The organism is Amycolatopsis sp. NPDC004772 (assembly GCF_053601215.1).
In genome coordinates this window covers 1-56,051 of sequence record NZ_JBSGBK010000054.1, presented here as the reverse complement: position 1 = coordinate 56,051, position 56,051 = coordinate 1, and the positions used below count along the sequence as shown (strand labels likewise).

Sequence of the window (56,051 nt, the reverse complement as noted above, 5' to 3'; positions counted from 1 at the left end):
GTGGACAGCTGCGCCAGCAGCCCGGCGTGGTAGGACTTCGCCGACCCGAGCGAGGTGACCAGCCGCTCGCGGCGCGATCCGGTGGCGGCGTCGTCGAGGCCGGAGAGGTAGTCGATCGACGCGATGAGGCCGGCGAGCAGCGGGTAGGCGTGCGGGCCGAGCTCCAGGCGGGCGGCGCCGCGGGCCATCGGGTCGAGCGACGCCGACGGGATCCGTTCGATCAGCTCGGGGTCGCGGAAGACCAGGGCGCCCACCGAGGGACCACCCCAGGCCTGCGCGGAGACGACCATGACGTCGGCACCGAGGGCGTTGATGTCGAGCGGCAGGAAGGGCGCGGCGTAGGTGGCGTCGACGACCACGAGCGCGCCGACCCGCTTGGCGAACTCGATGATCGTCGGCACGTCCGGCCGGGTGCCGACGGACCCGGACGCGAGCGTGACGGCGACGGCCTTGGTGCGCGCGGACACGAGCTGCTCGTACTGCCACGCGGGCAGCTCGCAGGTCTCGATGTCGATCTCACCCCAGCGCACGACGGCGCCGACCCGCTTGGCGGCGCGTTGCCAGGGCGCCAGGTTGGCTTGTTCGTCGAGCCGGGACACGACGACTTCGTCGCCGATGGTCCACCGCTCGGCGAGCGCGTCGACGAGCCGGCGCAGCATGACCGGCGCGCTCGGCCCGAGCACGACGGCAGCCGGGTCGGCCCCGACCAGGTCGGCCACGGCCCGGCGGGCCGCGGTAACGATGCTTTCCGCGCGTTGTGAGGCCGGAAACGCTCCGCCCGGCCCGGACACCGGGGCTCGCATCGCCGTGGAAACGGCCGAAGCGACCTGTTCCGGGACCAGCATTCCGGCGGCGCCGTCGAAGTGAATCCAGCCGTCACCCAGCGCGGGAAAGAGCCCACGGATACGAGCGACGTCGAACGCCATGGGGACACCGTACGGACGTGCGGTTTCGCCGTGCGTCCGGGGTTGGGTGGAGAGCCACCGGGAACCCGGTTTACGGCTACGCTCGGAGACGGACACCCCCTGGGTGTCGCGGAGCGTGTCGAAGGCAAGCCAGGATGGAGCACATGACCGAGCCGAACTTCACAGCGGGTGACCCGGGCCAGGAATCTTCACCCCACGTGGTGGTCGTCGGACCGGACGGCACGCCAGTGGGCGCGGCCCCCGTCGAGGGCGACCACCCCGAGTCGGTGGGCGACCTCGTCGAGGAGCCGGCGAAGGTGATGCGCATCGGCACGATGATCAAGCAGCTCCTGGAGGAGGTCCGAGCGGCCCCGCTGGACGACGCGTCCCGCACGCGCGTGCGCGAGATCCACCAGACGTCGATCCGCGAGCTCGAGAAGGCGTTGGCCCCGGAGCTGCAGGACGAGCTGGAGAGGCTGGTCAGGCCGTTCACGAACGACTCGACCCCGTCGGACGCGGAGCTGCGGATCGCCCAGGCGCAGCTGGTCGGCTGGCTGGAAGGCCTGTTCAGCGGAATCCAGACGGCCCTGTTCGCCCAGCAGATGGCGGCCCGGGTCCAGCTGGAGCAGATGCGGCGCGGGCTGCCGGCCGGCCCTTCGGGGCTGGCTGGGCAGGGCCACGGGCCGGAGCACGGGCCGGGGATTTCGGGGACGGGCCAGTACCTCTGAGGGGAGGTTGTCCACAGACCGGAGGGCCTGTGGACAACCTCTGTGGACAACTTCCACCGCGTAGCAGCCACCGGCTTTGCCGGAACCCCACCGGAGAGGGCCGGGGGTCTTGCGCTCCTGGACTCAGCCGGTGACCTCGCGCCGGGCCGCGACGTCCTGCTCCAAGCGGGCCAAGCGCTCCTCGTACTTCGAGATCGCCGCCAGCCGGGCCCGGATGCGGGCGTGCTCCGCGCGGACCTCCTCAGCCTCATCGGGCGCGTACTCGAGCCGCTCCGCCAAGCGGGCCACCGACCCCGGCCGCTCGAAGGCCGCGATACGGGCCTCCAGCGCCGCCAGGTGAGGCGCCAAGCGGCGCTGCTCGTCGTAGAGCCACTTCACGTGGCCGTCGAGTTCCTGCGTCGCGTGCTCGACGTCCCGGCGCAGATCGGCGAGGTGGCCGTGCAGGCGGTCGAGTTCGGGCTGGATGCGGTCGGTCGCGATCTGCTCGATGCGCGGCCGGAGCCGGGCCATCACCGGTCGCCAGGCCAGGCCGGCGAGCGCTTTCGCCCGTGGAACCACCACTCCGCGAATGTCACTCACTGTATGATCTCGATTCTTCCGGAGTCACGCCAAGTGCTCAGCAGCTTCGATTCCGCGTGCAGCCGGTGTTCCGCGGTCACCCCGACCTTGCTGCCCCAGGCGTGCTCGAAGTCGGTCTGGTCCGGCCGTTCGATGATCGACACCCCGGTGAGGCGCACCAGCGCCTCCGGGAACAGCCGACGGCACAGGTAGGTCACCAGCGTGCCGGTCGTGGCCCAGACGTGCTCGTCCGCGGAAAGGCCCAGCAGCTTCGACAGCGGCAGCACGAACTGCCGGTTCGGAATCGGCACGAAACCCAGGTCGGCGGGCCACCAGTCGGGCAGCGTCTCGGGCTCCCAGAACAGCCGGCCCGGCTCGGCGAGCAGGTACAGCCGCGAGGTGTAGTCGGCGAACGTGTACGGCGAGACCATGACCCCGCGGTGGACCACCACGACGTCGGTGCGGCGGCCGTACGTGGGTTCGGCGTCCGGTTCGTCCAGCGCGAAGGTCGTCATGCGGAAGACGAGGTCGCTGCCGTCGATCAGGGCGGCTCGCTCGGCGTCGGGCGTCATCGGCGCGTTGCCGACCACCGCGATCGTCTCGACGCGCTGGCCGCGGGCGTAGGCGGTGAGGAGGTCACGGAGCATGTCACCCTCGGCGAGCTGCTCGGAGGTTTCGCCCGCGAACTGGGTTTGACTCATCGCTCCCCCAAGGCATCGGTGTCCGGGGCCGCCGTCAGGGGGCAGCCGAGCAGACGGACAATAGCCGACAGACCACTGTCGTCACCCGGAAGGGGTCCTCTGTGACCGCGCTGGCCATCGTCCCGGCGAGGGGCGGCTCCGTCGGGCTGCCGGGCAAGAACCTGGCGCCTTTCCGGGGCCGTCCGCTGGTCGCGCACACCGTGCACACCGCCGTCGCGGCCGGGATCCCCGATGTCGTCGTCACCACCGACGACGCCGACATCGCCGCGGCGGCCGAGGCCGAGGGCGCCCGGACCGTCGCCAGGCCCGCCCACCTCGCGGACGCGACCAGCCGGACACTGCCCGCGGTCACGCACGCGCTCGACACGCTCGGCGTCCCCGATTCGACGCTCGTCCTGCTGCTCCAGCCGACCTCGCCGCTGCGGACGGCCGAGGACATCGCCGAATGCCTCGACATCCACGCGGACCGGCCGACCGGCTCGGTCGTGCAGATGTGCCGATCGACCGACCACCACCCGCTGAAGGTGTGCCTGGAGACGCCGGACGGCGGGATCGCCCCGGTCCGGGACTGGGCCGACCTCGAAGCACCCCGGCAGACACTGCCGGTCGTGCTGCGGCCCACCGGCGGCATCTACCTCGTCCGCGCCGGCGACCTGCGCCGGCACGAGCGGTTCTTCATCCCCGAGGTGCGGCCGCAGTTCGTGCCGGTCGAGCGGGCGATCGACATCGACTCCGCCGCGGACCTCGTCCTGGCCGAGCAGCACACGGCCGGCTAGCGGTCCACGAAGGCCTTGTAGAGCGAAGGCCGCCAGATCTCCTCGCCTTCGAGCAGGTCGATGATCCGGCGGTGCGCGCCCGGCTCGCCGAACTCGGTGTGCGGCTCGCACCGGCCCATGGCGCGGGCCTTGCCGATCCCGGCCGCGACGGCGTCGGCGGCCGGCTCGACCGAGAGCACGCTGGGGGCCATCGCCCGGTTGCGCTGCCGGGTGCCGACGGTGACCGACGGCGTGCCCAGGACGGGCGCCTCCCGCACGCCGGCGCTCGAGTTGCCCAGCACGACGGCCGCGTTCTTCATCAAGGTGACGAAGTACTCGAACCGCATCGACGGCAGGCGGACGAACCGCGGCCCCTCGAGCCGGTCGAGCTCGCTCCTGATCTCGCGGCAGCCTTCGTCGTTGTTCGGATCGATGACGACCCAGTTGCCCTCGGTGAGCACGGCGTCGACCACGGCCGCCGCGTTGCGCCGGTTCTGGTCGCGCTCGGTCGTCACCGGGTGCAGGGCCAGCAGGCCGTAGTCGGTGAACGGGATCTCGTAGTGGCGCCGGACCTCGTCGAGGTCGGGCAGCCGCGCCGAGGTCAGGACGTCGACCTCGGGGCTGCCGACGACGAAGATCCGGTCCTCCTCCTCGCCGAGCTGCAGCAGCCGGCGCCGGGCCGTCTCGTTGGCGACCAGGTGCACGTGGGCGTGCTTCGACAGCGAGTGCCGGATGACGTCGTCGATCGTGCCGCTGACCTCGCCGCCTTCGATGTGCACGACCCGCACGTTCGCCAGCGAGCCGACGATCGCCCCGGCGAGGGCCTCGACCCGGTCGCCGTGCACGACGATCGCGGCCGGCTGCTCCTCGTGCACCAGCCGGGCCAGCGCCTGGACGGTGTTGGCCAGCACGAGCGCCATCGGCTCGTCTTCGATCTGGTTCGGGATCAGGTGCAGCCGTTCCAGCCCGGCCAGCTCGATCTCGCGCACCGTGTAGCCGTAGCTGCGCAGCATGTGCATGCCGGTGACAACGATGCGGGCGGACAGCACCGAGCTCTTCTGCACGGCCAGCATGACGTCCCGCAGCTTCCCGAAGTCGGCGCGGGTCCCGGTGAGGAACAGGACCTCACGCCGCCCGGACTCAGCCAAGGTCCGCCCAGCTCACCTGCGTGTTCGCCGGCAGCGCCCGGGTGACGGCCCGGCCGAGCAGGCTTTCGTAGTCCTTGGCCTTGATCTCGCCGGTGCCCGGGCGCTTGACCCAGATGTTGTCCGTGGTCAGGGCCTCGCCCTCGGCGACGTCCTTGGTGGTGACGACGCAGGCGTAGGCGAAGTCGATCGTCGGCTGTTCCTCGGCCAGGATCTGCTTCGACCCGCCGCGCGCCGCGTGGATCAGGCGCGAGCCCTCGACGAGCTGCTTGAACTCCGCCGGCGTCGACGAAACCGGGATGTCCGGGCCCGGCCAGCTCATGTCCGAGGTGAAGTGCCGCTCGAGCACCGAAGCGCCGAGCGCGACCGCACCCAGGCACGGGTAGATCGTGGTGGTGTGGTCGGAAAGTCCGAGTTCGGCGTCCGGGAAGGCGGCGTGCAGCTCGGCGAGCGCGCCGAGGCGCACCTGCTCCGGCGGCGTCGGGTACAGCGACGTGCAGTGCAGCAACGCGAAGCCGACGCCCGCGGCCCGCAGGATTTCGACGGCCGGGGTGATGGAGGCCACGTCGTTCATCCCGGTGGAGAGGATGACGGGCTTGCCGAACGAGGCCACGTGCCGGATCAGCGGGTAGTTGTTGCACTCCCCCGAGCCGATCTTGAACCCGGCGACGTCGAGCTCGGCCAGCCTGTCCGCGGCGGCACGGGAGAACGGCGTCGACAGGAAGACGAGCCCGCGTTCTTCGGCGTGCGCCTTGATCTCGCGCTCGTCCTCGGCGGTGAGCGCGACGCGGTTCATCATGTCCCAGATCGGCTCGTCGGCGTTGCCGGGCACGACGTCGTTCGGGATCATCTCGTCGTCGACGACGTGGGTCTGGATCTTGACGACCTGGACGCCGGCGTCCGCGGCGTCGTCGACCATCTTGTGCGCCTTCTTGGGATCGCCCTCGTGGTTGATCCCGATCTCGGCGATCACGAGAGGGGGGTGGTCGGCACCGACCGGGTGCTCGCCGAGCATGAACATGGAGACCTCCGGGTCGCTGCGTGGCTGCGGTCCGTCCCCGACCTTATCCCGTGGGCCGCCGGGCCCGGTCCCACCCGACGCCCGTGCCCTCTCAAGGCGCCCCGGATCCCATCGGTACCCTCGTCCACGTGCATGCCACCAGCACGGTTCAGGCCGCAGACTCACCAGTAGCGACGTCCGCACCGCCGACGTCGGACAGCAAGACGTTCTCGCGGGCCTTCGCCGACATCAAGGCCGGTTTCCGCGCCCGCGAGCTGTGGGGTCACCTCGGCTGGCAGGACATCAAGCAGCGGTACCGCCGCTCGGTGATCGGGCCCTTCTGGATCACCATCAGCCAGGCCGTCATCGCGCTCGGGCTCGGGTTGCTGTACTCGCAGCTGTTCGCGACGCCCGTCGAAGTGTTCCTGCCCTACCTCTCCACCGGCTTCATCCTGTGGGGCTTCGTCAGCGGCTGCCTCTCCGAAGGCATGGAAACGTTCATCACGAACGAGGGGCTGATCAAGCAGCTCCCGGCGCCGCTGAGCGTGTACATGCTGCGCACCGTGTGGCGGCAGACGCTGCTGCTGGCGCACAACATGATCGTCTACGTCGTGGTCCTGGTCATCTTCTTCAACTCGCTCGACGGCGAGTACTCCCTCACCAAGGGCCCGGTCACGCCGACGTTCGACGCCTGCGCCGGCACGTTCTGCCACCCCGGCCTCAACTGGTCGATCCTGCTGGCCATCCCCGGGTTCGCGCTGCTCGCGCTGAATGCGGGCTGGGTCACGCTGCTGCTGGGCATCATCTCGACCCGGTTCCGCGACATCCCACAGGTGATCAACTCGCTGATCCAGCTGCTGTTCTACGCCACGCCGATCGTCTGGCCGGTGGACCAGCTGATGGCGGGCGGGGCCCGGGACAACGTCTCGTGGGCGCTGCCGTACATCACGGCCAACCCGCTGTACCACTTCATCCAGGTGGTGCGCGCGCCGCTGCTCGGCCAGACGTTCACCGCCGGCAACTGGATCGTGGTCGGCTGCATCACCGTCGTCGGCTGGGCGCTCGCGCTCGTCGCGATGCGCAACTACCGTGCCCGCGTCTCCTACTGGGTGTGACACATGGTCAGCATTGACGTCCACAACGCCTTCGTCGACTTCCCGATCTTCGACGCGAAGACCCGGTCGATGAAGAAGAAGGTCCTCGGCAAGGTCGGCGGCAAGATCGGCACCGACACCAAGGTGCCGATCATCGAGGCCCTGCACGACGTGACCCTGAACCTGCGCGAAGGCGACCGGGTCGGCCTGGTCGGGCACAACGGCGCGGGCAAGTCCACGCTGCTGCGGCTGCTCGCCGGCATCTACGAGCCGACCCGCGGGTCGTCGCGGATCGAGGGCAAGATCGCGCCGGTCTTCGACCTCGGGGTCGGCATGGACCCGGAGATCTCCGGCCAGGAGAACATCATCATCCGCGGCCTCTTCCTCGGCATGACCGCCAAGGAGATGGAGAAGCGGGTCGACGACATCGCGGAGTTCACCGAGCTCGGCGACTACCTGCAGATGCCGCTGCGGACGTACTCGACGGGTATGCGCGTGCGGCTGGCGCTGGGGGTCGTCACGTCGATCGACCCCGAGATCCTCATCCTCGACGAGGGCATCGGCGCGGTCGACGCGGCGTTCCTCAACAAGGCGCGCGACCGGCTCAAGGACCTCGTCAAGCGCTCCGGCATCCTGGTGTTCGCGAGCCACTCGGACGAGTTCCTGTTCGAGCTGTGCGACTCGGCCATCTGGATGGACGAGGGGCACCTCAAGCAACAGGGTTCGCTGCGGGACGTCCTGACGTCCTATAAGGGCCGCGACCCCTTCGAGAACATGAGCCAGGAAACCTTGCAGCGCTTCGGCATCGAGCCGGTGGCGACGACGAACGGCGGGGAATGATGGCGAGCGAGACCCGGCAGCTGCCCGACGGCGCGGTCGTCGGCGTGGTCGTCACGCGGCACCGGCGCGAGCTGCTCGCGGACTCGCTGAAGATCATCGCGGCCCAGACCCGGCCGGTCGACCACCTGGTGGTCGTCGACAATGGGCCGGACGACTCCGCGCGCGAAGTCGTCGAGAACTACCCGCTGCCGTACACGTACTTGCCGTCGCACCGGAACCTCGGCGGCGCCGGCGGGTTCGCGCTCGGCATGCTGCACGCGCTTTCGCTGGGCGCGGACTGGGTCTGGCTGGCCGACGACGACGGGCGTCCGGCCGACGAGAACGTGCTCGCGATCCTGCTGGAGGAAGCGGAAAAGCGGGACCTGGCGGAGATTTCGCCGGTGGTGTCGAACATCGACGCGCCGGACAAACTGGCGTTCCCGCTGCGCCGCGGCCTGACCTGGAAGCGTTCGCAGTCCGAGCTGGGCGCGGACTTCCTGCCGGGCATCGCGTCCCTGATGAACGGCGCGCTGTTCCGGGCGTCCACTTTGGACGTCGTCGGCGTGCCGGACCTGCGCCTGTTCTTCCGCGGCGACGAGGTCGAGCTGCACCGGCGGCTGGCCCGCTCGGGGCTGCCGTTCGGCACGTCGCTGAAGACGAAGTACCTGCACCCGGACGGCTCGGACGAGTTCAAGCCCATGCTGGGCGGCAAGTTCCACGCGCAGGACCCGGAGAACGAGGTCAAGCGGTACTACACGTACCGCAACCGCGGGTACCTGCTGTCGCAGCCGGGGATGCGGAAGATCGGCGCGCTGGAGATCGTCCGGTTCGGACTGTACTTCGTGGGCGTGAAGCGGGACCCGAAGGCGTTCCTGCAGTGGCTGAAGCTGGTGCGGCAGGGCCGCGCGGAGAAGTTCTACCGCTACTGAAAAGGGGCCCCCAGCCGGGGGCCCCTTTTTCGTGCTATTCGCCGATGACCGGCGGCGCGGTGCGCATGTCGGTGCCGAAGACCTCGTCGGGGTCACCCTCGACCAGGTAGGTCGGCCGCGAGTGCTCGGTGTCCTCGTCGCCCTCGCCCTTCTGACCGCGGCCCAGGCCACCACCGGGACCCATGCCCCCGCCGCGGCCGGCGGCACCGGCGCCGAGGCCGCCCATCCCGCGTCCCGCGGCCGCCTCGGCGGCACCGATCCCACCCGGCCGGGCCGCCCCGGACGCGGCGCCCGCGCCCGTCGCGTTGCCGCCGGCCGCGCCCGAGCCGCCGGGGCCGAACCCGCCGCTCCCGCGGCCGCCGCCCCCGCCGACCTTGGAGTTGTAGGCCTCGTCGCCGCCGAAGTTCATCCCGCCCATCGGCATCGGGCTCATCGGCGGCATCCCCCCGAACTGCTGGTTCGGGTTCTGCGTCGAGGCCGCCGGGGCCAAGCCGGGCGTGAAGCCGGACGGCGTGGTGGTGCCCGCGGGCAGCAGCCCCGCGCCGGTGGTCGAGCCCGGCCCGGAGATGTGCCCGGCAGGCCCGCCGGTGCCGGGAACGGGCCCGGAGGAGAAGCCCTGGGCGTGGCCGCCGGGCGTGGTCCCCGAGTTGCCGCCGGGCATGTTCACGCTGGAGGGGTTGTTGATGCCGTTCTTGTCGCCGGTCCCGTTGGGATCGTCGCTGCCCCCACCGGTGCTGAAGCTGGGCGGCGGCGCGAAGGCGGGCTGCTTGGAGGCGGCTTCGTAGAGGTTCTTGTCGTACGTCGCCATCACGCCGGCGGCCTCGTCGTGCGCGGCCTGGCTGTCCTTCTGCTTCTGGATCGACTTGTCGACGTTGTCGGCCAGGTTGAAGGGGTTCGAGGTGGCCCAGCCCTTGAACTCGTCCTTCCAGCTGAACGGAATGGGAGCGGGCATGGAGTTCTTCGCCGTGGCGGCGGCCTGGCCCTGGTCGTAGATGGTTTCCGAGGCCAGCTTGGCGTTCTGCGAGTTGGCGTCGGACCACTTGCCGAGGCTGGTGAAGTACTGCTGCGCGTTCTCGGCGGCGCTGCCTTCCCAGGTGCCCTTGGACGCGTTGACGGCGGTGTTCATCGACTGCGCGAACTTGTCGAAGACCTGGTGGACCTGGTGGTAGGCGGTCGAGACCTCGGACACCTGGTCGACGTTGAGGTTGCTCTGGAGGAACGCCTGCAGCTGGGTGTGGTCGGTGCCCTTGTAGTCCGCGTTGGGCGCGTTCAGCCCCGAGACGTACTCGACATCACGGCCCTTGGTGGCGTCGGCGACGTTCTTGTCGCCCATCTGCTGCGACTGGTTCTTGGCCTGCGCCTGCGCAATCCACTGCTGGACCGGCCCGAACAGCCAGCTCCCGGGGTCGACGCCCTCTTCGGCCTTCTGCTGCAGGTAGGCATCCCGCTCGGCGGGCGCCATGTTCTGGACCTCTTGAGGCGTCTTGTCCTCGGTCTTCGGCGTCGGTCCCTGTCGCGTGCTCATGGGGTTCCCCTATCCCTTCGGCAACCGCGGTTCGACAGCGGAGGTCGCGACCTTCTCGGCAACCTGGCAGGCCTCGTTCGACGAGCTGTCCAAGAGCACCGCCACGTCCACTCGCGAAGAAGCCCCGACACCCAGTCCGAGCGTGCATCCCACCGCGGCGCCGTCCGGCGCTTCCTTCGCGGGCCGGCCGTTGATGGGCTTGTCGACCACGCCCCCGCCGGTGTCCCTGACCTGGTCGACCGAAGCATCGTCGCGGACGTTCACGCCGATGACCATGGTGGCGTCGCTGGCCGAGGCGATCTTCTTCTGGTACTTGCACGTGCGGGCGCCGCCGAGCGTCTTGCTCTCCGGCTGGTTGAACTGGCCGTAGCTGCTCAGGTCACCCAGCTCGAGGAGCGAGCACGGATCGGTGATCGACTGCGTACCGCCTCCGCCGGCGGACGACGAGCTCTCCGTGGGCGCGGTGGACGCCGACGGGGACGGAGCGGGAGACGCGGTCCCCATCTGCGTGCCGGTGCAGCCGGCCAGCAGCGCCCCGCCGGCCACGAGCGGGAGCACGGCACGAACGAGAAAGAGTTTTGTCATTACCTCAGGCCTGCTTGGTCTGGAGCGCGGTGAAGGCTCCACTCTCGGTTTCCTGGTACAGGCCCGCCGCCCTCGCCAGTGCTTCGTCGGCCTGTTTCGCGACCTGCTGGAGCTGGGTCAGTACGGCCGTGGCCGAGTTTTCGGCTTCGGTGGCGCTCTTCTGGTCGTGCGACGCGACCGTCTGGCCGTACGGGTGGCTCCCGAGCTGAGGCGCCTGGTCCAGCGCATACGTCTCGGACCGGAGGCTGGTGAGGTCGTTGACCAGCTCGGTCAGCGCGTCCCGGAGCGGCTTGACACCTTCCGGGGTGATCTTGAACCCGCCACCTTTGGCCGCGTCGACCAGCTTCTGGGTTTCGGCCGTGACGCTTTGCACCGCGGCGCCCATACCGGCCGAAGAAAGCGGGTTGAGGATGTCCGTGAACGAGCCTCCGCCCCCGCCGTCAGCCATCTGCATCGCTGTTCCACCCCGAATCGCTTCGCCCGTGCGTGTGCACCCGGGAGTCTACTAGCCGGGCACCCTCGGCCACGGCCGTTCACCGATCTTCACCTCGGACGCAGCCTCGCGGCGAACGGTTCCCTGACCTCAGAACTGGCCTTCGAGCTGGGCGTACAGCTGCTGGGCCAAGCGTGCGTTGTCCGCCGGGGCGTAGGTGATCCAGCGCTGGCCGTCCGGTGCCGCCCTGGACGACATCAGCCAGCGGCCGCTCGGGGTGTCGAACCAGGCCAGCGGGGGGAACGCGCCCGCGCGAGTTTGGGCCGTGAACTGGCCCACGCGCTTCTTCGGCTCCTGGAACACGCGCTCGATCATGCGGACCTGCGGGCCTCCCGCCGTTTGCGACCGCGGGCCGGTGACGCCGGCGAACGGGTCGTACGCCTCGTCGCGGCGTTGGTGGCGGGGCTGCTGGGCCGGCCTCGAGATCGTCACCGACTGGCCGGGCGCCGCCGGGGTCAGCGGGAGGAGGTCGACGATCGCCGGGACGATGCCCGTCGGGCGGACCTCCTCGAAGACGATCAGGTTCTCCTCCTGGCGGGCCAGCACCGCGAACTGGCCGTCGGACGCCACCCGCGCGAACAGGTGCCGGTCGCCCAATTCGGCCGCCGCGTTGATGGTCACGCTGCCCCGGACGAACGTCGCCAGCGCCAGCTCGGCGTCCGCGTCCAGCCGCCCCCGGCTCCACAGCCCGCGGCCGGTCAGGTCGCGGACGACGGCGTCGCGGATCATCGCGCGTTGCTCGACCGTCGTGCCGACGTGCGGAACTTCGAACGGCGTCGGCGCGCGGCCCAGCCCGAGCTGTTCGAGCAGGATGTCCACCGCCGCCAGCGACAGCGAGAACGAGTGCGGCATTCGCTTCCAACCCCCCGCGGATGAGTCCGGCCTTCGCGAAAACCGTAGCTCCGCCCTCAGCGAACCCGCTTGCCGGGGCAAGATCGCCGCTGGTCCGATGGACCCATGGCCGACACGAAACCCGCCCTCGTCCTGCACCTTGCCACCGGCGGCGAACCGCTGCTGTTCGCGCTGACCACCGAAGAATCCGGGAAACTGGCGGGCCGGCTCGCCCAGCTCGTCAAGGCCGGCGCCGTCGAATCGGTGACCACCAAGGACGACTCGGTCGTCGCGGTCAACTTCGCGCACGTCGCCGCCGCCTACATCGACGACCTCAACCGCAAGAGCAAAGTCTTCGGTTTGCACGCCTGAACGGCGAAGGCCGCCTCACGACGTACGTGAGACGGCCTTCGCGAAGCACGTCAGAGCTTGTACAGGCGCTTCCAGTTCTCGCGCGAGGTGAGCTCCGGCATGGCGCGCTTGTACTGCTCCTGCACCGCCGCGCCTTCCTTGCGCAGCCGCTGGATGACGCGTGCGCCCTGCTTGGCCAGTGCGAACATCTTCACCCGGTCGTAGGACCGGACGCGGACGCCTTCCTGGCTCGCGTCGGTGACCACGGCCGTGTCGAACAGCGCGATGTGCCACCAGTTGGCCTCGTCGATCGGCACCGCGCCGAGCCCGAAGCGGCTGCGGCCGAGCACCCGGTCGAGGACGCGCTTGATCAGCACCAGGCGCTGCATGCTGGGCCGCGGCGCGCTGTTGATGATGCCGATGTCGTTGGACGCGATGCCCGGGACGTCGGTGGCCTTGTGGCGCTTGGTCTCCGGGTAGTCGTCGCGGATCCGGCGGATCTCCTTCATCGCCTCGACCCCGCCGTCACGCAGGATCTCCGGGCCCTTCAGGAAGTCCTCGACGGCCTTGATCAGCGTCGCCGACAGGCCGTACTGCATGCCGAGCAGGTAGCGCACCAGCTGCGCGATGAGCACGCGCGACAGCAGGTTCAGGTTGAACGGCGAGTGCAGTGCCGCGGTGATGATCGAGTTGCGCAGGTTGAAGTACCGGTGCCACTCGTCCCAGTCCTTCATGTGGAAGTCCGCGTGCCACACGCCCGCACCCGGCAGGGTGACGGTCGGGAAGCCGTGCGCGCGGGCCCGGTAGGAGTACTCGGCGTCGTCCCACTGGAAGAAGAACGGCAGCGGGTAGCCGGTGGCCTGGACGACCTCGTACGGGATCAGGCACGACCACCAGCCGTTGTAGCCGGCGTCGAGGCGGCGCTCCTGGCGGTTCGGCTTCAGCGTCTCCTCGTCCACGCCGAGCAGGTCGGCGGTGGACAGCGAGTGCTCGACCGGCTGGCCGGGTTCCAGGGTGTTGAGCCGGGCGTACTCGGCACCGACGTGCAGCTGGTTCGGGTGGAACAGGTTGAGCATCTGGCCGCCGACGATGATCGGGTTGGCGGCGCGGTTGGAGAACGCCGTCATCCGGATCACCAGGTCCGGCTCGAGCAGGACGTCGTCGTCCATGAACAGGACGTTCGCGTGCTCGGTCGCGGTGTGCCCGGCGACCTCGAAGAGGCCGCGGGTGAAGCCGCCGGCGCCGCCGAGGTTCGGCTGCTTGATGTAGTGCAGCTTGTCGGCGAGGTCCTTGGCGACCTGCTCGAAGCCGTCGCGGGACTCGACGAGGTCGGTGCCCTGGTCGGCGACGTAGATCGCGTCCAGCGTGTCCAGCGAGGAGACGTCCGCGGCGAGGGCCTGGAGGTTCTTCAGGCAGTCGTCGGCGCGGTTCATCGTGCAGATGGTGACCGCGGTCGGGCGGATCTTCTCCGGGGCGTCGACGGTCCAGCGGACCTGCTCGACGCGCAGCGTCTGGCCGCCCTCGGTCTCGAGGTCGAGCCAGAGCGCGCCGCCGTCGTAGAACTTGTCCAGCTTGCCGGTCAGCGACACCTTGGCCTGCTTGGCGTCCTTGACCTGCTCGGCGGCCACCACGCGGGGCTCGCCCTCGACGTCGGAGGCGCCCATGGAGAGCAGGCCGGTGCCGGTGACGACCGCCTCGACCGAGACCTCGGTCACCGTCGTCCAGCGCTGCCAGTAGCTGGCCGGGAAGCGGCCGAAGTACGTGTTGCCCGACACCTTGGAGGCGGGCTCGAGGGTGATCGACGCACGTTCCCGCACGGCCGAGCCCCACTCGAGCTCGGCGTACAGGTCCTTGCTGACGATCGGCGCCGGGCCGGCGTAGAGCCCGCGCTGCGCCGTCAGGCGGCCCTGCGGAGTGTGCTCGGTGAACCGCGTCTCGGCGGCCGCGCCGGTGGTCGGCGCCGGGGTGGCTGTCTTACCGGGCATGGTTCCTCAGTTCTCCTTGGTCGACGGCTCGCGGAACACGACCCACTTGAGCATGACGAAATTGATCACGGTGGCGGTGGCCTGAGACACGGCCCAGCACAGCGTGTGCTGCCACGCGGACTCCGGCAGCACCTGCAGGGCCAGCTGGTTCACCCCGACCGCGACGAAGAACGTCACGGTGTAGAGCAGGACGAACGAGCCGATCTGCGCCTTCCCGTCGCGGCGCCCGCCGGCGAAGGTGAACTTCCGGTTCAGGAAGAACGCCGTGGTCGTGCCCACGATGAAAGAGATAGCGCGGGCCATGTCGACCCACGGTGAGGTGGCCATCCCGGCCACCTGCGTCAGCAGCGTGTAGGTGCCCAGGTCGACGAGGGCGCAGAAGCCCCCGATCAGGGCGAAGCGGAGGAGCTGGCCCAGCAGTCCTGGGGAGGACTGCGCAGCCGCTATGTCGGCTTGCGGATCGGTCGCCACCACTGCATTACCTCGTCACCTGTGTCACGGTCACCCGCGCGGGCGCTTGTGCCTTGATGCGCAAAGTGTAGAGATGAGCACTTCAGGGTCACGTTCCGGGCGTGGTTGGGCGTGGCTACCCTGGTCGGGTGACCCAAGTACCCAACACACAGCGTCGCACGCTCATGGGCTGGGCGCGGACGTCACCGACCATCGCCGACGTGCTGACCACCTCCGATGTCGAAGTGATCGCCCGCGCCGTGGCCCAGGCCGGTGAGCGCGGCGTGATCGCCCGCGGCCTCGGCCGGTCCTACGGCGACCCGGCGCAGAACGCCGGTGGCCTCGTCGTCGACATGACGGCCCTGAACCGGATCCACTCGATCGACCCGGACACCGCGCTGGTCGACGTCGACGCCGGTGTCAGCCTCGACCAGCTGATGCGCGAGGCCCTCCCGTACGGCCTGTGGGTCCCGGTGCTGCCGGGCACGCGCCAGGTGACCATCGGCGGCGCGATCGCCAACGACATCCACGGCAAGAACCACCACAGCGCGGGCAGCTTCGGCAACCACGTCGTGTCGATGGACCTGATCACCGCCGACGGGCAGGTCCGCACGTTGACGCCGGACGGCCCGGACGCCGAGCTGTTCTGGGCGACCGTCGCGGGCATCGGCCTGACCGGCATCATCGTCCGGGCCAAGATCCGGATGACCAAGACCGAAACCGCGTACTTCCTCGCGGACAACGAGCGCACGAACAACCTCGACGAGACCCTGGAACTGGTCACCGACGGTTCCGACGACAACTACACGTACTCGTCGGCGTGGTTCGACACGATCTCCACCGGCGCGAAGCTCGGCCGCGCCGCCTTCGGCCGCGGCTCGCTGGCCAAGCTGGACGAACTGCCGCCGAAGCTGCGCGCGAACCCGCTGAAGTTCGACGCCCCGCAGCTCGCGACGCTGCCGGACGTCTTCCCCAACGGCCTGGCCAACAAGCTGACCTTCGGCGCCATCGGCGAGCTGTACTACCGCAAGACGCCGAAGGCCGCCCGCGGCGTGATCCAGAACCTGACCGCCTTCTACCACCCGCTCGACATGTTCGGCGAGTGGAACCGGGCCTACGGCTCGAAGGGCTTCCTGCAGTACCAGTTCTCGACGCCGCTCAACGCGCACGAGCCGTTGCGGAAGATCGTCAAGAAGATCGCCGAGTCGGGGCACGTGTCCTTCCTCAACGTCTTCAAGCGGATGGGCGAGGGCAACGCGGCGCCGCTGTCGTTCCCGCACCCGGGCTGGATGGTCTGCGTCGACTTCCCGATCAAGGACGGCCTCAGCCGGTTCTGCCAGGAGCTCGACGAAGACGTCCTGGAGCTGGGCGGGCGGCTGTACACCGCGAAGGACTCGCGCACCTCGCCCGAGACGTTCGCGAAGATGTACCCGCGCCTCGAAGAGTGGCGCAAGGTGCGCGCTTCCATCGACCCCGAAGGCGTTTTCGCCTCTGACATGAGCCGGAGGCTCGAACTGTGATCGACGCGGTGGGCAACCCCCAGTCCCTGCTCCTGCTCGGCGGCACGTCCGACATCGCGCTGGCGATCGCCGAGAAGTACCTGGCCGAGAAGCCGCTGCGCGTGGTGCTCGCGGCCCGGCCGTCGCCCCGCCTGGAGGCGGCCGCGCAGCGCCTGAAGGACAAGGGCGCCGAGGTGTCCACTGTGGACTTCGACGCGAAGGACACGGCCTCGCACCCGGGTGTGCTGGCCAAGGCGTTCGAGGGCGGCGACATCGACGTGGCCGTCGTGGCGTTCGGCCTGCTCGGCGACCCGGAAGAGGTCTGGCAGGACCACGCGAAGGCGGTCGAGCTGGCCACGGTGAACTACACGGCGGCGGTGTCGGTCGGCGTCGCGCTGTCGGAGAAGCTCAAGGCCCAGGGCCACGGCACGGTGATCGCGCTGTCGTCGGTGGCGGGCGAGCGCGTCCGCCGGTCCAACTTCGTGTACGGCTCGACGAAGGCCGGTTTCGACGGGTTCTACCTGGGTCTCGGCGAGGCGCTCGCGCCGTTCGGGGCGAAGGTGACGGTCGTCCGCCCGGGCCACGTGAAGACGAAGATGACCGAGGGGCTCAAGGACGCCCCACTGGCGCAGACGGCCGAGCAGGTGGCGGAGATCGCGGTCGGCGCGGCGCGTGCCGGCAAGGACCTGGTCTGGGCGCCGGCCCCGTTCCGGCTGGTGATGTCGGCCCTGCGGCACGTCCCGCGGCCGATCTTCCGCAAGCTGCCGATCTGACGCGCTCGGCGTCACCTCACGGCGTGGGCGGGCACCAGGTAGAGGTTCTGGCTGCCCACCCACGGTGAGTCGATGTGCCAGCTCGCCAGCGCGGCCGGCGGCGGGGCGCGGCGGGTGGTCGCCAGGACCAGGTCCGGGCTCGCCGGCGCGATGCTGTGGTCGAAGTTGTGGAAGTTCGCCTCCAGCAGCGCCCGGCCCAGGTCGCCGCTGCGGCGCTTGGTCTCGGTGATGGCCGGGTCGACGGCTCCGCGGTCGGAGAACTCGTCGACCAGCTCGCAGTCGCACGCGTACGCCAGTGCGCCGACCTCGCCGGCCGTCTCGACCTTGCGGCCGTGGGCGATCGCCGCCAGCTCGTGGCCGATTTCGCGGTACTCCGTCGTCGAGGCGTGGTTGCTCGTGATCGGCGCGAACTGGCGGGGCAGGCCCGGCAGCGCGTACACCGCGGCACCCGCCACGAGCGCCGCGCCGGCCAGCGTCCACGTCGCACGCCGGACGCGTTCTGGGACGGCCGATGCGCAGGCGGCGAGGAAGATCGTCGCGCCGATGATGCTCGGCGCGTAGTACCAGTGGTAGGGCGGCACGCCCAGCTGGCTGTAGGCCAGGTAGTGCAGCGCGCCGGCGACGGCGAGCGCCGCGAACGGCGTCAGGCGGCGGGCCGTCTCGGAGCCGCGTCGGTACTGGATGAGCCACGCCACCCCGGTCACGGCCGCGAGCAGCAGCGGCAGGAACGACAGCGCGGCCGCGGCCGGGAAGTTGCGCCAGTACAGCAGCGGACCGTTGGTGAAGCTGAACGGTCCCCACGACTGCTGGCTGATCTTGATGACGAGCGTGTCCGGCACGGCCGAGCCGAGCACCACCCAGCTGAACCCGAACCACGGCAGCGTGACGGCGAGCGCCGAGAAGGCCGTCCGCCAGATGCCGGTCCAGAACTCGCGGCGGGCCGCGAACAGCACGGCGGCGATCAGCAGCAGGTCGATCCGGACGAGCGCGAGCAGGCCGATCACCACGCCCAGGCGGCCGGCCCGGCGCTCCCCCGCGTAGACCAGCGTCCACACGACGCCGGTGGCGCCGAGGGCGACTTCGAGGCCGATCGAGGACAGCAGCAGCGGGTTGACCAGCAGCAACGCGAATGTCAGCGGCGCGAACGCCGGCGGCAGGCCGGTGCGCTCGCCGAGGCGGCGCAGGCCCAGCACGAGCAGCACCTGCGCGACGACGAAGACGACCCCGGCGGCCAGCACGGCGTCGCGCACGACGAACGTGACCGCGCCGAGGGCCAGGACGTTCAGCGGGGACGTCGCGGTGTTGGCCGTTCCCTGCTCGATCAGGCCCCAGTGGCCGTGGAAGGCGAGGTTCTTCGCGTAGGACAGCGTGATGTAGGTGTCATCGATGAGATGGCTGCTGACCAGGGCGAACACAAGGGCGGAGGCGGCCGCGGCGCCCGCCGGCAGGGCCCAAGCGCGGGTGACGGGGATGGCCGCCGGCAGCACGCGGACGGCTTTGGGGAGTTCTGCGGAGGCGCTTCGCATCCGGAATACCGTACCCCGCTCGTGATGCTTCTGTGATCTGAGCGGGGTACGGGTGGCCGAGGCCACACCCGGGGATCAGATGCCGTCTCCGGTACCGGAGCCGGCGTTGCCGCGCCCGCCGAAGCCGGGCCCGCGGCCATCGAAGCCCTGGTCGGGGCCGTTGTACTGGCGGTGCACGCCGGGGCGGCCATCCCGCGGACCGTGGTGGCTCGCGGCGGCGATCCCGCCGACGATCCCCGCGCCCACGAGCATGCCGAGCACCCCGACGGCGACGAGCTGGGTGGCCCGGTGACCGACGAACCGCCGGAACCCGCCTGCCTGCCGCGGGGCGGCCTGGGGTGGGCCCCAGGCCGCGTAGGGGTGGCCTGGGGCGGGTTGGCCGGGCTGACCGGGCTGGCCGGGCGGCGGGGTGGGTGGTGGCTGCTGGCCGTGGACGGCGGTCTGGTCGGCCGGGGTGCCCGGCGTGGGTTGGCCGGACGCCGCCGGGTCGGCCGGGGCCTGGCCGGACGCCCCTGGGCTGGCGGCACCTTGCGCGGCAGCCGGGGACGGCGAGGCGGCGGGCTCGGCGGCACCTTGCGCGGCGGCGGTTCCCGCGGCGGCCGGCTGGCCAGGCCCGGCGGGCTCGGAAGCAAACGCGGCCGTCGGAGCCGGCGAGGCGGCAGGCGCCGGGCTGGTCGGAGCCGCCGGCTCGGGTGCGGGGGCGCTCGGCTCCGGAGTCGCCGCGGTGGGGGCGTCGGGCGTCGGGGTCGAATGCTCGACTGTCGGCTGGTCGGCTCCGTCCGGGGCCTTCGGCTCGCGCGGCTGGTCGTTCATCATCGCTCCTGTGGTCACGGGGACGGGCGCAGTGCCCGCCCCCACCACCTCAGGGTGCGCCCGTCAGCTGTGCGTGACCTGTACCGAAGCTGTCGATTCGCGAAGAGTCACAGGTAGAACGACAGGAACAGGGTGATCACCCAGGTCGCGCCCAGCACCTGCAGGATGCGGTCCTTGAGCGCGATCTCCTCCGGCTCGCCCGCGATGCCGCCGTCGACGTCCACCGCGTACCTCAGCACCGCCACCAGGAACGGGACCATCGAGATCAGCGCCCACACCGAGTTGTGCTCGGTCTGGCGGATCTCGAACGCCCACAGGCAGTACGACATGATCAGGATCGCCGCCGAGGTCGCCCAGACGAACCGCAGGTAGCTCGCCGAATACTTCTTCAGCGACGAGCGGATCTTCGCTCCGGTCCGCTCGAACAGCATGATCTCCGCGTAGCGCTTGCCCGCCACCATGAACAGCGAGCCGAACGCCGTGACCAGCAGGAACCACTGGGACAGCGCGATGCCGCCCGCCACACCGCCGGCGATCGAGCGCATCAGGAAGCCCGAGCCGACGATGGCCAGGTCGACCACCGGCTGGTGCTTGAGGCCGAAGCAGTAGCCGAGCTGGACGGCCTCGTAGACGCCCAGCACGACCGCCAGCTGCCAGCTGGCGAGGAACGACACGCCGAGGCCGGCCAGGAAGAACACGACCGCGGCCCCGTACGCGACGGGGACCGGCACGATGCCGGCCGCGATGGGCCGGTTGCGCTTGGTCGGGTGGGCGCGGTCGGCCTCGACGTCGATGGCGTCGTTGATGAGGTAGACCGAGCTCGCCACCAGCGAAAAGGCCACGAAGGCGATGACCGCGTCGATCAGGAGACCGGTGCGGTCGGTCGACTTCGAGAACGCGAAGAACGGGGCCGCGAAGACCAGGACGTTCTTCACCCACTGCCGCGGCCGCGCCGTCTTGATGACGCCACCGACCAGGCCGAACGGCCCGCGTGACACACCAACCTCAGGAGTCACGGCAGTTTCGTCGCTGTCGCGCTGCTCGGTCGTCTCGCTCATGGGTTCTTCTTCAGCTTCCGTCGTATCAGACCACCGACGAGCCCCCCGAGAGCTGCACCGGCCAGAACGTCTGTCGGATAGTGAACGCCGAGCACGAGCCTCGAGGCCAGCATCGGCGGTACCAGGGCGGGCACCAGGTTACGCCCGGTCAATCCGGAGTAGAGCACCGCCGCCGCCGTAGTGGACGTCGCGTGCGACGACGGGAAGCTCAGCTTGCTCGGCGTGCCGACCAGGACCTCGACGCTCGAGTGGTCCGGTCGCGGCCGCCTGACCACGCGTTTCACCGCGATCGACGCCGCGTGCGCCCCGACGACACCCGCCGAAGCGACCAGCCAGTCCTTGCGCCGCTCCTTGTCGACCACGGCCCCGATCAGGCCGAGGCCGAACCAGCCCAGCGCGTGCTCGCCGAAGTGCGACATGCCGCGCGCAGCCTTCACCGAAGCTTCACTCTTCAGAAAGCCCTGCGCCTTCGCGAGGACCGCCACCTCGCCGGCGGGCTGCCCCTTCTCAAGCATCGAGGGACCCGTCGAGCGGCGCACCGTCGGTCAGGTGCGGGGCGATCTTGTTGTCGAACGCCGACAGCGCCGAGCCGATCGCCATGTGCATGTCGAGGTACTTGTACGTGCCCAGCCGGCCGCCGAACAGCACGTTCTTCTCGCGGGCCTCGGCCTTGGCCAGCTCGCGGTAGGCCTCGAGCTTCTCGCGGTTCTCCGGCGTGTTGATCGGGTAGTACGGCTCGTCGTCCTCGCCCGCGAAGCGGGAGTACTCGCGGAAGATGACCGTCTTGTCCTTGGGGTAGTCCCGCTCCGGGTGGAAGTGCCGGAACTCGATGATCCGGGTGTAGGGGACTTCCTGGTCGTTGTAGTTGACGACCGAGGTGCCCTGGAAGTCACCGGTCTCGGCGACCTCGGACTCGAAGTCGACGGTGCGCCAGGTGAACTTGCCCGCCGAGTAGCCGAAGTAGCGGTCCAGCGGCCCGGTGTAGACGGTCGGGGTGCCCGCCGGGATGTGCGCGCGGACGTCGAAGTAGTCGACGTTCAGCCGGATCTCGATGTTCTCGTGCTCGGCCATCTTCTCGAGCCACGCGGTGTACCCGTTGACGGGCAGGCCCTCGTAGGTGTCGTTGAAGTACCGGTTGTCGAAGTTGTAGCGGACCGGCAGGCGCGTGATGATGTTCTCGCCCAGGTTCTTGGGGTCGTTCTCCCACTGCTTCGCGGTGTACCCGCGGATGAACGCCTCGTAGAGGGGGCGGCCGACCAGCGAGATCGCCTTCTCCTCGAGGTTCTGCGCGGCGGAGGTCTCGAACTCGGACGCCTGCTTCGCGATCAGCTCGCGCGCTTCGTCCGGGGTGTGCGACTTGCCGAAGAACTGGTTGATCAGGCCCAGGTTCATCGGGAACGAGTAGACCTGGTCCTTGACCCGCGCGAAGACGCGGTGCTGGTAGTTCGTGAACTCGGTGAACCGGTTGACGTACTCCCACACGCGCTTGTTCGAGGTGTGGAACAGGTGCGCCCCGTACTTGTGCACCTCGATGCCCGTCTCCGGGTCGGGCTCCGAGTACGCGTTGCCGCCGAGGTGGCTGCGTCGCTCGAGGACGAGGACCTTCTTGCCGAGCTCGGCCGCGGCCCGTTCGGCGACCGTCAGGCCGAAGAAGCCGGACCCGACGACGACGAGGTCGTAACCTGCGAAATCGTCTTCAGTAATCTTGGCGGGGTTCGTGTGCGCGCTCACGGGCGTCGAGGGTACGCAGGTCGGTCGCACGGCCCGCACCCACCTATCACATTTCGGCCTACGACACACCTGGAAAGCAGTGCCTGCACCCGAGGACTTCTGGAGCTACTTCGGCGCGGTGGCCACCTACCTGGCCGTGCTGGCGGTCCCCGGCGGGGTCGCCGGGTGGGCCGCCGGCCTGCGCGGCTGGGCCCTGGCCGGCCTCGCGCCGCTGCTCAGTTACGCCATCACCGGCCTGGCCGGCCCGTGGCTGGCGATCACGCACATCCCCTACGGCTCGCTCAGCGTGGCCGCGGTCACCCTGCTGCTCGCCGCCGTGCTGTACGGCCTGCGCCGCCTGGCCACCGCGCGCGGCTGGCTCACCCCGGGCGCCGAGGAGCCCGCCGTGCCCTGGACGCGCCGGGCCCACCTGGCCGTCGGGGGCTGCGTCGCGATCGCCGTCGCCGTGTCGATCGCCGTGGTCGTCTCCGGCCGCGGCGGGACGACCGCGGTGTTCCAGCGCTGGGACACCGTCTTCCACGCGAACGGCATCCGCTACATCGCCGAGACCGGCGACGGCTCGCTGACCGGCATGGGCACCATCAACTGGTACCCGGCCGGCTCTTTCTACCCGAACGCCTACCACCTGGTCGGCGCCCTGGTCTACGAGTTGTCCGGGACGTCGATCCCGGTCACGCTCAACGCGATCACGATGCCGATCGCCGGCCTGTTCGCGCTGGCGATGGCCGCGCTGGTGCGCCAGCTCGGCGGCCGCGCGGTGTTCGCCGGCAGCGCCGCGCTGGTCGCCGGCGGCGCGACGACCGGGGCGTACGAGTCGGTGTCGAGCGGGCTGCTGCCGTTCGCGCTCGGCATCGTGCTGACGCCGCTGGCGGTGATCGCGCTGCAGCGGTTCGTCGCGCGGCCGGGCGTGGACACCGGGGCGGTGCTGGCCCTGACCGCGACCGGCCTGCTCGCCGCGCACTCCAGCGCGCTGTTCGGGGCGATCCTGTTCGCGTTCCCGCTGGTGGTGCAGCGCTGGTACCGGGCGCTGCGCGGCCGCCGCGTCGACGGCGTGGCCGAGGGCAAGCCCGCCTGGCGCGTGGTGGGCGGCGACGTGCTGCGGATGGTGCCGGTGATGGTCGTCGCCGGGCTGCTGGCCGCCCCCATGATCCTCGGCGCGATCGGCTTCACGTCCGGCTCGTACCCGTACTACGCCTGGGGCTCGCACATGCCGGTGTGGAAGGCGCTGGCCATGCTGGCGACCTTCAAGCAGGTGCTGCCGGTGCCGCAGATCTGGCTGACGGTGTTCCTCGCCATCGGCGTGCTGACGCTGGTGGCCCTGCGGCGGATGCGCTGGCTGGTGCTCTCGGCGCTCGGGCTGTCGGCGTTGTTCGTGGTCGTCGCCTGCTTCGGCGGCGAACACTGGGTCATCTCGCTGTCGCGACCCTGGTGGAACGACCGGTTCCGGCTGATGGCGCTGGCGTCGATCCCGCTGTGCCTGCTCGCCGCGCACGGCATGAGCGAGACCCAGCGGTGGCTGGCGAAGCTCGCGAGCGGACGCGCCTGGGTGCGCGCGCGGCCGTGGCTGACCGGCCGGGTGGGGCTGGCGACGGCGGTGCTCCTGGTCGTCGCGATGGGCGTGCTGACCGGCGGGTTCTACCGCGCGGCCAACGCCAAGACGGTGTCGCTGCTCTACTACAACGGCCTGCCCGGCGAGGTGGTCCCGCCGGTCAGCCAGGACGAAATCGACGCGATGGACCACCTCGGCACGCTCGGCATCCCCGCCGACCAGAAGGTGCTCAACGACCGGCTCGACGGCACGGCCTGGATGTACGCCCTGACCGGCGTGCACCCGGTGGCCGGCCATTACGACGCCGGCGTGGCCCCACCGGACGCGCTCTACCTGGCCAAGCACTTCGTCGCCTACGACAGCGACCCGCAGGTGCGCGCGGCCGTTCAGCGGCTGAACATCCACTACGTGCTGGTGGGCAGCGGCACCATCCGCCGGGACACCCCCATCGCGTGGGGCCTGCAGCACCTGGACGGGCACGACTTCCTGCAGGTCGTCTACCGCAACCCGGGTGCGGTCATCTACCGGATCGTGAAGTAGAACGCCCTCGTGGCCGCGGCGCCCCTCCGCGGCCACGAGGGCCCCCGCACCCCCGGGGTGATCTCGGTCGTCTGCAAGGTATCGACGCCCGCGGACCGGCAATCGGTTTCCCGATCACCCCGATGTCACTCGTTCGGACTAGCGCAGCTCCGGCAGGACGTCGCTGGCGACCTGCTCCAGCACGGCTTCCCGGCCTTCGTAGGGCGACGACGACCGCGGCCAGTGCGAGATGACGTCGGTGAAGCCGAGCTCCTTCGCCCGGCCCACGGCGTCGCGGAACGCCTCCACGCTGCTCAGCGAGAACACCGGTGACGCGTCCAGGCTGAGGAACCGCTGGATGCTCGCGCGGTCGCGGCCCGCCGCGTCCAGCCGCCCGTCGAAGACCTCGGTGAGCTGCTCGATGCCGGCCCACCACTCGTCGGCGGTCTCGCCGCCCTTGCCGGTCGTCACCCAGCCCGCGCCGAAGCGCGCGGCGAGGGTCATCGTGCGCGGGCCGTTCGCCGCGACGACGAACGGCAGCCGCGGCCGCTGGACCGGGCCGGGCAGGTTGCGGGCCTCGCGGGCCCGGTAGTACTCGCCGTCGAAGCCGAACTTGTCGATCATGAGCAGCCCGTCGAGCGCCTCGACGAACTCGGTGAAGCGGTCGACGCGCTGCTTGGTCGTCAGCTCGGGGGCGCCGAGCACCGCGCCGTCGTAGCGCGTGTGGTCGACGCCCGCGCCGACGCCGAGGACGAACCGGCCGTCCGAGATGTCGTCGAGGGTGTTGAGCTCCCGCATGAACGGCACGGGGTGCCGGGCGACCGGCGAGGCCACGAACGTGCCGAGCCGGATGCGGGACGTCACCGTCGCCGCCGCGGTCAGGGTCGGGATCGCGGAGAACCACGGGCCGTCGACCAGGTTGCGCCAGCCGAGGTGGTCGTAGGTCCAGGCGTGGTCGAAGCCGTACTCCTCGGCGGCGCGCCACTTCGGCTCGGCGGCCCACCAACGATCTTCCGGAAGAATCACGATGCCAACTCGCACAATGCGAAAAGTAACAGTGAAGCGAAGCTTCTCCGTTGAGGGTGGTGGTGGGGAGGAGGGAGGAGACTATCGGTCACCACCGGCTGTCGCACGGATGGGAACGTCTTCGCCCGAACGAGTCAGGGACAATGACGGGGTGGAGAGACCTCAGTTGATCGCGTCCGACGTCGACGGCACCCTGCTCGGCCCCTCCGAATCCCTGACCGGCCGCACCATCGCCACCGTGCGCCGGGCGATCGACGCGGGCGTGCCGTTCGTGCTGGCCACCGGGCGGCCGCCGCGCTGGATCGCGCCCGTGGCCGGGCCCCTCGAGCTGACCGGGTACGCGGTGTGCGCGAACGGCGCCGTCCTGTACGACTGCGGCCGCGAGGAGGTCGTCGCGGTGCACGGCCTGCTGCGGCCTGAGCTCCTCCACGACATCGCGCACGCGCTGGACAAGGCCCTGCCCGGCTGCCGGCTGGCCACCGAGCGCGTGAGCACCGGCGCCGACCACGACATGCGCAACTTCGTGATCGAGCCGGACTACCACAACCCGTGGGGCGACGGCGAAGGCCGCACCGCGCCGCGGGCCGAGGTGCTCGGGCACCCGGCGATCAAGCTGCTGGTGAGCCACCGCGGGATGTCGTCGGAGGAGATGGCGGACGCGGTGAACGCGCTGTTCGACCGGGACGTCGACGTGACGTACTCGTCGTCGGGCGGGCTGGTCGAGCTGTCCGCGCACGGCATCACGAAGGCGACCGGGCTCGCCGACGTCGCCGGGCGGCTCGGGGTCGAGCCCGAGCGGGTGATCGCCTTCGGCGACATGCCCAACGACGTCGAGATGCTCCGCTGGGCCGGCCACGGCGTCGCGATGCAGAACGGGCACCCGCAGGCGCGGTCGGTGGCCGACGAGATCACCGGCCCGGCCGGCGAGGACGGCGTCGCGCAGGTGCTTGAACGCTGGTTCTAGCTGGTTCTAGCGGCGGTCGAGCTCGGCCGCTTCGGCCGGGGTCGGCGCCGTGCCGCCCAGGTGGGCGGGCAGCCACCAGCGTTCCTCGTCGGACGCCGGCTGGTCCGGGTACTCGGCCTGGGCGCGGTCGAGCAGCGCGCTCATCCGGGTGCGCAGCTCCTTCGTGACGACGTCCCAGTCGTCCCCCTTCGCCGGGTGCATCGGCTCGCCGATGAGGATCGAGATCGGCACGTGCCGGCGGGTCAGGTCCTTCGGGCGGCCCTTCGTCCACAGCCGCTGGGTCCCCCACAGCGCCATCGGCACGACCGGGACGCCGGCCGCCGCGGCCATCCGGACCGCGCCGGACTTGATCTCCTTGACGGTGAACGACTGGCTGATGGTGGCCTCGGGGAAGACGCCGACGACCTCGCCGGCCTGCAGCTTCGCGAGCGCCTCGCGGTAGGAGGCCAGCCCGGCGGAGCGGTCGACGGAGATGTGGTGCATCCCGCGCATCAGCGGCCCGGCGATCTTATTGTCGAAGATCTCCTTCTTCGCCATGAAGCGCGTCAGCCGCTTGGCCGGGCGCGCACCGAGCCCGCAGAAGATGAAGTCCAGGTAGCTCACGTGGTTGCACGCGATGACCGCGCCGCCGCGGCGCGGGATGTGCTCCGCGCCCTCGATCCGGATGCGGTTGTCGAGTACCCGGAACATCGTCCGGGCCGCCGCGATCACGGGCGGGTAAACCAGGTCGGCCATCCGGCCAGGTTACGGGACCGTAGGTTCGGCGCGGCGGTTCAGCGGGGAAGAACACAATACGAGCGCGAGCAAGAGCGAAAACAGCGCGACGGACTGGTGCTTAATGCCTTCGATGCCGTCGCCGAGGGCCGCGGTGCCGAACTGCGTCACCGAGACCGCGAACAGGAACGCCAGCACGACGCCGAGCGCGTCCCGTCGCCGCGACCAGGCCCTGAGCAGCACGAACAGCCAGATGGGGACGAGCGCGAACAGCCCGAGCGGGGCGAGCAGGCCGGTCAGCCACGACACGACCGGCACCCGGTACTCCTGCGCGTGCGGCGGGAAGCCGGCGTCCCGGTCGAAGCTGCCGAGGTAGTCCGGCCGGGCGGTGAGCTGGTCGGTGGCGGCGCGGTCGAGCACGGCCAGGGTCCGGCCGGGGTGGGTCGCGAAGTACGTCACGACGTTCCGGCGGCTGATCCGGTCGCGATAGCGCGGGTACAGCGGGTCCATCGTCGCCGGGTGCGGGTGCCACCAGCCGTTGCCCGCGTACTGCGCGAACGACGGCGGTAGTCCGAGGGCGGCCAGGTCGGCCTGGGTGTCGTGCCTGCCGTCGACGATGTTGAGGAAGATCGAGTTGAAGACGTTGATCTCGCGGGAGTCGTCGCCCGGGAAGGCGCTGTAGGTGCCGTCGGGCGCTCGCGCGGGCTCGACGCTCTGCTGCGCGGAGAGCGTGACGGCGCCGATCGCGGAGATGACCAGCACGGCCGACACCCACCGCTTGGCGCCGCGCAGCGTGCCCGGCCGGACCAGCAGGATCGCCAGCGCGAGGATCGGCAGGATGATCAGCGTCTGGACCTTGGCGTTGACTGCCAGGACGCCGCCCGCGAACGTCACCGCCATCCCCGCGTAGCTCCATCGGCCTTCGCGGGCGGTCAGGAGCAGGCCGCCGACGGCCAGCAGCAAGCCGAGGAAGGCCGCGCCTTCGCCGAGGATCGCCGCGAAGTAGCCGAAGAACGCCGAGTCCGCGACGACCAGCAGGAGCCCGGCCGCCACGAAGACCCGGGTCCGGCGTGGGTGGGGCAGGCCGAGCACGATCGCCGTGATCGCCGCCGCGGCGATGACGCTGCTCAGCAGGCCCAGGATGACCAGGCTCAGCGTGCCGTGGAGGCCGATCAGGCGTCCGACGCGGACGGCCAGGTCCGCGAGCCAGCTCTGCGTCAGCAGGTACGTCGGCCGGCACGGCGGTCCCGGCGCGGGCGGGTAGGTGAGGTGGACGAACGGCTCGGGCAGGCCCTTCCAGGTGATCCCGGCGCCGCACAGCACGCGGCCGCCGTCGCCGTTGTTCGACATCGCGATCGGGCGCGGCACCAGGAACCGCACCACGAACAGGGCGAGCGACGCGCCGAACACCCCGATCCCCAGCCGCGCTTCCGCGCCCAGCTGCCGGTCCGGGGCCTCGAGCTTCACGAAGGACAGGGTACGTAGCGGAAGTCCGGGCCCTTGTCGAGGTCGGCGACCAGCGACTTGGCCTGTTCCGCCCGCGGGTACACCGAGACCCAGTAGGGCGTGCCGACGCGGCGGAAGGTCGCGACCTCGTACTTGCCCGCGTACACCGGGTCGATCACGCAGTGCTGGCGGTCGGCGTAGCCGCCTTCGGCGGGCACGGCGACGGTCGGGCGGCGGCTGTTCACCACGTAGTCGTAGTCGGTCGAGACGCCGCCGTCGTGCTGCCCTTCGCGGGCGATGTGGTCGTCGGTGCGGCCGAGGACGTCGATGATGAGCAGCTGCCCGCCGTGGGCGGCGAGGGCGCCGGGCGCGGCGGCGCTGACGACGGAGCCGGGCGGCAGGTAGTCGCCGAGCCAGTCGCCGATCTCGGCGAGTTCGGTGCCGTGCGAGTGCCAGACGCGGACCCGGTCGAGCATTTCGGGGCTGAACACCGAAACGAGGACCGCGATGCCGGCGAGCCCGCAGGCGGTCACCGGGACGAGCCGCGGTGTGACGGGCTTCGGCCACGGCGACGGCTTCACGACGACGTCCGCGGTCAGCACGCCGTACGTCCCGGCGGCCGCGACGGCCAGCAGCGGCGGGATCGGGGCCAGCAGCCGCCACGACGGACCGGGGTCGCCGCCGATGAGCACGGCCGCCGCGGCCAGCCCCGCGGCCATCGCGAACAGCAGCCAGAGCAGCGCCCGAGCCTCGACAGCTTCGGTGCGACGCAGCAGGAGCGCGACCGCGGCGACCAGGCCCAGCAGGAGGAACCCCTGGTGGGCCAGGGCGAAACCGGCGAGGTACGGCCAGCCCGTGGCGAGGTGCTCGCCGAACGGCCCGCCGAGCTTCGCGGCCAGCGGGGCGGGGAGGAAGTGCTCGTAGAACGTCGCACGCCAGGCCAGCCGCGGGATCAGGAAGACCAGCGCGCCCAGCACGTACCCCACCGGCGCCCACCAGCTGTGCTTCTCCTTGAGCGCGGCCCCGGCCAGCCACAGGCCGGCCAGCACGGCGACGACCAGGCCTTCCGGGCTGGTCATCACGGCGAAGGCGACCAGCACCCCGGCGACCACCGGGCGGCGCGCCGCGAGCGCGTACCCGACGGCGAGGACGAGCAGCACGAACAGCGGGACTTCGGAGCCCGAGGCGCCGTAGACGGCGAGGCCGCCGGCGCTCGCGGTGAGCACCGCGGCGGCCACGCCGATCGCGGGTCGCGGCGCGGCGCCGGCCGCGGTGACGATCCGGTTGGCCGCGAAGTACGCCAGCAGCACGCAGCCGAGCGCGGCGAGGACCCCCAGGACGACCGCCGTGGTGCGGACGTCGGCGCCGAACGCGGCACGCGGCAGGGCGACCAGGACCAGCCAGAGGAAGTTCGTGTACCCCTCGACGCGTTCGCCGGGGTTGAACACCGGGCCGTTGCCGTCGGCGATGTTCTGCGCGTAGCGGAAGGTGACCAGCGCGTCTTCGGTGACGGTCGCGAACAGCAGCTGGTGCAGCAGCGAAAGGCCGAGTGTGAGGGTGAGGACGAAGGCACGCAGGCCGCGTTCGGCGTCGAGGCGGGTCCAGGTCAGCACCACGATCGCGGCGACGACCAGCCACGCCACCACGACCGCGTAGACCACCCGGCCCCCTCCGCCTCGCACCGCACCCGCCCGGCCGGCTCCCCGGCCAGGTTATCGATCATCGGCGGCGAAGTGTTTCGCGTGGATCGATCACGGGACCGAATGGGGGTGGATCACTTCGCCGGCGACAGTCAAGCAGGGAAATTCGCCGGTCAGAATAACCCGATCGGGTGTCGCCCCGGAGGGCCGAAGTGACGTCCTGAAAAAGCGCCGATCGGGGTATCCCGCCGACGCGACGAGCCAGCCATTCCCGGCTTAGTCTCCACCGTGCTCTCCGCAGGCATCGCCATTGTCGTCATCGCCGGGCCCGGTCTCCTGACCGGTCTCGCGGCGGGTTTGCGCGGCTGGGTCCTGGCCGGGATGGCGCCGTTGCTGAGCTACGCCGTCGGCGGGCTGACCGGTCCGTGGGCCGCCGCGGCCGGGCTTCCCTTCACGCCGCTGACGTACGCGGTGTCGACGGTCGTGTTCGCCGGGATCGCTTTCGGCGTCCGGAAGTGCACAGTGCGCGGCCGGTCGCCGGAGCCGCCATTGTGGACGAGAAGTGGACACCTGGCGGTGCTGGCCTGCCTGCTGTTCGCGGCCGCCGCCGGGGTCTGGGCGGCGCTGCTCGGCCTGGGCCGGATCGGGGCGCTGCCCCAGGGGTTCGACGCGGTCTACCACGGCAACGCCGTCCGCTACCTCGCCGACACCGGCGACGGCAGCCTGTTCGGCACCGGTCACGTGAACTGGTACGGCGACGCGCCACCGGTGTTCTACCCCAACGCCTACCACCTGCTGGCGTCGGTGACGTACCGGCTCGGCGGCGGGTCGGTCCCGGAGACGCTGGACGCGAACACCGTGCTGCTGCCGGGCCTGCTGGCACTGTCGCTGGTGACGCTGGTGCGGGAGTTCCGCGGCCGGGCCGTGCTCGCGGGCGCCGTGGCGCTGACGGCGGTGGCGCCGGTGATGGGCGTCTACGAGTCGATGAACCGCGGGCCGCTGCTGCCGTTCGCGCTGGGTGTGACGCTGACGCCGCTGGCCGCGGTGGCGCTGCGGCGGTACCTGGAGCGGGCCGCGCCGGACACCGGGCTGGTGCTGGTGCTGGCCGCGGTGGGGCTGCTGTGCATCCACCCGTCGACGTTGTTCGGCGGAATCCTGTTCGCGGGCCCGATGCTGGGGCAGCGCTGGCTGGCGGGGTGGCGCCGGCTCGGCCGCGACCTGCTGGTGTTGCTGCCGATCGCGGTGGTGTCACTGCTGGTGGCGTGGCTGCAGCTGTTCGGAGCGCTGGGGCTGGCGTTGCCGTACTACGGCTGGCCGAGCGAGTACCGCGCGTCCACGGCGTTGGGCGCGCTGCTGGGGTTCCAGCACTTCGAGCCGCACCCGCAGGTGTGGCTGTCGATGGCGGTGTTCTTGGGGATCGTGTTCTTCGCGCGGGCGGGCGAGCTGCGCTGGATCGGCCTGACGGCGTTGGTGACAGGGTTGGCGTACGTGGCGGTGGCGTCGTCCAACGCACCGATCGTGATGGCGCTGTCCCGGCCGTGGTGGGACGACCCGTTCCGGTTCTTCTCGATGGCGGCGGTCCCGCTGTCGGTCTTGGCGGCCCACGGCTTGGCGTCGGCGCAGGCGTGGCTGCGTGACCGGCTGCCGTCGCGGGTCAAGGCGGTCTCCTTGCTGGTCCTGCCGGGGTTCGTGCTGCTTTCGAACGGGCTGTACGTCCGGTCGAACGGCGACCAGGTGTACCCGGGCTACCAGGCGGCGGACCCGGCGACGCTGCACGTGACACCCGGCGAGCAGGCCGCGATGCGGGCACTCGGCACTCTGGCCACGCCCGGCGAGTGGGCGATGAACGACCGGTTCGACGGAACCGCGTGGACTTACGCTTTGGCGGGAATTCGAACCGTCGCCGGGCATTTCGACGAAACTTCCCCACCATCGGACGCGGTGTTGCTGGCGAATCGATTTCGAAACTATTCGACGGATCCGGCGGTGCGGGCGGCGGTACGCCGGTGGAACATCCATTGGGTCATTTCGGGAAAGCCGTCGGGCGACCCGGGCCAGCCTTATCAGCCGGGGCTGACCGGTTTGGCGGGCGAACCGTTCTTGACGGTGGTCTACCGCAACCCGGACGCGGTGGTCTACCGCCTGACGCCGTGAGTTGTCCACATGTGCGCAACGCCTGTGGACAACCTGGGGACAACGTCAGGCAGGCGTGCCCAGGCGGACGACACGGCGGGAGGTCAGGCGGGGGTGGCGGCCGAGCGGGCGGTGCGGGCGGCGACCGCGGCGAAGCCGGCCGTGAGCAGGTCGGCGACCGTGAACATCACGCGGGAGGCGACCGCGAACGCGGTGGCCTGGCCGACCGTCAGGCCGCTCGCCGTCAGGACCGCCACCTGGGCCACCTCGCGGACACCGACGCCGCTGGGGAGGACGAACGCGAAGGTGCCCACCGTCATCGCCACCGCCATCGCGCCCACGCAGAGCACGAAGCCGCTCACGCCCGGGGTGCCCACCGAGTTGGCCAGGAGCCAGAGGTGGACGCCCTGCAGGCACCAGGCCGCCGTCGAGGCGCCGAAGACCTTGCCGATCACCGCCCAGCCGAGCGGGTGGGCCAGCGGGGGGCGGCGGAGGATCCGCAGGACCAGGGACGTGCCCCAGGTCAGGATCTTCGGGTGCAGCATCGCCAGGCCGAGCGGGATGAGCACGAACAGCCACAGCGCGCGCGGGCTGTTGCTGAACACCGCCGGGGCCGCCAGGAGCGACACCACCAGCGCCGACACCACACCCACGCCGAGCTGGATCAGGGAGCCCGTGAAGATCCGGGCGCGGGCCAGGCCCGCCTTGCGGCCCAGCTCCATCTGCAGCAGGTACGCCCAGACCGAGCCCGGCACGTACTTGCCGAGCGAGCCGACCAGGCAGATCTGGGCGCCGCGGGCGTAGCCGATCGGGGCGCCCAGGTCGTCGACCATCACCTGCCAGCCCCAGGTCGAGACCAGGATGGCCGCGACCAGGGCGACCAGGCTCAGCAGGGACGACTCCCAGGCGACGTCCCGCAGGGTGTGCCAGAACTCGCCCCAGTTGGCCGCCAGCTGTTTCGCCGCGAAGCCGAGGACCAGCAGGATCGCCACCCACCGGACGACGTCGAGAATCTTCGCCCGGGTGGACTTCGGCGGCTTTCCCGCCGCCGGCAGGTCCTCGACTGTCGTCATCGACGGCTCTCCTCAGGCCTGCACCGTGACCAGGCGGCTGAACTCGGAGAGCAGATCGTAACCGTCCCACACCGCCGAGAAGGTCAGGGCGGAGCCGAACGGCACGATCCGGTCGACGCCGCGGCCCGCGAGCTCGTGCGCGAACGCCGTCAGCTCCTCGGCCGTGAAGCCGAACTGGCTGACCGTCTGGTCCTTCCGGAGGACGATCGGCACCAGGTCGGCCAGCGACGACACCCGCGCGTTGGCGAACGTGCCCGCGCCGAGCCACTCGCGCGGCAGCACCGCCGGGTCGGTCAGCTCGAGCGTCGCCAGGCCGTTGCCCTGGAACTCGATCTCCTTGACCAGCCCGTCGACCGCCGCACCGTACGCCGAGACGCGCTTCTGGACCGCCATCGCCGGCTCGGTGACGTGCTGCTTCGTCTCCAGCACCGACGCCAGAAGCGTGCGGAACTCATGACCGGCCGCCGTCGCACCCGCTTCGTCGCCGACCCAGAACACCGCGCGCGGTGACGAGCAGGCGGCCTGGTCGAACCAGTACGAGTCGTTGTAGAAGCCCTCGGCCGCCGCGCGGCGCTCGGCCTCGGACGCCCGCTGCCAGCCCGCCACCGACGCGACGGCGAAGGACGAGCGGTCCGGGAACGTCAGGTCGCGCGCGTGCGGGGCCAGGGGGTACTTCCGCAGGGCCGCGACCGAGCCGTCGCCGCCCCAGATGACCCGCAGGTCGGCGGCCAGCGACAGGGCGCCGCTCACCTCGTCGCTGCGGTCGTAGGTCACCATCCGCTGGGTCGCGCGCACGGCGTCGGCCACCGACGAGTCCACTTCGGACAGTGCCGCGTTCAGTGCCTCCAGCACCGCCTCGGCGGCCCCGGCCGAGCGCGACGAGACCCGCACGACGTTGTGGTTGCCCGCCAGCGCGGACAGCGCCCACGAGTAGACGAAGATCGTGTCGACGTTCGCCGGCGGCACGTGGAAGACCAGCCCGCGCGGGAACCGCAGGGCGTTCCCCGAGGTGTCCAGAGTGGACAGTGCTTTAGCGATTTCGCCCTTGCGCAGGAAGAAGCCGAGCGACGCGAGCTCCGGGAACCGGCGCGCGGTGGCCGGGGCGAGCAGCTTGCGGGCGAACTTCGTGACGAACTCGACGATCCGCGGGTCGCCGACACGCAGCCGGCCGCCCGGCGGCGAGGCGCGCAGCTCGTCGACCAGGGAACCGACCTCAATCGGGGCCGAAGCGGGGAACCGCTGGGTCAGAGAAGTCACGCCGCCGCTCCCGAGAACGTGTCGGAGCACCCGCGGGCCTCCGCCTTCGGCAGCCGCCCGAGCACCGAGAAGTGCTTGCCCGGCCAGTCGCCGTCGTCGATGCCGTTGTAGACGCCGAGGTCTTCGGTCAGCAGCACGTGCCCCGGGTACGACCGCGGCAGCGTCGAGACGACCTCGATCACGCCCGGCTCCCCGACCGGCTGCTCTTCCCACGTCTCCGGGTTGCGGATCACGACGTCGGCGAAGTCCGGGCAGTACAGCGAGTTCCCGGACGGGCCTTCGAGGAACACCGTGCCGATCTGTTCGATCATCCCGTAGTAGTTGTGGATCCGGGTGAGCCCGGTGTCCTCTTTGAACCGCCGCCGGAACTCGGTGTTGTCCACCGCGCGGTCGATCAGCTTCTTCCAGCCGCCGCTGTGGATCAGGATGCCGTTCGACAGGTCGAGCCCGTGGTCGCGCGCGACCTCGTAGAGGTACAGCCACACCATGAACGTGAAGCCGAAGATCAGGAACGGCTTGTCGCCGTACTCGGCCAGGAACTTCTTGACCGCCTCGACGTCCGGCTGGTCGTTCTCGTCGAGCACGTACGTGTGCTTGCGGCCGAAATTGGCCATGCCCAGCACCCCCGCGCCGCGCGCGGAGAACGAGCGGCGGTTCTTGATGATGCCGATCGTGTCGACCATCAGCATCGGCAGCCGCTCGCCGCCGAGGACCTCCTGCAGCGTCGCGCCCAGCTGCTTGGTCTGCGCGCCCGCCGCCTCCTTGTCCAGGTAGATCCGGGACGCGCCGGCGCCGGTGGTGCCCGACGACGTCAGCGTCTTGAAGACCTCGCTGTCCGGGACGGACTTCAGGTCGTGCGTCTTGAACATCCGCACCGGCAGCCACGGCAGGTCCGCGATCGAGCCGAACCGCGCGTCCGAAGAGATCCCCAGCGAGGCCAGGATCCGGTCGTAGCCTTCGGAATTCGCCCGGTGGTGGGCCGTCAGCGAGGCCAGCTCGGGCAGCAGCAAGGCTTCCCGGTCGGCCTGCGACCGCGTGAACACACTCATACCCGCCCCTCCAAGGTCCGGTAGTCGATCTTGCCGCTGGCCAGCAGCGGCACGGTTTCGATCGGGCGGACGTCGAACCCGCTGGCGTGCAGGTGCAGCCGCTCGGCCAGCGCCCGCGACGCGTCCTTGCAGATGCCGGTGTCGGCGCCCTCGGCGAACAGCACGACCTTGTCGCCCGCCGCCACCGCGGCCACCACGTCGATCCCGACCGCCGCGGTGCGCACGGCCTGCTCGAGATCGTCGAGGCTGACGCGGTTGCCGAACACCTTGCCGATGCGCTTGAGCCGGCCGGTGATGAACAGGTACCCCTCTTCGTCGAGGTACCCGAGGTCACCGGTGGCCAGCACGCCACCGTATTCGTCGCCCTTGGCCAGTCCGGACTCGTCGTCCGCATAGCCCATCATCACGTTGGGCCCACGGTAGACGACCTCACCGACAATTTTCGGGTGCGTGGTCTCCGAGCCGTCGTCGCGACGGACCGCGAACCGGCCGCCGGGCAGCGCCGGCCCGGCGGAACCGAGCTTTTCGGCCAGCTTTTCGGCGGGCACCGTCGTCATCCGCGGCGCCGCCTCGGTCTGGCCGTACATCACGTACATCCGGCCGCCGACGGCGAGCATCTTCTCGTTGAACTCGGTGATCAGCTCGTCGCGCAGCTTCCCGCCCGCCTGCGTCAGCGTGCGCAGCGTCGGGTATTTCGCGGGGTCGAACTTGAGCCGCCGCAGCATTTCGTAGTGGTACGGGACCCCCGAGAGGGACGTGACGCCGTAGGTGTTCACCGCGTCCCAGAAGCCGCGGCCGAGCACGCCGGACGGCTCGATCACGACGGTCGCGTCCCGCACCAGGTGCGAGTTCAGCACCGACAGGCCGTAGCTGTAGTGCAGCGGCAGGCAGGTGGGCGCGACCTCGTCGGCGTCGATGTGCAGCACCTGCGCGATGGCGTCGGCGTTCGAAAGGATCGCCTGACGCGAGAGCCGGACGAGCTTCGGGTTGCCGGTCGAGCCGCTGGTCGGCAGCAGGACGGCGAGGTCGGGGTGCGGCACGACCCCGTCGGCCGACGAGCGGACCCAGTCGGCACCGCGGGCGGCATACCCGTCGGGCGCGTCACCCGAAGCCGACAGCACGGCCGCCGGCCGGAACCGTGAGACCAGCCCGGCCAGCACGTCCGCGTCCAGCGCCGGGTCGATCAGCGCGATCGCCCGCCCGGATTCGAACGCGCCCAGGTAGGTCAGCACGCTGTCCAGGTCGACCGACATCCGCGCGAACACGACGCCGGTGGGCAGCGCCGCCAGCTTCTCCATCGCCCGGCCGACCTCGGCCGACAGTTCCGCGCCCGCCAGCGTGCGGCCCCCGGCCACATCGACCAGCCGGGCTCCCGCACCCAACAGCGTCACAGCACCAAGCCTCCGTCGATCCCCAGCACCTGGCCGGTGATGAACGACGCTTCGTCGCTCACCAGGAACCGGATCGCGTTCGCCACTTCTTCGGGCCGGCCCAGGCGCCCGAGCGGCGTCTTGCCGGCGTTCTCCGCCTTCGCGTCCTCGCTCAGGCCCGAGGTGAGATCGGTCTCGATGACGCCCGGCGCGACCGCGTTGACGCGGATGCCGGACCGGCCGAGCTCCTTCGCCGCCGACCGCGCGATGTTCGCCACCGCCGCCTTCGACGCCGCATACACCGTCTGACCGGCACTTCCGTACTCGCCGACGATGGAGGCGAGCACGACGATCGCCCCGGACTTCTTCCGCATCATCGCCCGGGCCGCGGCCTGGACGGTGTGCAGCGTGCCGGCGACGTTCGTGCTCAGCGTCGTGTCGACGAGGTCTTCCTTGATCATGCCGAGGAGCGCGTCCTCCATGATCCCGGCGTTCGCGACGACGACGTCGAGCTTCCCGTGCTCCTTCGCGACCCCCCTGACCAGCGAAGACACCGCTTTGGCGTCGGTGACGTCCAGCGCGAGCCCGGAGGCACCCACGGAGGCGGCCGCTTCCTTCGCGCGAGCTTCGTCACGTCCGGTCAGCACCACCGTCGCGCCCGCCTCCACCAAAGCGCGGGCGGTGGCCAGGCCGATCCCCCGCGTCCCGCCCGTGACGAGCGCGACGCGACCGGACAAATCAGTCATTCTTCGACTGGAGCTCGGTGACCATGTCGACGGCGACCTTGAAGCTCGACATGTCGATGACCTGGTCGGTGTCGAACTCGACGTCGAACTCGTCCTCGATGGCCGCGACCAGCGCCATGTGGCCGACCGAGTCCCACGCCTCGATGTCGCGGTACTTCAGGTTCTCGACGTCGACACCGCCGTCGAGGTCCAGCGCCTCGACGAAGACCTCGCGCAGCTTGGGGGCGACTTCGGACATGCGTTGACTCCTAGTGCTCGTCGCGCGGGCGAGCGTCCCACGCCTTTACCAAGGTAGAGAGGTCGCCGGGCAGCGTGACGTCCGGGAGACCTTCCTTGCCCTTCAGCCACGGCCCGAGGGCCTCGATCGTCTCCTCGTCGAGACCGCGGCGGGACAGGCCCACCACGTTGACGCCGGTGACGCGGGCCGGGTTGCCGACGGCGATGGTGAACGCGCCGATCTCGCGCCGCACCGCCGAGCCCATCCCGATCATCGCGCCGGGCCCGATCACGACCTTCTGGTGCAGGATCGCGCCCATGCCGAGGTTCGCGCCGTCCCAGATGTGGCAGTGGCCACCCGTGACGGCGTTCGAGGCGATCGTCACGCCGTCGCCGACCAGGCAGTCGTGCGCGATGTGGGAGTTGCGGAGGTAGTAGCCGTCGCTGCCGACCGTCGTCGTCCGCCAGGTCCCTTGGTGGACACTCACGTACTCGCGGATCCGGTTGCCGCTGCCGATGACGACGCCGTGGCCGTCGTGATCCGGGTCACCGGCCGGCGCGTCTTCCCAAGCGGCGGGGTGCGGGCGGCTGCGGTCCTCGCCCGGCGTGCCGATGGTCACGTGCGGGCCGATCCAGTTGCCGTCCCCGATCCGCGTCGGGCCCGCGATCACCGCGAACGGCCCGATGACGTTGTCCTCGCCGAGCTCGACGCCTTCGCCGATGACGGCGGTCGGGTGGATGCGGTTGGCCACGGGCGGGTATCCGTTCGTCGGCGGCTGGGTACTGGGCGCGCTGCCGCGCCCGGTAACGTGTGGCCCGCGTTGCTGCAGGGCGGCCGGGCGCAGAACCGGCGGCTCACTGTACCGGACGCACCGAAATCGCCTGCCGAGAGAGACTGCCCATGATCCCCATCACTGTGGTCGACGTCCGCGACGCGGAGGACCTCGTCGTCGAGGTGCTGCGCTCCGGCGCCATCGCACAGGGACCGATGGTCAAGCGCTTCGAAGACGCCTTCGCGGCGGTCTCCGGGACGAAGCACGCGATCGCGGTCAACAACGGGACCACCGCGCTGGTCGCCGCCCTCCAGGTGCTGGACCTGCAGCCGGGTGACGAGGTCATCACCTCGCCGTTCACCTTCGTGGCGACGCTGAACGCGATCCTCGAGGCCGGCGCGACCGTCCGCTTCGCCGACATCCGGCGCGACGACTTCGCGATCGACCCGGACGCCGTCGCGCGCGCCGTCACCGACCGCACCAAGGTGCTCATGCCGGTGCACCTCTACGGCCAGACGGCGGACATGGGCAAGCTCGCGCCGCTGGCCGCCGAGCGCGGCCTGCAGGTGATCGAGGACTCGGCGCAGGCCGTCGGCGCGTCGTTCGAGGGCAAGCCGGCCGGTTCGTTCGGCATCGGCTGCTTCTCGCTGTACGCGACGAAGAACATCACCACCGCCGAGGGCGGTGTGATCACCACGGACGACGACGCGCTGGCCGACAAGCTGCGCGTGCTGCGCAACCAGGGCATGCGCGCCCGGTACCAGTACGAGGTCGCGGGCCACAACTACCGGATGACCGACCTGCACGCGGCCGTGGGCATCCCGCAGCTGGCGAAGCTCGACCAGCTGACCGCCGCCCGCCAGGCGAACGCGAAGCGGCTGTCCGAGGGCCTCGCCGGCACGCCGGGCCTCGACGTCCCGCAGGTGCTGCCGGGCCGCGAGCACGTGTGGCACCAGTACACCGTGCTGGTCGGGCCGCACGCGTTCCTCTCGCGCGACGAGCTGGCCGCGGCGCTCACCGAGCGCGGCATCGGCAACGGCATCTACTACCCCAAGATCGTCTTCGACTACGACTGCTACGCGGGTCACGACCTGATCCCGGGCGCGCGCGTCGAGGACTTCCCGGTCGCGAAGTCGGTCGCCGAGCAGGCGCTTTCGCTGCCGGTGCACCCGCACCTGACCGAGTCCGACCTGGACACCATCATCGAAACCGTTCGCGAGGTACTGGGCGCATGACGCATCGGATCGCTCTTGTCGGTACCGGGAACATGGGTTCCCTCCACGCCCGCGTGCTCGCCCAGAACGAGCGCGTCGACCTGGTCCGCGTGATCGATCCGCGCGAGGAAGCGGGCAAGGCCGTCGCCGACCGGTACGAAACGCAGTGGACGCCGGAGATCGGCGAACTGTCCGATGTGGACGCCGTGGTGCTGGCGTCGGCCACCGAGGTGCACTACGACCTGGCGCAGGAGATCTTCCGCCAGGGCAAGCCGATGCTCGTCGAGAAGCCGGTCTGCAACAGCTTCGAGAAGTCCCAGGAAATCGTTTCGCTGTCGGCGAAGAACGACATCCCGCTGATGTGCGGGCTGCTGGAGCGCTACAACCCGGCGGTGATGACCGCGCGGGCGCTGGTGAACGAGCCGGTGCACCTGATGGCCCGCCGCCACGGCCCGTACGCGCCCCGCATCAAGACCGGCGTGGCGTGGGACCTGCTGGTGCACGACGTCGACCTGGCGATCCAGTTCTTCGGCGGCGCGACCCCGGCCCGCGTGACGTCCGGCGCGGGGTACTTCCACCCGTCGTCGGTCGAGGGCGCCGAGGACACCATCGAGACGGTGCTGTCGTTCCCGACCGGCCTGGCCACGGTGTCGGCCTCGCGGCTGGGCCAGAAGAAGGTCCGCTCGCTGGTCGTCTCCGAGCTCGACCGGCTGATCGAGATCGACCTGCTGCGCCGGGACGTCACGATCTACCGGCACGTCTCGCACGACTCCGTCACCCCGGACGGCCTCGGCTACCGGCAGCAGACGGTGATCGAGATCCCGGAGCTGGTCACCGCCCGCGAGCCGCTGGCCACCCAGCTGGACCGCTTCTGCGACCTGCTCGAAGGCAAGATCGACGCCGACACCGAGCGCGACCTGATCCTGCCGTCGCACCACGTCGTCGAGCAGGTCCTGACGCAGGCCGCGGCCTAGCTCACCGGCACCGGGAACGCGGCCGGGCTCCGGCGGCCACCGGGGCCCACCGCGCGGACGCCGAAGAAGACGTTGTCCTTGGACAGGTCGATCTTCGCCGTCAGCGCCGGGCCGACGTTCGCGAGCGACCACGGCAGGGCACCGTTCACCCACGTGACCCGCGATGAACCCGGAAGTCGAAGGACTCCGGTAGATCGCCGTACTGGACGCCGTTGTCGACGCGGCTCGAGCCGACGATGTCGTCGGTGAACATCGCCTGGACATCGGTGCCGGCCGCCTTGAACCGCTGCGCCATGAACCGCGAGCAGTACAGGCCCTGTTCCTCGCCCGCGACGGCGGCGAAGACGATCGTCGCGGCCGGTTGCCGGGTCGAGAGCACCCGGGCCAGCTCCAGGGCGACCGCGACGCCCGAAGCGTCGTCGTCGGCGCCCGGCGCGTCCCCGGTGGAGTCCATGACGTCAGTCCGGCGCGAGTCGTAGTGCCCCGAAACGACGTACACGCGGCCGGGATCGGTGGCCCCGCGCAGCGTCGCGACGACGTTGGTGATCTGCGTCGGCACCGGGGAACGCTCGTCGAGAGGTCACGATGGACGTCTTACGCTCGCATCGCGTGGCCGGGTACGCCTACTTGGTGAGCCGCTTTCCGTCGGCGTCGAAGGCGATCAGGGGCGTCAGGACGGCGGAGTTCGGGACCTCGACGGGGTCGAACCAGAAGAAGACCACGGCCGAGTCCGCGGTCCAGGTCGCCAGCCGGGCCTCGATCGTCTTGCCGTGCACCGTGGTCGTGATCCGCGCCGCCGGGCCGGCGAAGTAGCCGAAGACCGGGATGAGCTGGTTGCCGACCGTCTCGCCGCCGTCAGTGGCGTGGAAGCCGAACGAGCGGTCGGAGCCGCGGAACTCGTTCGTCACCTGCAGGGCCCGCAGCGAGGCCCCGGACCGGAGACCGGCCACCAGGCCGAACCGGGTGCCCGGCAGTTCCGGCAGGTCGATGGCCCGCGCGTAGAAGACGAGCTCCCCGGCGGCGGTCCGGATGCCGGTGCTGACGACGTCCCCGATCGGCTGCTCCGCGGGCGGTCCGGCGGTCGTCGACCCGGCCGGAGCCGGGGACGGCGGCTGCGCGACCGGCGCGGGCGCGGGCTGCCGCAGCTGGATGGCGAACACCACGACGAGCACCACGGCGGCCGCGGCGGCGACCCCGGCCGTCCCGGTCAGCAGCCGCCGGCGACGCCGGATACGCCTCCCACCGGCCATGATCCCGGCGAGATCGGGTTCGGCGAAGGGCTCCTCGGGCGGCTGCCGGAGGGCGGCGCGGAAGTCGTCGAGCTCGTTCACCGCCCGCTCCTTCCGATCAGCGTGTCCTCCGGGTCCGCCTCGACCCGCAGCTTGGCCAGCGCCCGCGAGTTGGTGCTCTTCACGGTACCCAGCGAGACGCCGAGCTCACGGGCCACGTCGGCTTCCGGCAGGTCGAAGAAGTGCCGCAGCACGACGACGGCGCGTTCGCGGTCGGTGAGCGTCTTGAGCACCGCGGTGAGCCACGCGCGCTGGGTGACGGCCTGGTCGACGTCGAGGCGGTCCTGCTGCTCGGGCATGGCCTCGGTGGCGTACTCGCGGATGGGGCGCCGCCAGCCGTCGATGACGTGGTTCACCAGGACGGTCCGGGCGTAGCCGTAGGCGTCCTTGTGCCGCACCCGCGACCAGGCCGCGTAGGTGCGCGTGAAGGCGGTCTGAGCGGCGTCTTCGGCCTGGTGGCGATCCCCGGTGAGCAGGAACGCGGCGTGCGTGAGCCGAGCCGACGACACGCGGACGAACTCCGCGAACTCGTCGTCGCCGCGCGCCATGGATCACCTCGTTCCGTCCTTCCCAGCGACGGCCGGGGCGGGGAAAGGTTGCTTCGCCGATCACGCCGGCGTGTGCCGAAGCTCATCGAAACGTTGCGTAACCGATATCTCGCGCTGGGTCACCGAGGACTAGAGTCCTGCGTGCGGTTCCGTGCGAAGAGACTTCGCCGCCGGGAGGATCGGGCGGTTTCACGACGGCGGCGCCGGCGTCCGGCGCCGGTGCCGCCGTCATCCACGTCAGGGCCGCTGGGCGCGGCGGGTGGTGAGGGCGTCCAGGTCGATGGTGAGCGGGCTACCGGCGAATTCGATCTCGGCGACGCCGGAGAACTCGCCGAAGTTCTCGTAGTCCCCCTCGATCAGCCGGTCGGTCCGCCGGGTGCCCTCGGACAGCACTTCGACCACCAACCGGACGTCACCGGCATCGAGCCGGGCCGGATTGGTTTCCACCAGAGAGCTCGGCGCAACCAGGACATCGGGCACGCGCACGGTGAGAGGCGCCGCGGAAACGACCATCTCGACGCCGCTCAGCGCAGTGAAGCCGTGCGGCAGCCACTCGTCCACTCGGTAAGCCAGCCGGGCGGTGGCGCCCTGGTGGAGCAGTCTCGGACGCGGCGCCACCAGGAGCACCCCTTCGACCACTTCGACGTGGTACTCGGAGATCTCCGGAAGGCCGCACCAATCGTCGAGAGTCAGCAGGTCACGCGGCCATATCATGGCACGCCAGTCTGCCTGGTCGCTACTCTGCCGAGTAGTCGCCCGATGGGGCTCCCCAGCCCGAAGTGTTCTGCCCTTGTGACTCCGCGATCTCCCGCCGCCGGGCGTTCTCCGCTCGCACACGGTCCACTTCGGACTGGATGTACTCCTCGTCGTACCGCTGGAACACCCGGGCCGGGTTGCCCGCCACCAGGGTCCGCGGCGGGACGTCCTTGGCCACCACCGAGTTCGGCTGGACCGTCGCGAAGTCGCCGATCGTCACGCCGGCCATGATCACCACCAGGCCGCCGATGAAGCAGCCCTTGCCGATCTTGACCGGCTTGCGCTCGATCAGGTCGCTGCCCGAGTGGTTCTGCAGCGTCATGTTCGCCAGCCAGCTCGAGTGCGTGAAGATCAGCGTGTTGAGCCCGATGCTGGTGTGCTCGCCGATCTCCAGGCCGCCGCTGGCGTCCAGCGCCGCTCCTTCACCCACCCAGCAGTGGTCGCCCATCTTCAGGTTCTCGGGGCTGATGATCTTCACGCGTTCGCGCACGCGGCACGTCGAGGGCAGCCCGTAGAACTGCGCGCGCTCGGCGTCGTTCATGTACTGCGAGACGAGCTCGGTCAGGATTTGCGGGCGCAGCCGGTGGCTGCGCTCGTCATCGAAGAACATCGGCTTCCGACACCAGCTTCTCGAAGGTCCTGAGGTGCTCTTCCGCGACGACGTCGAGGCCGAAGTTCGACCGCACCAGTTCGCTCTCCCGCTGCGCGATCAGGGCCCGCTTCTCCGGGTCGTCGAGCAGCTCGATCACCGTGCGTGCCACGGCTTCCGCATCGTCCGGGCGGACCAGCAGCACGTTCTCGCCGTTGCGCAGCTCGATGCCCGGGTAGTTGTCCTCGGTCACCGACGCGATCGTCGCCGTGCCCGACAGCATCGCCTCCAGCGACGCCGTGCCGCAGCCGCCGTTGAGGTCGTGGGTGACGATGTCCGCCGCCGCGAAGTACGCCGGGACGTCCTGCTTCGGCACCGCGCCCGTCACCACCAGCGCGTCCGACACGCCCAGCTCGCCGGCCCGCTTCAGGAACGCGTCGTGGTACACGCGGCCGACGACCACCACCCGCACCCCGGGGTGCTTGTCCAAAATGGACGGCAGGGCCTCGATCAGCGGCAGCCGGTTGCGCAGCGGGATGACGTGGCCCAGCGACACGATCAGCGGGGCGTCGCCGATCCCGTGCTCCGCGCGGACGTCCTTCGTCACCGGCTTCGCGAAGTGTCCCGTGTCGACGGCGATCGGGAAGTACTCCGAGTTCGTGTCGCTCGTGCCGTACCGCGCGACGCAGTAGTCGACGCCCAGCTTGTCCAGGATGACGTACTTCGGCCGCAGGTACGCCAGGATCGGCCGCACGAGAACCGCGTCCAGCAGCCGGAACACACCGCCGTACAGCTTGTTGTCGCTGATCAGCAGCGTGTGGATGGTCAGCAGGGCCGGGACGCCGTGGCGCCGCGCCCAGATCCCGGCCAGCCACGACAGGTCGAAGAACTGGCCGTGCAGGTGGATCGCGTCCGGCTTGAACTCGTCCAGCAGCTTCCACAGCCGCCGCCAGTTGCCCGGCCGCAGGGACGCGAAGCTCATGTCGAAGTCGATCGACAGGCCGATCTGCGGCATCTTCACCGCGGGGAGGCGCACGACGCGGTAGCCGTCCCGCTCCTCCTCGGCCGGGGCGTCGGCGTACGCGGCCGTGATCGCGAGGACCTCGTGCCCGGCCGCGGCGAACTGGCCGGCCAGCGACGCCGCCATGTGCGCGCTGCCGCCCACCCGCGGCGGGAAGAAGTTGTTCACCACCGCGATGCGCATGGCACGCCCTTGCGCAGGCCCCGCAGTGGTGCTCACTCGGTTTCCTTGACCAAGTCCCGCATGCCGTCCTCGACGGTGATCCGCGGCTCCCAGCCGAGCACGTCCCGCGCCCGGCTGATGTCGGCCGCGCGCCGCGAGACCAGCACGTCCCGGTCGTTGAACAGCGGCTCGACGTCGACGCCGACCGCCTCGATGAGGATCTTGGCCAGCGCCGCGATCGACGTGTCGATGCCGGTGCCGATGTTGATCGGCACATTCGCCTTCTCCGACTCCAGCGCCGCGACGACGGCGTGCGCCAGGTCCGTCACGTGCACGAAGTCCATCGACTGGTCGCCGCGGCCGTCGATGATCGGCGGCTGGCCGTTGCGCAGGCGCTGGATGAAGTGGTTGATCACCGACGTGTAGTAGGCCTCGATCTTCTGGCCGGGGCCGTACACGTTGAAGAACCGCAGCGCGTTCCAGGACAGGCCCTTCTGGCGCTCGTAGAAGCCGAGCAGGTCCTCGCCGGCGCGCTTGGAGATGCAGTACGGCGTGAGCGGGCGCAGCTCGTCGTCCTCGTGCATCGGCAGCCGCTTCGGGTCGCCGTAGACCGACGCGGTCGAGGCGAACACCAGCCGCTCGACGCCCTCGTCGGCGGCCGCCGCGAAGACGTTGTGGTTGCCGATCATGTTGATGTCGATCGACTCGTGCGGGTCGGCGATCGACTTGTTGATCGACACCGTCGCGAAGTGGATGACGTGCGTGCAGCCGCGCATCGCCTCGCGCACCGCGCCGCCGTACCGGACGTCCTTCTCGACCAGCTCGACCTTGCCGGTGGCGACGAACTCGTTGACGCGCGCGCGGTCGCCGCGGGTCATGTTGTCGAAGATCCGGACCGTGTAGCCGCCCTCGATCAGCAGCGGGATCACGTGCGCGGCGATGAAGCCGCCGCCCCCGGTGAAGAGCACCTTCTTGTCGGACACCAATTTCTCCTCGGTCGGCGGCTTCAGGACAGGGACTGCACGGCTTCGCGCACGACCTCGGCGACCCGGGTGACCTCGGCGTCGGTGAGGTTGGCGTGCATCGGGACGGCGAGCTGGCGCGCGAACGCGTCGGCCGAGACGGGCAGCGGGGCCTGAGGCCCGTAGATCGGCTGCAGGTGCGAGGCGTAGGTGCCGAAGTTGCACTGGACGCCCTGGGAGCGGATCCGCAGGGCCAGGGTGTCGCGGCTGACTTCGGGCGCGACCGTGAGCAGGTAGGCCTGCCACGGGTGCTCGCGGTCGGGCAGCGCCACCGGCACGGTCAGCGCGTCGACGTCGGCGAAGGCCTCGTGGTAGCGCTTCGCGACCGAGCGGCGGGCGGCGAGGAGGTCGGGGAGGCGGTCGAGCTGGACGTTCATGATCGCGGCCTGGACGTCCGACAGGCGGAAGTTGTAGCCGAGCTCGTGGAACTCCGGGATGGGCAGCGTGTCCGAGCCTTCGCGGCTGATGGCCGGCTCGATGCCGTAGGTGTGCAGCTTGCGGGCGCGGGCGATGAGTTCTTCGCGGTCGGAGACCAGCGCGCCGCCCTCGCCGGCGGTGATGCCCTTGCGGCCGTGGAAGGAGAACGCGGCCAGGTCGGCGAGGCTGCCGGCCGGGCGGGTCTTGTACGTCGCGCCCGCGGCGCAGGCGGCGTCTTCGAAGAGCCAGAGGCCGTGCTTGTCGGCGATCGCGCGGTACTCGTCGAAGTCACCGGGCTGGCCGGCGACGTCGACCGCGAGGATCCCGACCGTCTTCGGCGTGATCAGGGCTTCGACGTGCGCCGGGTCCGCGCTGAAGACGTCCGGGCGGATGTCGGCGAACACCGGCTTCGCGCCGGCCTGCACGACGGCGTGGCCGGTCGCCGGGAACGTGTAGTCGCCGACGATCACCTCGTCGCCCGGCCGGACGCCGAGGACCTGGAGCCCGAGGAAGAGCGCCGAGCCGCAGTTCGCGGTCGTCAGCGCGTGCGCCGTGCCGGTGACCTGGGCGAACCGCTCTTCGAAGCGGCGGCAGGCCGGGCCGGCACCGGCGAGCCAGCCGGAGCGGAACACCTCGGCTACGGCAGCGAGCTCCTCTTCGCCCACGGTGGGTTGACCTAGGGCAATGCTCTCGGACGACATACCTCTCCCATTGCGTGGGGACCCGGCGAAGTGTATAGACGCACGCTCAGGTGATTCACAGGACCACGCCGAACTCCCGTTTGGAGTGACGCCCACCGCAGGTCGGGGACGTCTTAGGCTGGGTCCATGCGATTCGGGGTGCTGGGGGCCGTCGCCGCGTGGCGCCCCGACGGCGCGGCGGTGGCGGTGGGCGGCCCGCGGTCGCGGACGCTGCTGGCGTTGCTCGCTCTCGACGCCGGGCGGTTCGTCCCGGCCGACCGGCTGATCGACGGCATGTACGGCGAGCACCCGCCGGACGGCGCCGCGAACGCCCTCCAGTCGCAGGTGTCGCGGCTGCGGACGGCGCTGAAGGACCTCGCGCCGGTCGAGTTCACCGCGGCCGGGTACCGGCTCGTCGTCGCACCGGACGAAGTGGACGTCCACCGCTTCGAACGGCTGGCCCGCGACGGCCGCGCGCTGCTGAAGAACGGCGAACCCGCGCGGGCCGCGGAGGTGCTGGGCGACGCGCTGGCGTTGTGGCGCGGGCCCGCGTTCACCGACCTCGCGGACGCGCCCTTCGCCGCCCCGCAGGCCACCCGGCTCGAGGAGCTGCGGGCGGACGCCGTGGACGACCACGCCGAGGCCCGGCTGGCGCTCGGGCAGGCCGAAGACGTCCTCGCCGGCCTGCGGGAGACCGTCGCCGCGCAGCCCCTGCGGGAACGGCCACGGGCGCAGCTGGTCCGGGCCCTCGCCGCCGCGGAACGGCCGGCCGACGCGCTCGCCGCGTTCGAAGACGCCCGCCGCACGCTGGCCGACGAGCTGGGCGCCGATCCCGGCCCGGAGCTCGCCGAAGCGCACCTCGCGGTGCTTCGCGGCGAGACCGAGAAGCCGGTCCTGCCGGCGATGCCCGCGCAGCTGACCAGCTTCGTCGGCCGCGACGCCGAGCTGCGGCAGGTGGCGGAGCTGCTCGGACGCGCCCGGCTCGTGACGCTGACCGGCCCGGGTGGCACCGGCAAGACGCGGCTGGCGGTCGAGGTCGCCACGGCCCGGGCCGGCCCGGTCGCGTTCGTCGAGCTCGCCCCGCACGGCGGCGGTGCCGTCGCCGGCGCGGTGCTGGCCGCGCTCGGCCTGCGCGAGAGCTCGCGCGGCGGCCCGCAGGACCCGGTCGAGCGGCTGGTCTCGACGTTGCGGACCCGCGAGGTGCTGCTGGTGCTGGACAACTGCGAGCACGTCGTCGAGGAGGCGGCCCGGCTGGTCGCGCGCCTGCTCGCCGCCTGCCCCGGGCTGCGGGTACTGGCCACCAGTCGCGAGCCGCTCGGCATCACCGGCGAGCAGCTGGCGCCGGTGCCGCGGCTGGCCGTCCCGCCGCCGGGGACGTCCGCGGCGCAGGCCCGGGACTTCGCGGCCGTCCGGCTGTTCGCCGAACGCGCGGCTGCGAGCGATCCCGCGTTCACGCTCGACGAGTCGACGATCGGCGACGTCCAGCACGTCTGCGCGGCCCTCGACGGCCTGCCGCTGGCCCTGGAGCTGGCCGCGGCCCGCGTCCGGTCCCTCGAGCTCGGCGAAATCGCGGCCCGGCTCGACGACCGGTTCCGGCTCCTGGCCCGCGGCAGCCGGACGGCCGAGGCGCGGCACCGCTCGCTGCGCGGGGTCGTCGAGTGGAGCTGGGACCTGCTGACCGCCGAGGAACGGGAGCTGGCCAGGAGACTCGCGGTGTTCTCCGGCGGCGCGACCGCCGCGGCCGCCGCCGAGGTGTGCGGCGCGGACGTCGACCTGCTGCCGGAACTGGCCGACAAGTCCCTGGTGGAGGCCGTCGGCGGGCGGTTCCGGATGCTGGAGACGATCCGCGCGTTCGGCGCCACGAAACTCGCCGAAGCGGGTGAAGCGGAGACGTTCCACCGCGCGCACGCCGAGTACTTCCTGCGGTTCGCCGCCGAAGCGGACCCGAAGCTGCGGACCGCGGAGCAGCTGGACTGGCTGGCCCGGCTGGACGCCGACTACGACAACCTCCTGGCCGCGCTGCGCTGGTCGACCGAGCACGACGTCGTGCTCGCGCTGCGGCTGGTGACGCTGCTGGCGATGTACTGGTGGATGCGCGGGCGGCGGTTCGAGGGCGCCGGGCTGTCGCTGGCCGTCGTCTCGCGGACCCCGCCGGAGCTGCGCGAGGAGTACGTCGAGGAGTTCCTGGTGTGCGTGCTCGGCGCGCTGTCCGGGCATCCGGACGAGTCGCTGGAGCAGTACCTGCCGCTGGTCCGGCGGTACGCGGCGGACGGCGGCTGGTCGCCCCGGAACCCGATGCTGGTGATGCTGATGGGCGTCGTCGTGGGGCCGCCCGGCGACGACGACGAGCTGATCGGCCGCGGCGAAGGCCTGCTGGCGACCGGCGACGCCTGGGCGTGGGCGCTGCTGCCGATGGGCATGGGCCTGCGGTCGATGATGTCCGGCGACCTGGCGGCCGCCGAAGAGGGCCTGCGCGAGGGCCTGGCGCAGTTCCGCGCGCTGGGCGAGCGGTGGGGCCTGTCGATGGCGCTGGACCACCTGTCCCAGCTGCTGACCTGGCGGGGCGAGCACGCGGCCGCGTTGCCGCTGATGGACGAGGCGCTCGGCCTGATGCACGAGATCGGCGCGACGGACGACGTCGCGGACCTGATCTGCCGCCGCGCGTGGAACCACCTGCTGTCGGGCGAGCACGCGCGGGCCCGTGCGGACTACGAGCTGGCCGCGGCCACGGCCCGCCGGTCGGGCATGCCGGAGACGCGCGCGGCGGCCTGCGTCGGGTTGGCGAACCTGGCCCGGCTCTCGGGTGACCTGGCGGCGGCCCGGTCATGGTGCGAGCAAGCGCTGGCGGAGTGCCCGGGCGGCTCGTTCGCGGCGGAGACGGTCCGCGCGATGACGATGATCGCGCTCGGGTGGCTGGCCGTGGCCGAAGGACGTCCCGCGGAAGCAGCTCAGCTGCACCGGTCGGCGTTGCTGACCGGACGCCGGTGGCACGCGGGCGACGTGGTGGCGTTCGCCTTGGAGGGCTTGGCCGGGGTGGTTCCCCCGGACCAGGCGGCCACGCTCCTGGGCGCGGCGGCGGGCGTGCGCGGGACGTCGATCGCGGGGGACCCGGACGTGTCGGCGCTGCGGGGGCGAGTCGTGGCGGCGCTGGGCGCGGACGGTTTCGAACGCGCGTACGCGACGGGGTCGGGGATGAGCGCCCAGAAGGCCTTGAGCGCGGCCGGACTGACCGGCTCACCAGGCCCTTCCCCGCTCGCGTAGCCTGATCGACCGTGCGCAACGTCGTAGTCGTCGGGGGCGGGATCGTCGGTCTGGCCGTGGCCTGGGAGCTGACCAGGCGCGGGCTGGACGTCACCGTCCTGGAGAAGGAAGCCCGCTGGGCGGCACACCAGACCGGGCACAACTCGAACGTCGTGCACGCCGGGCTGTACTACAAGCCGGGTTCCTTCAAGGCGCGGATGTCGGTCGCCGGCAATCGGTCCATCGTGGACTTCGCGCGCCAGTACGGCGTGCCCGTCGAAGTGTGCGGGAAGCTCGTCGTCGCGACCGACGAACGGGAGATCCCCGCGCTCGACACCCTGGCCGAGCGGGCCGAGGCCAACGGCGTCCCGGCGAAACGGATCTCGCCCGCCGAAGCGCGCGAGTACGAGCCCGAGGTCGCCTGCGTCGCCGCGCTGCGCGTCGAATCCACCGGGATCATCGACTTCCCGGCCGTCTGCCACGCGCTCGTCCGGCTGCTCGACGAAGCCGGCGTCGACCTGCGGCTGAACGCACCGGCCGTGGCCATCCGGGCCGGGAGCACCGGCGGCGTCGAGGTCGCGACCGGCGACGACGTCGTCCGGGCCGACGCGCTGGTGAACTGCGCCGGCCTGCACTCCGACCGCGTCGCGCGGCTGGCCGGGCTGACGCCGTCGGCGAAGATCGTGCCGTTCCGCGGCGAGTACTACGAGCTCAAGCCGGACCGCCGGCACTTGGTCAAGGGCCTGATCTACCCGGTGCCGGACCCGACGCTGCCGTTCCTCGGCGTGCACCTCACGCGCATGCTCGACGGCAGCGTCCACGCCGGCCCGAACGCCGTGCTCGCGCTGCGCCGCGAGGGCTACCGCTGGCGCGACTTCTCCGCGAAGGACGTCGCCGAGGTCGCTGCCTTCCCCGGCGCCTGGCGGCTCGCGAAGAAGTACGCGTTCCCGACCGGCCTCGACGAGGTCCGCCGTTCGTTGTCGAAGAAGCGGTTCGCCGCGAGCCTCGCCCGGCTCGTCCCGGCCGTCACCGAGGCCGACATCGTCCGCCACGGCTCCGGCGTGCGCGCCCAGGCGATGCGCCGCGACGGCTCGCTCGTCGACGACTTCCTCATCGAGACCACGCGCGACCAGGTGCACGTCCTGAACGCGCCGTCGCCGGCCGCGACGAGCGCGCTGGAGATCGCGCGCCACATCGCGGACCAGGTGTCCTCGGAGAACTAACCCGGCAGGTTCGCGGTCACCAGCGGCAGGCCCTGCTTCACGAGGTCGCAGGTTTTCGTGTCGTCGCCGACGAACCCGCTGACCACCTGCACCGACGACGTGTCGGTGATGGCGAGGGTCGCGCCGCAGGTGACCCGCAGGCCGCCCATGTTCGGGAACAGGCCCCACTTCTTGCCGCCGACGTCGACGGTTTCGGTCGGGGTGACGCCCTTCGCTCCCGGCCAGTCGCCGACCGGCGTGCTCGGGCCGAACCAGACCTCGAACGCCTTCTGGCCGCCGTCGCCGTCGGTGTCGTCCCAGAGGCAGAAGGACGCGTTCGGCACGGTGGACGAGGTGTCCTTCTCACCGGTGGGCGAGATGTCCTTCAGCTGGGCCACCTGGTCCGGCTTCAGCATCGCGCACGGGTCCGCCGACAGCAGCGGGCCGCCCGGCTCCGGTTTCGCCGACGTCGTCGGTGTCACCGGCGGCGCGTCCTGGCCGCCCGGCAGGTGGGCCGCAACCTGCGGGATGACGACCTTCGCCAGCTCACACGACTTGTCGAGCTTGCCGGCCGAGACGCTCACGTAGGCGAACGACTTGGCGCCGAGCAGGGCGTAGTACGCGCAGTCGTCCGGCAGGATCGAGGCGTACTGCGTCCAGTTCAGCCCGCCGATCTGCTCCGGCCCGGACTTCTTGACGGCGCCGGAGATGTACTCGTTGAAGTCCATGTCCGAGGCGACGCCGACGTTGAGGACGGCCGACGGCTCGACGTCGTCCTTCGAGCTCCACAGGCACATCGGCGGCTGCAGCCGGTCCTTGTTCTCCTTCACGGAACGGCCCGGCGACTGGTAGCCGAGGGCGTCGACCTGCGCCTGGTCGAGCAGCGCGCAGGCGTCGACGGCCGTGACGACCGGGCCCTGGCCGGGCACCGGCGACGCCGAGCCTCCGACCGTCACCGTGCAGCCGGTCACCACGGTCGCGGCCGCCAGTGCGACCGCGACCTGCCACTTCATCCGCATGAGTCCTCCCGTTCGGCCCGGACACTACTGGGACGAACGGAGCAGCACCGCGGATCCGCCCGATTCAGCGAGGCGTGAGGACGTCCTTGCCGCCGACGAACGGGCGCAGCGCCTCCGGCACGCGGACCGAGCCGTCCTCCTGCTGGTGGTTCTCGACGATCGCGACGATCCACCGGGTGGTGGCCAGGGTGCCGTTGAGCGTGGCGGCGATCTGCGGCTTGCCGTTCTCGTCGCGGTAGCGGACGGACAGGCGGCGGGCCTGGAACGTCGTGCAGTTCGACGTCGAGGTCAGCTCGCGGTAGGTCTCCTGGGTCGGGATCCACGCCTCGCAGTCGAACTTGCGGTGCGCGGACGTGCCGAGGTCGCCGGTCGCGGTGTCGATCACCCGGTAGGGCACCTCGATCTTGGCGAGCATCTGCTCTTCCCAGCCGAGCAGCCGCTCGTGCTCGGCCTCGGCGTCCTCCGGCTTCGCGTAGACGAACATCTCCACCTTGTCGAACTGGTGGACGCGGATGATGCCGCGGGTGTCCTTGCCGTACGAGCCGGCTTCGCGGCGGTAGCAGGACGACCAGCCCGCGTAGCGCTTCGCGTCGGTGAGGTCGAGGATCTCGTCGGAGTGGAAGCCGGCCAGCGGCACCTCCGACGTCCCGACGAGGTAGAGGTCGTCGTCCTCGAGGTGGTAGATCTCGCTCGAGTGCTGCCCGAGGAAGCCGGTGCCGGCCATGATCTCCGGGCGGACCAGCGACGGCGTGATCATCGGCGTGAAGCCGTTCTCAAGGGCCTGCGCGATGGCCATGTTGAGCAGGCCGAGCTGCAGCTGCGCGCCGACGCCGGTGAGGAAGTAGAACCGCGAGCCCGACACCTTCGCGCCGCGTTCCATGTCGACGCCGCCGAGGCCTTCGAGCAGCTCGAGGTGGTCCTTCGGGGCGAAGCCGAGCTTCGTCGGCTCGCCGACGTGCTTGAGGACGGTGAAGTCGTCCTCGCCGCCGACCGGCGCGCTCGGGTGGACGAGGTTCGGCACGGTCCGGAACAGCGTGTCGAACTCCTCCGACGCGGTGTTCTGCTCCACCTCGGCCGCCTTGACCTGCGCGGCGAGCTCCTTGGCGGTGGCCAGCAGCCGCTGCTTCTCCTCCGGCGGCGCCTTCGGGATCTGCTTGCCCAGGAGCTTCTGCTCGTTGCGCAGCTTGTCGGCGGCCGCGATCGAAGACCGGCGCCGGGTGTCGAGGGAGAGCAGCTTGTCGACCACTCCCTCGTCTTCACCACGGGCGCGCTGCGACGCGCGCACGGCTTCCGGGTCTTCGCGCAGAGTCCTGGGGTCAATCACGGGTCAGAGGGTAGTCCGTACAGACTGTGCGTCCCTACTGGGTTATCCCGACAGTCTGATCGTTGAAGCCCTGTTCACGGCCTCCTCATACTCGCTTGAGACCCCGAGGAGGCGTTCGATGACCGATGAGCTGCTCGCCCGGCACCGCGCAGTCATGCCGTCCTGGATGTCGCTGCTCTACGAGGAACCGATCGAGATCGTGCACGCGCACGACCGCCGGATGACGGACTCCCAGGGCCGCACGTACCTGGACTTCTTCGCGGGAGTGCTGACCAACTCGATGGGCTACGACGTCGCCGAGATCGGCGACGCGGTCCGCAAGCAGCTCGACACGGGCATCCTCCACACCTCGACGCTGTACCTGATCAGGTCCCAGGTCGAGCTGGCCGAGCGGATCGCCGCGTTGTCCGGGATCCCGGACGCCAAGGTGTTCTTCACGAACTCGGGCAGCGAGGCCAACGACACGGCGTTGATGCTGGCCACGCAGTACCGCCGCAGCAACCAGGTGCTGGCGATGCGGAACAGCTACCACGGCCGCTCGTTCGGAACGGTGGCGATCACGGGCAACCGCGGCTGGTCGGCGTCGGCCCTGAGCCCGGTGAAGGTCAACTACGTCCACGGCGGCTACCGCTATCGAAGCCCGTTCCGGTCGCTCTCGGACGTCGAGTACATCGACGCGTGCGTCGCGGACCTGGTCGACGTCCTGGACACGGCCACCGCGGGCGACGTGGCGTGCTTGATCGCCGAGCCGATCCAGGGGGTGGGCGGCTTCAGCCTCCCGCCGGACGGCCTGTTCCGGGCGATGAAGGAGGTCCTGGACGAGTACGGCGTGCTGTTCATCTCGGACGAGGTCCAGACGGGCTGGGGCCGGACGGGTGAGCACTTCTGGGGCATCGAGGCCCACGGCGTCACGCCGGACATGATGACGTTCGCGAAGGGGCTGGGCAACGGCCTCGCGGTGGGCGGAGTCGTGGCGCGCGGCGATGTGTTGGACTGCTTCCAGGCCCAGTCGTTCTCGACGTTCGGCGGCAACCCGGTGTCGATGGCGGGCGCGACGGCCGTCTTGGACTACATCAAGGACCACGACCTCCAGGCGAACTGCGCGGCCCGCGGCGAGCAGCTGCTGTCGGGGTTGCGCGCGTGCGACTCGCCGATCGTCGCCGAGGTCCGCGGCAAGGGCCTGATGATCGGCGTGGAACTGATCAAGCCGGGCACGACTTCGCCGAATGTCGCGGCAGCGGCGCGGATGCTGGAGGAGACGAAGAAGCGAGGGTTGCTGATCGGCAAGGGCGGCCTGCACGGCAACGTCCTGCGGCTGGGCCCCCCGATGACGCTGACGGCCGACGAAGCCCAGGAGGGTTTGGCCATCCTGGTGGATTCCCTGGCGGCCACGCACGCGGCGCTGGCGGAGTGACGGCGGACGGGCTCACGCCGGCCGGAGCCCGTCCATCAGTCGGCGCTGACGTCGGTGCGGAGATCACCGGCGTCGATCATCCCGAACGGAAAGCTCGTCATAGACATGCGAAGCTGGGTGGTCATCCCGTCGCCTGAGGCCGTGAAGATCGCTTTGAGCCGGGCCCGCAACCCACCACCCAGAGCGGGTTGACGACGCAAGCTTGCGGGCCCGGCTCAAAGTGATAGGCCTCAATCAGGCGACGGGATGACCACCCGGCGACCCACCTCCCCAACGCGGGCCGACAGCGGTAGCCGGTGGTCATCCCGGAGCCTGCCTGTCCGGCGAGGACGGTCTTTTCTCTTTCTGCCGCGGCAGAGGCGGGTCCGACCTCCCCCGCCCCTCCGGTGGGAGTCTCAGTCGGCGACCGGGTGGTTGAACTCGGGTAAGAGGGCGATGAAACACCCGGCCC

The 56,051-nt window shown here is 70.8% G+C and carries 54 protein-coding genes (1 of these 54 running past the window's edge); 16 read left to right on the top strand and 38 right to left on the bottom strand.

The window, feature by feature from the left end:
* Nucleotides 1-926 carry the 5' portion of a cysteine desulfurase-like protein gene (locus tag ACWEF6_RS28000; protein ID WP_004558816.1) on the bottom strand. 274 nt of this gene lie to the left of the window's left edge, so the window shows 926 of its 1,200 coding nt (coding positions 1-926); it begins with the start codon at nt 924-926; its stop codon lies beyond the left edge, outside the window.
* A gap of 134 nt (nt 927-1,060) precedes the next feature.
* Between ACWEF6_RS28000 and ACWEF6_RS27995 the strand changes: the two genes are divergently transcribed.
* Complete coding sequence (locus ACWEF6_RS27995; RefSeq protein ID WP_449685656.1) at nt 1,061-1,633, top strand: bacterial proteasome activator family protein; 573 nt, start codon at nt 1,061-1,063, stop codon at nt 1,631-1,633.
* A gap of 123 nt (nt 1,634-1,756) precedes the next feature.
* On the opposite strand, the gene ACWEF6_RS27990 is transcribed toward ACWEF6_RS27995, so the two are convergent.
* Both ACWEF6_RS27990 and ACWEF6_RS27985 read right to left on the bottom strand, forming a co-directional pair.
* Nucleotides 1,757-2,194 (bottom strand): hypothetical protein, encoded by a 438-nt coding sequence (locus ACWEF6_RS27990; RefSeq protein ID WP_449685655.1) that lies wholly within the window; start codon nt 2,192-2,194, stop codon nt 1,757-1,759.
* A gap of 14 nt (nt 2,195-2,208) precedes the next feature.
* The gene (locus tag ACWEF6_RS27985; protein WP_449685654.1) at nt 2,209-2,892 is read right to left on the bottom strand and encodes a hypothetical protein; all 684 of its coding nucleotides are present in this window, start codon (nt 2,890-2,892) and stop codon (nt 2,209-2,211) included.
* 101 nt (nt 2,893-2,993) lie between these two features.
* On the opposite strand from ACWEF6_RS27985, the gene ACWEF6_RS27980 reads away from it, so the two are divergent.
* Nucleotides 2,994-3,668 carry an acylneuraminate cytidylyltransferase family protein gene (locus ACWEF6_RS27980; protein WP_449685653.1) on the top strand — a complete coding sequence of 225 codons (675 nt, stop codon included), beginning with the start codon at nt 2,994-2,996 and terminating at the stop codon, nt 3,666-3,668.
* On the opposite strand, the gene neuC is transcribed toward ACWEF6_RS27980, so the two are convergent.
* Nucleotides 3,665-4,795, bottom strand: coding sequence for a UDP-N-acetylglucosamine 2-epimerase (neuC, locus tag ACWEF6_RS27975; RefSeq protein WP_449685652.1), 1,131 nt, complete (start codon nt 4,793-4,795; stop codon nt 3,665-3,667). The genes ACWEF6_RS27980 and neuC overlap by 4 nt on opposite strands.
* Nucleotides 4,788-5,813, bottom strand: coding sequence for an N-acetylneuraminate synthase family protein (locus tag ACWEF6_RS27970; protein ID WP_449685651.1), 1,026 nt, complete (start codon nt 5,811-5,813; stop codon nt 4,788-4,790). The genes neuC and ACWEF6_RS27970 overlap by 8 nt, the downstream gene beginning before the upstream one ends.
* Nucleotides 5,814-5,941: 128 nt before the next feature.
* Here ACWEF6_RS27970 and wzm point away from each other — a divergent pair, with 128 nt between their 5' ends.
* The 3 genes from wzm to glfT1 are packed head-to-tail and all read left to right on the top strand — an operon-like array spanning nt 5,942 to nt 8,634.
* On the top strand, nt 5,942-6,907 hold the full coding sequence (gene wzm / locus ACWEF6_RS27965) for a galactan export ABC transporter permease subunit Wzm/RfbD (protein ID WP_449685650.1): 966 nt from the start codon (nt 5,942-5,944) through the stop codon (nt 6,905-6,907).
* Between the two features lie 3 nt (nt 6,908-6,910).
* Nucleotides 6,911-7,726 carry a galactan export ABC transporter ATP-binding subunit Wzt/RfbE gene (gene wzt, locus ACWEF6_RS27960; RefSeq protein ID WP_310968140.1) on the top strand — a complete coding sequence of 272 codons (816 nt, stop codon included), beginning with the start codon at nt 6,911-6,913 and terminating at the stop codon, nt 7,724-7,726.
* On the top strand, nt 7,726-8,634 hold the full coding sequence (gene glfT1 / locus ACWEF6_RS27955) for a galactofuranosyltransferase GlfT1 (protein ID WP_449685649.1): 909 nt from the start codon (nt 7,726-7,728) through the stop codon (nt 8,632-8,634). The genes wzt and glfT1 overlap by 1 nt, the downstream gene beginning before the upstream one ends.
* Nucleotides 8,635-8,668: 34 nt before the next feature.
* Here glfT1 and ACWEF6_RS27950 read toward each other — a convergent pair whose 3' ends face one another.
* The 4 genes from ACWEF6_RS27950 to ACWEF6_RS27935 form a co-directional block, all read right to left on the bottom strand.
* Nucleotides 8,669-10,159: a hypothetical protein gene (locus ACWEF6_RS27950; RefSeq protein WP_449685648.1), complete on the bottom strand. Its 1,491-nt coding sequence runs from the start codon at nt 10,157-10,159 to the stop codon at nt 8,669-8,671.
* Between the two features lie 9 nt (nt 10,160-10,168).
* Entirely contained in the window at nt 10,169-10,717 is a 549-nt protein-coding gene (locus tag ACWEF6_RS27945; RefSeq protein ID WP_449685647.1) for a DUF3558 family protein, read from the bottom strand.
* 31 nt (nt 10,718-10,748) lie between these two features.
* Nucleotides 10,749-11,198, bottom strand: coding sequence for a hypothetical protein (locus ACWEF6_RS27940; protein WP_310968144.1), 450 nt, complete (start codon nt 11,196-11,198; stop codon nt 10,749-10,751).
* Between the two features lie 129 nt (nt 11,199-11,327).
* Entirely contained in the window at nt 11,328-12,089 is a 762-nt protein-coding gene (locus ACWEF6_RS27935) for an ESX secretion-associated protein EspG (RefSeq protein ID WP_449685646.1), read from the bottom strand.
* A 105-nt stretch (nt 12,090-12,194) separates the two neighbouring features.
* Here ACWEF6_RS27935 and ACWEF6_RS27930 point away from each other — a divergent pair, with 105 nt between their 5' ends.
* Complete coding sequence (locus ACWEF6_RS27930) at nt 12,195-12,440, top strand: hypothetical protein (RefSeq protein ID WP_310968146.1); 246 nt, start codon at nt 12,195-12,197, stop codon at nt 12,438-12,440.
* A 50-nt stretch (nt 12,441-12,490) separates the two neighbouring features.
* Here ACWEF6_RS27930 and ACWEF6_RS27925 read toward each other — a convergent pair whose 3' ends face one another.
* Both ACWEF6_RS27925 and ACWEF6_RS27920 read right to left on the bottom strand, forming a co-directional pair.
* Complete coding sequence (locus ACWEF6_RS27925; protein ID WP_449685645.1) at nt 12,491-14,404, bottom strand: glycosyltransferase; 1,914 nt, start codon at nt 14,402-14,404, stop codon at nt 12,491-12,493.
* Between the two features lie 6 nt (nt 14,405-14,410).
* Nucleotides 14,411-14,878 (bottom strand): GtrA family protein, encoded by a 468-nt coding sequence (locus tag ACWEF6_RS27920; protein ID WP_449685644.1) that lies wholly within the window; start codon nt 14,876-14,878, stop codon nt 14,411-14,413.
* 161 nt (nt 14,879-15,039) lie between these two features.
* Here ACWEF6_RS27920 and ACWEF6_RS27915 point away from each other — a divergent pair, with 161 nt between their 5' ends.
* On the top strand, nt 15,040-16,374 hold the full coding sequence (locus ACWEF6_RS27915; RefSeq protein ID WP_449685659.1) for an FAD-binding protein: 1,335 nt from the start codon (nt 15,040-15,042) through the stop codon (nt 16,372-16,374).
* Nucleotides 16,371-17,126 carry a decaprenylphospho-beta-D-erythro-pentofuranosid-2-ulose 2-reductase gene (locus ACWEF6_RS27910; RefSeq protein ID WP_449685643.1) on the top strand — a complete coding sequence of 252 codons (756 nt, stop codon included), beginning with the start codon at nt 16,371-16,373 and terminating at the stop codon, nt 17,124-17,126. Before ACWEF6_RS27915 ends, ACWEF6_RS27910 begins: the two co-directional genes overlap by 4 nt.
* Nucleotides 17,127-17,137: 11 nt before the next feature.
* Here ACWEF6_RS27910 and ACWEF6_RS27905 read toward each other — a convergent pair whose 3' ends face one another.
* The 5 genes from ACWEF6_RS27905 to glf form a co-directional block, all read right to left on the bottom strand.
* Nucleotides 17,138-18,652: a hypothetical protein gene (locus ACWEF6_RS27905; protein WP_449685642.1), complete on the bottom strand. Its 1,515-nt coding sequence runs from the start codon at nt 18,650-18,652 to the stop codon at nt 17,138-17,140.
* Nucleotides 18,653-18,727: 75 nt separating this feature from the next.
* Nucleotides 18,728-19,465, bottom strand: coding sequence for a hypothetical protein (locus tag ACWEF6_RS27900; protein WP_449685641.1), 738 nt, complete (start codon nt 19,463-19,465; stop codon nt 18,728-18,730).
* 107 nt (nt 19,466-19,572) lie between these two features.
* A complete protein-coding gene (locus ACWEF6_RS27895) occupies nt 19,573-20,523 on the bottom strand; it encodes a decaprenyl-phosphate phosphoribosyltransferase (RefSeq protein WP_310968151.1) in 951 nt (316 codons plus the stop codon).
* Nucleotides 20,520-21,038, bottom strand: coding sequence for a phosphatase PAP2 family protein (locus ACWEF6_RS27890; protein ID WP_449674048.1), 519 nt, complete (start codon nt 21,036-21,038; stop codon nt 20,520-20,522). Before ACWEF6_RS27890 ends, ACWEF6_RS27895 begins: the two co-directional genes overlap by 4 nt.
* On the bottom strand, nt 21,031-22,254 hold the full coding sequence (gene glf, locus ACWEF6_RS27885; protein ID WP_449685640.1) for a UDP-galactopyranose mutase: 1,224 nt from the start codon (nt 22,252-22,254) through the stop codon (nt 21,031-21,033). Before glf ends, ACWEF6_RS27890 begins: the two co-directional genes overlap by 8 nt.
* A gap of 79 nt (nt 22,255-22,333) precedes the next feature.
* Between glf and ACWEF6_RS27880 the strand changes: the two genes are divergently transcribed.
* The gene (locus ACWEF6_RS27880) at nt 22,334-24,343 is read left to right on the top strand and encodes a DUF6541 family protein (protein ID WP_449685639.1); all 2,010 of its coding nucleotides are present in this window, start codon (nt 22,334-22,336) and stop codon (nt 24,341-24,343) included.
* Between the two features lie 138 nt (nt 24,344-24,481).
* On the opposite strand, the gene ACWEF6_RS27875 is transcribed toward ACWEF6_RS27880, so the two are convergent.
* Nucleotides 24,482-25,363, bottom strand: a complete 882-nt coding sequence (locus tag ACWEF6_RS27875) for an LLM class flavin-dependent oxidoreductase (protein ID WP_449685638.1) — start codon at nt 25,361-25,363, stop codon at nt 24,482-24,484.
* Nucleotides 25,364-25,514: 151 nt separating this feature from the next.
* Here ACWEF6_RS27875 and ACWEF6_RS27870 point away from each other — a divergent pair, with 151 nt between their 5' ends.
* Nucleotides 25,515-26,312, top strand: a complete 798-nt coding sequence (locus tag ACWEF6_RS27870; protein WP_310968503.1) for an HAD family hydrolase — start codon at nt 25,515-25,517, stop codon at nt 26,310-26,312.
* A gap of 6 nt (nt 26,313-26,318) precedes the next feature.
* Here ACWEF6_RS27870 and ACWEF6_RS27865 read toward each other — a convergent pair whose 3' ends face one another.
* Genes ACWEF6_RS27865 through ACWEF6_RS27855 form a run of 3 tightly spaced genes read right to left on the bottom strand, consistent with a single transcriptional unit; the run spans nt 26,319 to nt 30,133 of the window.
* Complete coding sequence (locus ACWEF6_RS27865) at nt 26,319-27,047, bottom strand: lysophospholipid acyltransferase family protein (protein ID WP_449685637.1); 729 nt, start codon at nt 27,045-27,047, stop codon at nt 26,319-26,321.
* Between the two features lie 9 nt (nt 27,048-27,056).
* Nucleotides 27,057-28,493: a glycan biosynthesis hexose transferase WsfD gene (gene wsfD / locus ACWEF6_RS27860; protein WP_449685636.1), complete on the bottom strand. Its 1,437-nt coding sequence runs from the start codon at nt 28,491-28,493 to the stop codon at nt 27,057-27,059.
* A complete protein-coding gene (locus ACWEF6_RS27855; protein ID WP_449685635.1) occupies nt 28,490-30,133 on the bottom strand; it encodes a hypothetical protein in 1,644 nt (547 codons plus the stop codon). Before ACWEF6_RS27855 ends, wsfD begins: the two co-directional genes overlap by 4 nt.
* A 267-nt stretch (nt 30,134-30,400) precedes the next feature.
* On the opposite strand from ACWEF6_RS27855, the gene ACWEF6_RS27850 reads away from it, so the two are divergent.
* Nucleotides 30,401-32,266 carry a DUF6541 family protein gene (locus tag ACWEF6_RS27850; protein WP_449685634.1) on the top strand — a complete coding sequence of 622 codons (1,866 nt, stop codon included), beginning with the start codon at nt 30,401-30,403 and terminating at the stop codon, nt 32,264-32,266.
* Nucleotides 32,267-32,349: 83 nt separating this feature from the next.
* On the opposite strand, the gene ACWEF6_RS27845 is transcribed toward ACWEF6_RS27850, so the two are convergent.
* The 7 genes from ACWEF6_RS27845 to ACWEF6_RS27815 are packed head-to-tail and all read right to left on the bottom strand — an operon-like array spanning nt 32,350 to nt 38,708.
* The gene (locus ACWEF6_RS27845) at nt 32,350-33,318 is read right to left on the bottom strand and encodes a lysylphosphatidylglycerol synthase transmembrane domain-containing protein (RefSeq protein WP_449685633.1); all 969 of its coding nucleotides are present in this window, start codon (nt 33,316-33,318) and stop codon (nt 32,350-32,352) included.
* A gap of 12 nt (nt 33,319-33,330) precedes the next feature.
* Nucleotides 33,331-34,575: an acyl-CoA reductase gene (locus ACWEF6_RS27840; RefSeq protein WP_449685632.1), complete on the bottom strand. Its 1,245-nt coding sequence runs from the start codon at nt 34,573-34,575 to the stop codon at nt 33,331-33,333.
* On the bottom strand, nt 34,572-35,624 hold the full coding sequence (locus ACWEF6_RS27835) for a LuxE/PaaK family acyltransferase (protein WP_449685631.1): 1,053 nt from the start codon (nt 35,622-35,624) through the stop codon (nt 34,572-34,574). The genes ACWEF6_RS27840 and ACWEF6_RS27835 overlap by 4 nt, the downstream gene beginning before the upstream one ends.
* On the bottom strand, nt 35,621-37,015 hold the full coding sequence (locus ACWEF6_RS27830) for an AMP-binding protein (RefSeq protein ID WP_449685630.1): 1,395 nt from the start codon (nt 37,013-37,015) through the stop codon (nt 35,621-35,623). Before ACWEF6_RS27830 ends, ACWEF6_RS27835 begins: the two co-directional genes overlap by 4 nt.
* Nucleotides 37,012-37,740 carry an SDR family NAD(P)-dependent oxidoreductase gene (locus tag ACWEF6_RS27825; RefSeq protein WP_310968164.1) on the bottom strand — a complete coding sequence of 243 codons (729 nt, stop codon included), beginning with the start codon at nt 37,738-37,740 and terminating at the stop codon, nt 37,012-37,014. Before ACWEF6_RS27825 ends, ACWEF6_RS27830 begins: the two co-directional genes overlap by 4 nt.
* Nucleotides 37,733-37,978 (bottom strand): acyl carrier protein, encoded by a 246-nt coding sequence (locus ACWEF6_RS27820; protein ID WP_003096467.1) that lies wholly within the window; start codon nt 37,976-37,978, stop codon nt 37,733-37,735. The genes ACWEF6_RS27825 and ACWEF6_RS27820 overlap by 8 nt, the downstream gene beginning before the upstream one ends.
* Before the next feature lie 10 nt (nt 37,979-37,988).
* Nucleotides 37,989-38,708: a UDP-N-acetylglucosamine acyltransferase gene (locus ACWEF6_RS27815; protein WP_449685629.1), complete on the bottom strand. Its 720-nt coding sequence runs from the start codon at nt 38,706-38,708 to the stop codon at nt 37,989-37,991.
* A gap of 149 nt (nt 38,709-38,857) precedes the next feature.
* Here ACWEF6_RS27815 and ACWEF6_RS27810 point away from each other — a divergent pair, with 149 nt between their 5' ends.
* Nucleotides 38,858-39,964, top strand: a complete 1,107-nt coding sequence (locus ACWEF6_RS27810) for a DegT/DnrJ/EryC1/StrS family aminotransferase (protein WP_449685628.1) — start codon at nt 38,858-38,860, stop codon at nt 39,962-39,964.
* Nucleotides 39,961-40,917, top strand: a complete 957-nt coding sequence (locus ACWEF6_RS27805) for a Gfo/Idh/MocA family protein (protein WP_449685627.1) — start codon at nt 39,961-39,963, stop codon at nt 40,915-40,917. Before ACWEF6_RS27810 ends, ACWEF6_RS27805 begins: the two co-directional genes overlap by 4 nt.
* Here the strand turns inward: ACWEF6_RS27805 and ACWEF6_RS27800 are convergent.
* From ACWEF6_RS27800 to ACWEF6_RS27760, 9 genes are all read right to left on the bottom strand, one after another.
* Complete coding sequence (locus ACWEF6_RS27800) at nt 40,914-41,066, bottom strand: hypothetical protein (RefSeq protein ID WP_449685626.1); 153 nt, start codon at nt 41,064-41,066, stop codon at nt 40,914-40,916. The two genes, ACWEF6_RS27805 and ACWEF6_RS27800, sit on opposite strands and share 4 nt — an antisense overlap.
* Nucleotides 41,063-41,476, bottom strand: a complete 414-nt coding sequence (locus tag ACWEF6_RS27795; RefSeq protein WP_449685625.1) for a M20/M25/M40 family metallo-hydrolase — start codon at nt 41,474-41,476, stop codon at nt 41,063-41,065. Before ACWEF6_RS27795 ends, ACWEF6_RS27800 begins: the two co-directional genes overlap by 4 nt.
* A gap of 64 nt (nt 41,477-41,540) precedes the next feature.
* Nucleotides 41,541-42,248: a hypothetical protein gene (locus tag ACWEF6_RS27790; protein ID WP_449685624.1), complete on the bottom strand. Its 708-nt coding sequence runs from the start codon at nt 42,246-42,248 to the stop codon at nt 41,541-41,543.
* The gene (locus ACWEF6_RS27785) at nt 42,245-42,754 is read right to left on the bottom strand and encodes a SigE family RNA polymerase sigma factor (protein ID WP_449685623.1); all 510 of its coding nucleotides are present in this window, start codon (nt 42,752-42,754) and stop codon (nt 42,245-42,247) included. Before ACWEF6_RS27785 ends, ACWEF6_RS27790 begins: the two co-directional genes overlap by 4 nt.
* Nucleotides 42,755-42,991: 237 nt before the next feature.
* Entirely contained in the window at nt 42,992-43,468 is a 477-nt protein-coding gene (locus ACWEF6_RS27780) for a Uma2 family endonuclease (RefSeq protein ID WP_449685622.1), read from the bottom strand.
* A gap of 22 nt (nt 43,469-43,490) precedes the next feature.
* Nucleotides 43,491-44,120, bottom strand: a complete 630-nt coding sequence (locus ACWEF6_RS27775) for an acyltransferase (RefSeq protein ID WP_449685621.1) — start codon at nt 44,118-44,120, stop codon at nt 43,491-43,493.
* Nucleotides 44,107-45,303, bottom strand: coding sequence for a glycosyltransferase family 4 protein (locus ACWEF6_RS27770; RefSeq protein WP_449685620.1), 1,197 nt, complete (start codon nt 45,301-45,303; stop codon nt 44,107-44,109). Before ACWEF6_RS27770 ends, ACWEF6_RS27775 begins: the two co-directional genes overlap by 14 nt.
* A 32-nt stretch (nt 45,304-45,335) precedes the next feature.
* A complete protein-coding gene (locus tag ACWEF6_RS27765) occupies nt 45,336-46,265 on the bottom strand; it encodes an NAD-dependent epimerase/dehydratase family protein (RefSeq protein WP_310968172.1) in 930 nt (309 codons plus the stop codon).
* 23 nt (nt 46,266-46,288) lie between these two features.
* Nucleotides 46,289-47,422, bottom strand: coding sequence for a DegT/DnrJ/EryC1/StrS family aminotransferase (locus ACWEF6_RS27760; protein ID WP_449685619.1), 1,134 nt, complete (start codon nt 47,420-47,422; stop codon nt 46,289-46,291).
* Between the two features lie 126 nt (nt 47,423-47,548).
* On the opposite strand from ACWEF6_RS27760, the gene ACWEF6_RS27755 reads away from it, so the two are divergent.
* Both ACWEF6_RS27755 and lhgO read left to right on the top strand, forming a co-directional pair.
* Nucleotides 47,549-50,662 (top strand): BTAD domain-containing putative transcriptional regulator, encoded by a 3,114-nt coding sequence (locus tag ACWEF6_RS27755; RefSeq protein ID WP_449685618.1) that lies wholly within the window; start codon nt 47,549-47,551, stop codon nt 50,660-50,662.
* 11 nt (nt 50,663-50,673) lie between these two features.
* Nucleotides 50,674-51,864 (top strand): L-2-hydroxyglutarate oxidase, encoded by a 1,191-nt coding sequence (lhgO, locus tag ACWEF6_RS27750; protein ID WP_449685617.1) that lies wholly within the window; start codon nt 50,674-50,676, stop codon nt 51,862-51,864.
* Here lhgO and ACWEF6_RS27745 read toward each other — a convergent pair.
* Both ACWEF6_RS27745 and serS read right to left on the bottom strand, forming a co-directional pair.
* Nucleotides 51,861-52,862, bottom strand: a complete 1,002-nt coding sequence (locus ACWEF6_RS27745) for a DUF3558 family protein (RefSeq protein ID WP_449685616.1) — start codon at nt 52,860-52,862, stop codon at nt 51,861-51,863. The two genes, lhgO and ACWEF6_RS27745, sit on opposite strands and share 4 nt — an antisense overlap.
* A 64-nt stretch (nt 52,863-52,926) precedes the next feature.
* Nucleotides 52,927-54,186 (bottom strand): serine--tRNA ligase, encoded by a 1,260-nt coding sequence (gene serS / locus ACWEF6_RS27740; RefSeq protein ID WP_449685615.1) that lies wholly within the window; start codon nt 54,184-54,186, stop codon nt 52,927-52,929.
* Between the two features lie 118 nt (nt 54,187-54,304).
* On the opposite strand from serS, the gene ACWEF6_RS27735 reads away from it, so the two are divergent.
* On the top strand, nt 54,305-55,600 hold the full coding sequence (locus ACWEF6_RS27735) for an aspartate aminotransferase family protein (protein ID WP_449685614.1): 1,296 nt from the start codon (nt 54,305-54,307) through the stop codon (nt 55,598-55,600).
* Nucleotides 55,601-56,051 lie beyond the last annotated feature (451 nt).

What these genes read in the sequence shown, in the direction of transcription:
- ACWEF6_RS27930 (WP_310968146.1), top strand. Translation starts at nt 12,195, where the DNA reads ATGGCCGACACGAAACCCGCCCTCGTCCTGCACCTTGCCACCGGCGGC.
- ACWEF6_RS27775 (WP_449685621.1), bottom strand. Translation starts at nt 44,120, where the DNA reads ATGTTCTTCGATGACGAGCGCAGCCACCGGCTGCGCCCGCAAATCCTG.
- glfT1 (WP_449685649.1), top strand. Translation starts at nt 7,726, where the DNA reads ATGGCGAGCGAGACCCGGCAGCTGCCCGACGGCGCGGTCGTCGGCGTG.
- ACWEF6_RS27935 (WP_449685646.1), bottom strand. Translation starts at nt 12,089, where the DNA reads ATGCCGCACTCGTTCTCGCTGTCGCTGGCGGCGGTGGACATCCTGCTC.
- ACWEF6_RS27940 (WP_310968144.1), bottom strand. Translation starts at nt 11,198, where the DNA reads ATGCAGATGGCTGACGGCGGGGGCGGAGGCTCGTTCACGGACATCCTC.
- ACWEF6_RS27735 (WP_449685614.1), top strand. Translation starts at nt 54,305, where the DNA reads ATGACCGATGAGCTGCTCGCCCGGCACCGCGCAGTCATGCCGTCCTGG.
- ACWEF6_RS27810 (WP_449685628.1), top strand. Translation starts at nt 38,858, where the DNA reads ATGATCCCCATCACTGTGGTCGACGTCCGCGACGCGGAGGACCTCGTC.
- ACWEF6_RS27970 (WP_449685651.1), bottom strand. Translation starts at nt 5,813, where the DNA reads ATGTTCATGCTCGGCGAGCACCCGGTCGGTGCCGACCACCCCCCTCTC.
- ACWEF6_RS27985 (WP_449685654.1), bottom strand. Translation starts at nt 2,892, where the DNA reads ATGAGTCAAACCCAGTTCGCGGGCGAAACCTCCGAGCAGCTCGCCGAG.
- ACWEF6_RS27845 (WP_449685633.1), bottom strand. Translation starts at nt 33,318, where the DNA reads ATGACGACAGTCGAGGACCTGCCGGCGGCGGGAAAGCCGCCGAAGTCC.
- ACWEF6_RS27865 (WP_449685637.1), bottom strand. Translation starts at nt 27,047, where the DNA reads ATGGCCGACCTGGTTTACCCGCCCGTGATCGCGGCGGCCCGGACGATG.
- wzt (WP_310968140.1), top strand. Translation starts at nt 6,911, where the DNA reads ATGGTCAGCATTGACGTCCACAACGCCTTCGTCGACTTCCCGATCTTC.
- ACWEF6_RS27745 (WP_449685616.1), bottom strand. Translation starts at nt 52,862, where the DNA reads ATGCGGATGAAGTGGCAGGTCGCGGTCGCACTGGCGGCCGCGACCGTG.
- ACWEF6_RS27925 (WP_449685645.1), bottom strand. Translation starts at nt 14,404, where the DNA reads ATGCCCGGTAAGACAGCCACCCCGGCGCCGACCACCGGCGCGGCCGCC.
- ACWEF6_RS27785 (WP_449685623.1), bottom strand. Translation starts at nt 42,754, where the DNA reads ATGGCGCGCGGCGACGACGAGTTCGCGGAGTTCGTCCGCGTGTCGTCG.
- ACWEF6_RS27820 (WP_003096467.1), bottom strand. Translation starts at nt 37,978, where the DNA reads ATGTCCGAAGTCGCCCCCAAGCTGCGCGAGGTCTTCGTCGAGGCGCTG.
- ACWEF6_RS27760 (WP_449685619.1), bottom strand. Translation starts at nt 47,422, where the DNA reads ATGTCGTCCGAGAGCATTGCCCTAGGTCAACCCACCGTGGGCGAAGAG.
- ACWEF6_RS27805 (WP_449685627.1), top strand. Translation starts at nt 39,961, where the DNA reads ATGACGCATCGGATCGCTCTTGTCGGTACCGGGAACATGGGTTCCCTC.
- ACWEF6_RS27770 (WP_449685620.1), bottom strand. Translation starts at nt 45,303, where the DNA reads ATGCGCATCGCGGTGGTGAACAACTTCTTCCCGCCGCGGGTGGGCGGC.
- ACWEF6_RS27950 (WP_449685648.1), bottom strand. Translation starts at nt 10,159, where the DNA reads ATGAGCACGCGACAGGGACCGACGCCGAAGACCGAGGACAAGACGCCT.
- ACWEF6_RS27900 (WP_449685641.1), bottom strand. Translation starts at nt 19,465, where the DNA reads ATGAACGACCAGCCGCGCGAGCCGAAGGCCCCGGACGGAGCCGACCAG.
- ACWEF6_RS27915 (WP_449685659.1), top strand. Translation starts at nt 15,040, where the DNA reads ATGGGCTGGGCGCGGACGTCACCGACCATCGCCGACGTGCTGACCACC.
- ACWEF6_RS27780 (WP_449685622.1), bottom strand. Translation starts at nt 43,468, where the DNA reads ATGATATGGCCGCGTGACCTGCTGACTCTCGACGATTGGTGCGGCCTT.
- ACWEF6_RS27890 (WP_449674048.1), bottom strand. Translation starts at nt 21,038, where the DNA reads ATGCTTGAGAAGGGGCAGCCCGCCGGCGAGGTGGCGGTCCTCGCGAAG.
- ACWEF6_RS27835 (WP_449685631.1), bottom strand. Translation starts at nt 35,624, where the DNA reads ATGAGTGTGTTCACGCGGTCGCAGGCCGACCGGGAAGCCTTGCTGCTG.
- ACWEF6_RS27755 (WP_449685618.1), top strand. Translation starts at nt 47,549, where the DNA reads ATGCGATTCGGGGTGCTGGGGGCCGTCGCCGCGTGGCGCCCCGACGGC.
- ACWEF6_RS27995 (WP_449685656.1), top strand. Translation starts at nt 1,061, where the DNA reads ATGGAGCACATGACCGAGCCGAACTTCACAGCGGGTGACCCGGGCCAG.
- ACWEF6_RS27905 (WP_449685642.1), bottom strand. Translation starts at nt 18,652, where the DNA reads ATGCGAAGCGCCTCCGCAGAACTCCCCAAAGCCGTCCGCGTGCTGCCG.
- ACWEF6_RS27895 (WP_310968151.1), bottom strand. Translation starts at nt 20,523, where the DNA reads ATGAGCGAGACGACCGAGCAGCGCGACAGCGACGAAACTGCCGTGACT.
- ACWEF6_RS27825 (WP_310968164.1), bottom strand. Translation starts at nt 37,740, where the DNA reads ATGACTGATTTGTCCGGTCGCGTCGCGCTCGTCACGGGCGGGACGCGG.